The sequence below is a fragment of the Kineococcus rhizosphaerae genome, assembly GCF_003002055.1.
GTDB classification, from domain to species: domain Bacteria; phylum Actinomycetota; class Actinomycetes; order Actinomycetales; family Kineococcaceae; genus Kineococcus; species Kineococcus rhizosphaerae.
In genome coordinates, this window is record NZ_PVZF01000007.1 from 172,498 (window position 1) to 229,202 (window position 56,705).

The 56,705-nt window shown below is 75.2% G+C and carries 57 protein-coding genes (2 of these 57 only partly in view); 27 read left to right on the forward strand and 30 right to left on the reverse strand.

Translation table 11 applies throughout. The features are described 5' to 3' along the window. Both CLV37_RS28145 and CLV37_RS28150 read right to left on the reverse strand, forming a co-directional pair. Nucleotides 1–1,156: the 5' portion of a PspC domain-containing protein gene (locus tag CLV37_RS28145; RefSeq protein ID WP_211298664.1), read on the reverse strand. Its footprint begins 251 nt before the window's first position; the window shows 1,156 of its 1,407 coding nt (coding positions 1–1,156); the start codon lies at nt 1,154–1,156; the stop codon falls past the left edge of the window. A gap of 29 nt (nt 1,157–1,185) precedes the next feature. Further along, complete coding sequence (locus CLV37_RS28150) at nt 1,186–1,617, reverse strand: PspC domain-containing protein (protein WP_106211702.1); 432 nt, start codon at nt 1,615–1,617, stop codon at nt 1,186–1,188. Nucleotides 1,618–1,730: 113 nt separating this feature from the next. Here CLV37_RS28150 and CLV37_RS14850 point away from each other — a divergent pair, with 113 nt between their 5' ends. The 4 genes from CLV37_RS14850 (at nt 1,731) to CLV37_RS14865 (ending at nt 5,851) form a co-directional block, all read left to right on the forward strand. Next, on the forward strand, nt 1,731–2,975 hold the full coding sequence (locus tag CLV37_RS14850; RefSeq protein WP_211298665.1) for a sensor histidine kinase: 1,245 nt from the start codon (nt 1,731–1,733) through the stop codon (nt 2,973–2,975). Nucleotides 2,976–3,004: 29 nt separating this feature from the next. Further along, entirely contained in the window at nt 3,005–3,658 is a 654-nt protein-coding gene (locus tag CLV37_RS14855; protein WP_425433623.1) for a LuxR C-terminal-related transcriptional regulator, read from the forward strand. Between the two features lie 37 nt (nt 3,659–3,695). Further along, nucleotides 3,696–4,763, forward strand: a complete 1,068-nt coding sequence (locus CLV37_RS14860; protein ID WP_106211706.1) for a carboxylate-amine ligase — start codon at nt 3,696–3,698, stop codon at nt 4,761–4,763. Nucleotides 4,764–4,834: 71 nt separating this feature from the next. Further along, the gene (locus CLV37_RS14865; RefSeq protein ID WP_106211708.1) at nt 4,835–5,851 is read left to right on the forward strand and encodes a Gfo/Idh/MocA family protein; all 1,017 of its coding nucleotides are present in this window, start codon (nt 4,835–4,837) and stop codon (nt 5,849–5,851) included. A gap of 143 nt (nt 5,852–5,994) precedes the next feature. Here CLV37_RS14865 and CLV37_RS14870 read toward each other — a convergent pair whose 3' ends face one another. From CLV37_RS14870 to CLV37_RS14880, 4 genes are all read right to left on the reverse strand, one after another. Then, entirely contained in the window at nt 5,995–6,318 is a 324-nt protein-coding gene (locus tag CLV37_RS14870; RefSeq protein WP_106211711.1) for a hypothetical protein, read from the reverse strand. Next, nucleotides 6,315–6,458, reverse strand: a complete 144-nt coding sequence (locus CLV37_RS27650; protein ID WP_170127284.1) for a hypothetical protein — start codon at nt 6,456–6,458, stop codon at nt 6,315–6,317. The genes CLV37_RS14870 and CLV37_RS27650 overlap by 4 nt, the downstream gene beginning before the upstream one ends. A gap of 41 nt (nt 6,459–6,499) precedes the next feature. Beyond that, nucleotides 6,500–6,955, reverse strand: coding sequence for a hypothetical protein (locus CLV37_RS14875; protein WP_106211713.1), 456 nt, complete (start codon nt 6,953–6,955; stop codon nt 6,500–6,502). 283 nt (nt 6,956–7,238) lie between these two features. After that, nucleotides 7,239–8,738: an MDR family MFS transporter gene (locus tag CLV37_RS14880; RefSeq protein WP_106211715.1), complete on the reverse strand. Its 1,500-nt coding sequence runs from the start codon at nt 8,736–8,738 to the stop codon at nt 7,239–7,241. An 80-nt stretch (nt 8,739–8,818) separates the two neighbouring features. Here CLV37_RS14880 and CLV37_RS27075 point away from each other — a divergent pair, with 80 nt between their 5' ends. Then, nucleotides 8,819–9,430 (forward strand): TetR family transcriptional regulator, encoded by a 612-nt coding sequence (locus CLV37_RS27075; protein ID WP_146149423.1) that lies wholly within the window; start codon nt 8,819–8,821, stop codon nt 9,428–9,430. A gap of 42 nt (nt 9,431–9,472) precedes the next feature. Here the strand turns inward: CLV37_RS27075 and CLV37_RS14895 are convergent, their stop codons facing one another. The 3 genes from CLV37_RS14895 to CLV37_RS14905 form a co-directional block, all read right to left on the reverse strand. Further along, on the reverse strand, nt 9,473–10,402 hold the full coding sequence (locus CLV37_RS14895; protein ID WP_146149424.1) for an LGFP repeat-containing protein: 930 nt from the start codon (nt 10,400–10,402) through the stop codon (nt 9,473–9,475). Nucleotides 10,403–10,517: 115 nt separating this feature from the next. After that, nucleotides 10,518–11,021 carry a GNAT family N-acetyltransferase gene (locus tag CLV37_RS14900; protein ID WP_106211719.1) on the reverse strand — a complete coding sequence of 168 codons (504 nt, stop codon included), beginning with the start codon at nt 11,019–11,021 and terminating at the stop codon, nt 10,518–10,520. Further along, nucleotides 11,021–12,292: a VWA domain-containing protein gene (locus CLV37_RS14905; protein WP_106211721.1), complete on the reverse strand. Its 1,272-nt coding sequence runs from the start codon at nt 12,290–12,292 to the stop codon at nt 11,021–11,023. Before CLV37_RS14905 ends, CLV37_RS14900 begins: the two co-directional genes overlap by 1 nt. Before the next feature lie 46 nt (nt 12,293–12,338). Between CLV37_RS14905 and CLV37_RS14910 the strand changes: the two genes are divergently transcribed. The 5 genes from CLV37_RS14910 to CLV37_RS28875 all read left to right on the forward strand — a co-directional run bounded on the left by CLV37_RS14910 (nt 12,339) and on the right by CLV37_RS28875 (nt 16,063). Beyond that, entirely contained in the window at nt 12,339–13,163 is an 825-nt protein-coding gene (locus CLV37_RS14910; protein ID WP_106211723.1) for an oxidoreductase, read from the forward strand. A gap of 40 nt (nt 13,164–13,203) precedes the next feature. Then, nucleotides 13,204–14,136: an aldo/keto reductase gene (locus tag CLV37_RS14915; protein ID WP_106211725.1), complete on the forward strand. Its 933-nt coding sequence runs from the start codon at nt 13,204–13,206 to the stop codon at nt 14,134–14,136. Between the two features lie 73 nt (nt 14,137–14,209). Further along, the gene (locus tag CLV37_RS28870; protein WP_106211727.1) at nt 14,210–15,052 is read left to right on the forward strand and encodes a phosphatase PAP2 family protein; all 843 of its coding nucleotides are present in this window, start codon (nt 14,210–14,212) and stop codon (nt 15,050–15,052) included. 16 nt (nt 15,053–15,068) lie between these two features. Continuing rightward, entirely contained in the window at nt 15,069–15,641 is a 573-nt protein-coding gene (locus CLV37_RS14925) for a bacterial proteasome activator family protein (RefSeq protein WP_170127285.1), read from the forward strand. A gap of 80 nt (nt 15,642–15,721) precedes the next feature. Next, nucleotides 15,722–16,063 (forward strand): hypothetical protein, encoded by a 342-nt coding sequence (locus CLV37_RS28875; RefSeq protein ID WP_106211731.1) that lies wholly within the window; start codon nt 15,722–15,724, stop codon nt 16,061–16,063. Between the two features lie 3 nt (nt 16,064–16,066). Here the strand turns inward: CLV37_RS28875 and CLV37_RS14935 are convergent, their stop codons facing one another. Further along, entirely contained in the window at nt 16,067–16,654 is a 588-nt protein-coding gene (locus CLV37_RS14935) for a TetR/AcrR family transcriptional regulator (protein WP_106211733.1), read from the reverse strand. 95 nt (nt 16,655–16,749) lie between these two features. On the opposite strand from CLV37_RS14935, the gene CLV37_RS14940 reads away from it, so the two are divergent. The 3 genes from CLV37_RS14940 to CLV37_RS14950 all read left to right on the forward strand — a co-directional run bounded on the left by CLV37_RS14940 (nt 16,750) and on the right by CLV37_RS14950 (nt 19,067). Beyond that, a complete protein-coding gene (locus CLV37_RS14940; RefSeq protein ID WP_106211735.1) occupies nt 16,750–17,616 on the forward strand; it encodes an SDR family NAD(P)-dependent oxidoreductase in 867 nt (288 codons plus the stop codon). A gap of 192 nt (nt 17,617–17,808) precedes the next feature. Next, on the forward strand, nt 17,809–18,783 hold the full coding sequence (locus CLV37_RS14945) for a chymotrypsin family serine protease (RefSeq protein ID WP_106211737.1): 975 nt from the start codon (nt 17,809–17,811) through the stop codon (nt 18,781–18,783). A gap of 68 nt (nt 18,784–18,851) precedes the next feature. Continuing rightward, nucleotides 18,852–19,067, forward strand: coding sequence for a hypothetical protein (locus tag CLV37_RS14950; RefSeq protein ID WP_106211739.1), 216 nt, complete (start codon nt 18,852–18,854; stop codon nt 19,065–19,067). On the opposite strand, the gene CLV37_RS14955 is transcribed toward CLV37_RS14950, so the two are convergent. The 8 genes from CLV37_RS14955 to serS form a co-directional block, all read right to left on the reverse strand. Further along, nucleotides 19,054–19,905: an HAD family hydrolase gene (locus CLV37_RS14955; protein ID WP_211298667.1), complete on the reverse strand. Its 852-nt coding sequence runs from the start codon at nt 19,903–19,905 to the stop codon at nt 19,054–19,056. The two genes, CLV37_RS14950 and CLV37_RS14955, sit on opposite strands and share 14 nt — an antisense overlap. A gap of 64 nt (nt 19,906–19,969) precedes the next feature. Next, a complete protein-coding gene (locus CLV37_RS14960) occupies nt 19,970–21,025 on the reverse strand; it encodes an ABC transporter permease subunit (RefSeq protein WP_211298668.1) in 1,056 nt (351 codons plus the stop codon). After that, a complete protein-coding gene (locus CLV37_RS14965) occupies nt 21,022–22,092 on the reverse strand; it encodes an ABC transporter permease (RefSeq protein WP_106211741.1) in 1,071 nt (356 codons plus the stop codon). Before CLV37_RS14965 ends, CLV37_RS14960 begins: the two co-directional genes overlap by 4 nt. Then, nucleotides 22,089–23,597 carry a sugar ABC transporter ATP-binding protein gene (locus tag CLV37_RS14970; protein ID WP_211298669.1) on the reverse strand — a complete coding sequence of 503 codons (1,509 nt, stop codon included), beginning with the start codon at nt 23,595–23,597 and terminating at the stop codon, nt 22,089–22,091. Before CLV37_RS14970 ends, CLV37_RS14965 begins: the two co-directional genes overlap by 4 nt. An 86-nt stretch (nt 23,598–23,683) precedes the next feature. After that, nucleotides 23,684–24,667: an ABC transporter substrate-binding protein gene (locus CLV37_RS14975; RefSeq protein WP_106211745.1), complete on the reverse strand. Its 984-nt coding sequence runs from the start codon at nt 24,665–24,667 to the stop codon at nt 23,684–23,686. 117 nt (nt 24,668–24,784) lie between these two features. Beyond that, nucleotides 24,785–25,849 carry a LacI family DNA-binding transcriptional regulator gene (locus tag CLV37_RS14980; RefSeq protein WP_211298670.1) on the reverse strand — a complete coding sequence of 355 codons (1,065 nt, stop codon included), beginning with the start codon at nt 25,847–25,849 and terminating at the stop codon, nt 24,785–24,787. Nucleotides 25,850–25,982: 133 nt separating this feature from the next. Then, nucleotides 25,983–26,792, reverse strand: coding sequence for an HAD family hydrolase (locus tag CLV37_RS14985; protein ID WP_245885419.1), 810 nt, complete (start codon nt 26,790–26,792; stop codon nt 25,983–25,985). An 11-nt stretch (nt 26,793–26,803) separates the two neighbouring features. Further along, entirely contained in the window at nt 26,804–28,081 is a 1,278-nt protein-coding gene (serS, locus tag CLV37_RS14990) for a serine--tRNA ligase (protein WP_106211747.1), read from the reverse strand. A gap of 127 nt (nt 28,082–28,208) precedes the next feature. Between serS and CLV37_RS14995 the strand changes: the two genes are divergently transcribed. Next, entirely contained in the window at nt 28,209–29,297 is a 1,089-nt protein-coding gene (locus CLV37_RS14995) for a diacylglycerol/lipid kinase family protein (RefSeq protein ID WP_106211749.1), read from the forward strand. A 4-nt stretch (nt 29,298–29,301) separates the two neighbouring features. Here CLV37_RS14995 and CLV37_RS15000 read toward each other — a convergent pair whose 3' ends face one another. After that, nucleotides 29,302–30,780 carry a GGDEF domain-containing protein gene (locus tag CLV37_RS15000; protein ID WP_106211751.1) on the reverse strand — a complete coding sequence of 493 codons (1,479 nt, stop codon included), beginning with the start codon at nt 30,778–30,780 and terminating at the stop codon, nt 29,302–29,304. Next, entirely contained in the window at nt 30,777–33,623 is a 2,847-nt protein-coding gene (locus CLV37_RS15005) for an EAL domain-containing protein (RefSeq protein ID WP_106211753.1), read from the reverse strand. The genes CLV37_RS15000 and CLV37_RS15005 overlap by 4 nt, the downstream gene beginning before the upstream one ends. A gap of 134 nt (nt 33,624–33,757) precedes the next feature. Here CLV37_RS15005 and CLV37_RS15010 point away from each other — a divergent pair, with 134 nt between their 5' ends. Both CLV37_RS15010 and CLV37_RS15015 read left to right on the forward strand, forming a co-directional pair. Continuing rightward, on the forward strand, nt 33,758–34,528 hold the full coding sequence (locus CLV37_RS15010) for a hypothetical protein (protein WP_106211755.1): 771 nt from the start codon (nt 33,758–33,760) through the stop codon (nt 34,526–34,528). Nucleotides 34,529–34,643: 115 nt separating this feature from the next. After that, nucleotides 34,644–35,438, forward strand: coding sequence for a hypothetical protein (locus tag CLV37_RS15015; protein ID WP_146149425.1), 795 nt, complete (start codon nt 34,644–34,646; stop codon nt 35,436–35,438). 33 nt (nt 35,439–35,471) lie between these two features. Here the strand turns inward: CLV37_RS15015 and CLV37_RS15020 are convergent, their stop codons facing one another. The 5 genes from CLV37_RS15020 to CLV37_RS27655 all read right to left on the reverse strand — a co-directional run bounded on the left by CLV37_RS15020 (nt 35,472) and on the right by CLV37_RS27655 (nt 39,100). Then, nucleotides 35,472–35,963 carry a hypothetical protein gene (locus CLV37_RS15020; protein ID WP_146149426.1) on the reverse strand — a complete coding sequence of 164 codons (492 nt, stop codon included), beginning with the start codon at nt 35,961–35,963 and terminating at the stop codon, nt 35,472–35,474. Nucleotides 35,964–36,140: 177 nt separating this feature from the next. Continuing rightward, the gene (locus CLV37_RS15025; RefSeq protein ID WP_245885420.1) at nt 36,141–36,398 is read right to left on the reverse strand and encodes a glutaredoxin family protein; all 258 of its coding nucleotides are present in this window, start codon (nt 36,396–36,398) and stop codon (nt 36,141–36,143) included. A gap of 85 nt (nt 36,399–36,483) precedes the next feature. Next, on the reverse strand, nt 36,484–37,422 hold the full coding sequence (pheA, locus tag CLV37_RS15030) for a prephenate dehydratase (RefSeq protein WP_106211762.1): 939 nt from the start codon (nt 37,420–37,422) through the stop codon (nt 36,484–36,486). Nucleotides 37,423–37,468: 46 nt separating this feature from the next. Further along, nucleotides 37,469–37,774, reverse strand: a complete 306-nt coding sequence (locus tag CLV37_RS15035) for a WhiB family transcriptional regulator (RefSeq protein ID WP_106211764.1) — start codon at nt 37,772–37,774, stop codon at nt 37,469–37,471. A gap of 78 nt (nt 37,775–37,852) precedes the next feature. Further along, entirely contained in the window at nt 37,853–39,100 is a 1,248-nt protein-coding gene (locus tag CLV37_RS27655; RefSeq protein ID WP_170127286.1) for a glycosyltransferase 87 family protein, read from the reverse strand. Nucleotides 39,101–39,160: 60 nt separating this feature from the next. Here CLV37_RS27655 and CLV37_RS27660 point away from each other — a divergent pair, with 60 nt between their 5' ends. Then, on the forward strand, nt 39,161–41,428 hold the full coding sequence (locus CLV37_RS27660; protein WP_170127287.1) for a hypothetical protein: 2,268 nt from the start codon (nt 39,161–39,163) through the stop codon (nt 41,426–41,428). 108 nt (nt 41,429–41,536) lie between these two features. Here the strand turns inward: CLV37_RS27660 and CLV37_RS15045 are convergent, their stop codons facing one another. Then, on the reverse strand, nt 41,537–43,156 hold the full coding sequence (locus tag CLV37_RS15045; RefSeq protein ID WP_245885421.1) for a methyl-accepting chemotaxis protein: 1,620 nt from the start codon (nt 43,154–43,156) through the stop codon (nt 41,537–41,539). 211 nt (nt 43,157–43,367) lie between these two features. On the opposite strand from CLV37_RS15045, the gene CLV37_RS15050 reads away from it, so the two are divergent. From CLV37_RS15050 to CLV37_RS15080, 7 genes are all read left to right on the forward strand, one after another. After that, a complete protein-coding gene (locus tag CLV37_RS15050; protein ID WP_106211766.1) occupies nt 43,368–44,210 on the forward strand; it encodes a DUF4397 domain-containing protein in 843 nt (280 codons plus the stop codon). After that, nucleotides 44,197–44,874, forward strand: coding sequence for a class F sortase (locus tag CLV37_RS15055; protein ID WP_106211768.1), 678 nt, complete (start codon nt 44,197–44,199; stop codon nt 44,872–44,874). The genes CLV37_RS15050 and CLV37_RS15055 overlap by 14 nt, the downstream gene beginning before the upstream one ends. 210 nt (nt 44,875–45,084) lie before the next feature. After that, complete coding sequence (locus CLV37_RS15060) at nt 45,085–45,717, forward strand: RNA polymerase sigma factor (RefSeq protein ID WP_106211770.1); 633 nt, start codon at nt 45,085–45,087, stop codon at nt 45,715–45,717. Next, nucleotides 45,710–46,531, forward strand: a complete 822-nt coding sequence (locus CLV37_RS15065) for an anti-sigma factor (protein ID WP_170127288.1) — start codon at nt 45,710–45,712, stop codon at nt 46,529–46,531. Before CLV37_RS15060 ends, CLV37_RS15065 begins: the two co-directional genes overlap by 8 nt. A gap of 86 nt (nt 46,532–46,617) precedes the next feature. After that, complete coding sequence (locus CLV37_RS15070) at nt 46,618–47,541, forward strand: metal ABC transporter solute-binding protein, Zn/Mn family (RefSeq protein ID WP_106211774.1); 924 nt, start codon at nt 46,618–46,620, stop codon at nt 47,539–47,541. Further along, a complete protein-coding gene (locus CLV37_RS15075) occupies nt 47,538–48,353 on the forward strand; it encodes a metal ABC transporter ATP-binding protein (protein WP_106211776.1) in 816 nt (271 codons plus the stop codon). The genes CLV37_RS15070 and CLV37_RS15075 overlap by 4 nt, the downstream gene beginning before the upstream one ends. Next, a complete protein-coding gene (locus CLV37_RS15080) occupies nt 48,350–49,234 on the forward strand; it encodes a metal ABC transporter permease (RefSeq protein WP_106211778.1) in 885 nt (294 codons plus the stop codon). The genes CLV37_RS15075 and CLV37_RS15080 overlap by 4 nt, the downstream gene beginning before the upstream one ends. 3 nt (nt 49,235–49,237) lie before the next feature. Here CLV37_RS15080 and CLV37_RS15085 read toward each other — a convergent pair whose 3' ends face one another. Then, nucleotides 49,238–50,041: a helix-turn-helix domain-containing protein gene (locus tag CLV37_RS15085; RefSeq protein ID WP_106211780.1), complete on the reverse strand. Its 804-nt coding sequence runs from the start codon at nt 50,039–50,041 to the stop codon at nt 49,238–49,240. A gap of 101 nt (nt 50,042–50,142) precedes the next feature. On the opposite strand from CLV37_RS15085, the gene CLV37_RS15090 reads away from it, so the two are divergent. Next, nucleotides 50,143–50,904 (forward strand): SDR family oxidoreductase, encoded by a 762-nt coding sequence (locus tag CLV37_RS15090; protein WP_106211783.1) that lies wholly within the window; start codon nt 50,143–50,145, stop codon nt 50,902–50,904. 28 nt (nt 50,905–50,932) lie between these two features. Then, the gene (locus CLV37_RS15095; protein ID WP_106211785.1) at nt 50,933–51,565 is read left to right on the forward strand and encodes an FMN-dependent NADH-azoreductase; all 633 of its coding nucleotides are present in this window, start codon (nt 50,933–50,935) and stop codon (nt 51,563–51,565) included. A 22-nt stretch (nt 51,566–51,587) separates the two neighbouring features. Here CLV37_RS15095 and CLV37_RS15100 read toward each other — a convergent pair whose 3' ends face one another. Continuing rightward, nucleotides 51,588–52,364: an SDR family NAD(P)-dependent oxidoreductase gene (locus CLV37_RS15100; protein ID WP_106211787.1), complete on the reverse strand. Its 777-nt coding sequence runs from the start codon at nt 52,362–52,364 to the stop codon at nt 51,588–51,590. Between the two features lie 91 nt (nt 52,365–52,455). Between CLV37_RS15100 and CLV37_RS15105 the strand changes: the two genes are divergently transcribed. Beyond that, nucleotides 52,456–53,304: a phosphotransferase enzyme family protein gene (locus tag CLV37_RS15105; RefSeq protein ID WP_170127289.1), complete on the forward strand. Its 849-nt coding sequence runs from the start codon at nt 52,456–52,458 to the stop codon at nt 53,302–53,304. 15 nt (nt 53,305–53,319) lie between these two features. Here CLV37_RS15105 and CLV37_RS15110 read toward each other — a convergent pair whose 3' ends face one another. Beyond that, nucleotides 53,320–54,204 carry an MBL fold metallo-hydrolase gene (locus CLV37_RS15110; RefSeq protein ID WP_106211791.1) on the reverse strand — a complete coding sequence of 295 codons (885 nt, stop codon included), beginning with the start codon at nt 54,202–54,204 and terminating at the stop codon, nt 53,320–53,322. Nucleotides 54,205–54,278: 74 nt separating this feature from the next. Beyond that, nucleotides 54,279–56,705, reverse strand: the 3' portion of a protein-coding gene (locus CLV37_RS15115) for an ATP-binding protein (RefSeq protein ID WP_106211793.1). The gene runs 312 nt beyond the window's last position; only the last 2,427 of its 2,739 coding nucleotides appear in the window; the start codon falls outside the window, past its right edge; its stop codon occupies nt 54,279–54,281.

Genomic DNA, 56,705 nt, shown 5'->3' on the forward strand with positions numbered 1-56,705 from the left:
AGCGCAGGCTCCCGGCCAGGACCGTCACGTCGACGAGGACGGTCGCGTCGGCGGGGACGAGGACGTCGAGCCGGCCCGCCGCGATCGTCGCGGTCGCGGAGGTCGCCGGGGACGCGAGGCGGGACGGGTCGACCGTGAGGTACCCGACGGCGGAACTCAACCCCGTCGACCCCGCGGTGGGGGCCCAGGTGCGCTCGACCTGCCACGTCCAGTTCGACGACGGCGGCACGAGGGCGGCGGCGACGGCGCAGAACGCGGCCGGCCAGGCCAGGCCCACGAGGGCCGTGCGGCGCCCGCGGAGCCCGGCGACGACGGCGCCCAGCCCCAGGACGACGACGAACGCGGACAGCGCCAGCGGCAGCGCGCGCCCCTCGAGACCGGTGACGAGCCCGGTGACGACGACGGCCCCGGCGGCCAGCAGCGCCAGGCCGAAGACCGCGGCGCCGAGCAGCGGCGAGCCGGGACGACGGCGGGCCTGGGCGCGGGCGGCCTGCTCCTGCGCCTTCTCCCGGGCCCGGTCGCCGGCCTCGCGCGCCTTCTCCCGCGCGCGCTCGGCGGCCTCGCGGGCCTTCTCCTGCGCCTGCTCGCGAGCCTCCTGACGGGCGGCGGCACGGCGTTCGGTGGGCGACCCGAAACCCGCCTGGGGCCCGGGGACCGGTTCCGGCGCGGGCGTCTCCTTCACCAGCGAGACGGGCCGGGCGGGCCGTTCGAGCGCCGGGACGGCGAAACCCCGCAGGAGCCACCAGCCGAGGAGGCCGACCAGACCGGTGATGAGGAAACCCCAGCCGGGCCCGCGCCAGTCCCCGTTGAAGACCCCGAGCAGGGCGCGGGGCAGGACGAGGTCGGCGACGATCAGCAGCCCGGACAGCCACGCGGCGCCCGACAGCTCACCGCGCAGGGCCGCTTCGACCTCGATCCGGCCGTCCGGTTCCCGGTCCGGCAGGAGCAGCCAGCAGGCCCCGTACAGCGCGAGCCCGAGACCGCCGACGACGGTCAGCGCGACGAGGACCCCGCGGACCAGCAACGGGTCGATCCCCAGCCGTTCGGCCAGGCCCCCGCAGACGCCCGCGAACCAGCGGTCCGGCGACCGGCGGACGCCGGTGGACCGGACGGCCGCGAAGAACTTCGCGTCCTGGCGGACGGGGGTGGTGCTCACGGGTCGACCCTCCCACTCCGGGCCGCGGGTCAGAACACCCAGCCGAGGCCGAGGAGGCCGTTGCCGAACACGAGGTCGAGCACGACGAGGCCGATGGCCAGGACGAGCGGGGCGGAGACGTCGCCGCGCAGCGCGGCCTGGGCCTCGATGCGGCCGGTCGCGTCGGGCAGCAGGGCCCACGCCAGGCCGTACAGGCCCAGCCCGATGCCGCCGAAGAGGGACAGCACGACGAAGGCGACGCGGACGACGTTGACGTTGACGCCGGCCCGGTCGGCGAGGCCGCCGGCGACGCCCGCGACCCAGCGGTCGCGGCTGCGGACGAGGCGGGTGCGGCGGACGCCGGTGAAGAAGCGGTCGGCGGCGGTGCGGGCGGCGGGTTCGTGGACGGTCTCGCTCATCGGGATCTCCTGCTGGTCGTGTCCGGGGGTCTTGTCGAAGCTGAGGTGCTCGGTCGAGGTCATGGCTCAACCCTGGCCGCCGGGGACCCCCGGGCACATCGGGGACGACCCTGAGCGGACCCTGAACCCGCCCGTCGGGGGATCCCCCGGGGTCGGGCGCGTGCCACGATCGGGGCGTGAGCACGCAGACGACCCACGCGCCCGGGCGAGGGCAGGTGCAGCGGCCGCCCCTGCTGCGCCGCACCGAGCACCGGCGGGTCGCGGGCGTGGCCGCCGGGATCGCCGCGCACACGCAGGTCCCGGTGACGAAGGTGCGCACGGCGTTCGCCGCAGCGGCCTTCCTCGGCGGCTTCGGCGTCGTCCTCTACGTCGTCCTGGGGCTGCTGCTGACGGACGAGCGCGAACTCGACCTGCCGCCCGAGCAGCGTTCCGACACGGCGGGATGGGTTCTCGCGCACCGCAACACCCTCACCGGCGTCGCGCTCGTCGTGGGCGTCGGGCTCGTGCCGGCCATGAACCTCGTGCACGGGTCGTCGCGGTTCGTCGTGCCGCTGGTCGTCGGGGGCGCGGGGGTCGTGCTCGCCTGGAGCCAGCTCGACGCGACGCGCCGGCGCCGGCTCGTGGAGGGTTCCGGCGACGGGCGCGGCGCGGTGCTGCGCGTCCTGGCCGGCGCCACGCTCGTCGTGGTCGGCGCGAGCCTGGTGTTCGTCCTGGTCGGCGACGTCGGGACGTTCTGGCAGTCGACCCTGGCCGGGGCGGTCGTGCTCGGCGGGGTGGGTCTCGTCGCCGCCCCCTGGGTCGTGCGGTTGTGGCAGGACCTCGGCGCCGAGCGTGCCGCCCTCGCCCGCGAGCAGCAGCGCGCCGAGTTCGCCGCCCACGTGCACGACTCCGTGCTGCAGACCCTGGCCCTCATCCAGAAGCGCGCGGGGGACCCGGGCGAGGTCGCGCGGCTGGCCCGCCGGCAGGAACGGGAACTGCGCCAGTGGCTGTACGGCGACCACGGCACGACCGCGGGGACCCTGGGGGCCGCGCTGCGGGCCGCGGCCAGCGAGGTCGAGGACGTCTCGGGGGCCGTCGTTGAGGTCGTCCTCGTGGGCGACCTCGACAACCGCGAGCTCGACCGGGGGCTGTCGGCGCTGGCCCAGGCCGCCCGTGAGGCGCTGCTGAACGCCGGCCGGCACGCGGGCGGGACGGTGTCGCTGTACGGCGAGACCGTCGGCGCCGGCCCGTCGTCGGCCATCGAGGTGTTCGTCCGCGACCGCGGGAAGGGTTTCGACCTCGACCAGATCCCCGGCGACCGGCTCGGCGTGCGGGAGTCCATCCTCGGGCGCATGCAGCGCGCCGGGGGTTCGGCCTCGATCCGGCGCCCCGCCGACGGGGGCACCGAGGTCACGTTGCGCGTCCCTGGAGGGGTTTCTTGATCACCGTCCTCGTCGTCGACGACCACCGCATGGTGCGCTCGGGCGTCCGCGCGGAACTGTCCACGGCCGACGACCTCGAGGTCGTCGGCGAGGCCGCGGACGTCGCGGGCGCGGTCGCGGCCGTCGCCCGCTGGCGGCCGGACGTCGTGCTGCTCGACGTGCACCTGCCGCTGGGCCCGGACGAGAACCCCGCCCCGGGTGCCGGGTCCGGCGGCGCGCAGGTCCTCGCGCAGTGCGCCGAGTTCCTCACCGCCACTCCCCCGGTGCGCTTCCTCGCCCTGTCGGTCTCCGACGCGGCCGACGACGTGATCGCCGTGATCCGCCGCGGTGCACGGGGTTACGTGACGAAGACGATCAGCGGCGACGACCTCGCCGCGGCCGTGCGGCGCGTCGCCGACGGGGACGCGGTGTTCTCGCCCCGGCTGGCGGGTTTCGTCCTCGACGCGTTCGGCGCCGGGGCCGGGGAGGTCGCGGCGGCCGACGACGAGCTGGACCGGTTGTCGGCGCGCGAACGCGAGGTCATGCGCCTCATCGCGCGCGGCTACGCGTACAAGGAGGTCGCGAAGGAGTTGTTCATCTCCGTCAAGACCGTCGAGACGCACGTGTCGGCGGTGCTGCGCAAGCTGCAGCTGTCCAACCGCAACGAACTCACCCGGTGGGCGGCGGCGCGGCGACTCCTCTGAACGTGCGCGGTCCGTCCGGACCCTCCATGATCGTCGGGTGGGACGACGTGTCGGGGTCGAGGAGGAGTTCCTGCTGGTCGACGCCGGGACCGGACGGGCCACGCTCGACGGTCCGGCCGTCGCCGCCGCGGCCGACGAGCAGACCGAGCTGCAACGCCAGCAGGTCGAGACCGGGACCGCCCCGCACACCGACCTCGCCGACGTCCGGGCCGACCTGACGGCCCGGCGGGCGCGGGTCGCGGCGCTCGCCGCGGACTCCGGGAGCCGGCTGCTCGCCCTGGCGACCCACCCGTTGCCGACCGAGCCCGTCGTCACCGAGGGGGACCGCTACCAGCGCCTGGTCGAGGCGTACGGGTTGCTGGCGCGCGAGCAGCTGACGTGCGGCTGCCACGTGCACGTCGAGGTGCCCGACCGCGACGAGGCCGTCGCCGTGCTGGACCGCGTCCGGCCCTGGACGGCCGTGCTCCTGGCGCTGTCGTCGAACTCCCCGTTCTGGCAGGGCGAGGAGTCCGGGTACGCCTCCTACCGCGCCCGGGTGTGGGACCGCTGGCCGACCGCCGGGCCGACGCCGGCCTTCGGCGACGCCGCCGGGTACGACCGGGCCGCGGAGCGGTTGCTGGCGACGGGGGTCCCCCTGGACCCGGGTCAGCTCTACTACGACGTGCGGGTCTCGGCGACGCAGCCGACGGTGGAGGTCCGGGTCGCCGACGTGTGCCTGCGGGCCGGGGACGCGGTGCTGCTGGCGGGCCTCGCCCGGGCCCTGGTCGAGACCGCGGCGCGCGAGGCCGCCGACGGGCGGGGCGTGCCGGACGTGTCGGTCGCCGAGCTGCGGGCCGCGTCGTGGCGGGCCTCGCACGACGGGCTGGGCGGGGTGCTCGTCTCCCCCCGCTCGGGCCGGCCCGCCTCCGCGGCCGAGGTGGTGCGCGAGCTGGTGGACCACGTCGCACCGGTGCTGCGGGAGGACGGGGACGAGGGGTTCGTCACCGAGGGCCTGGCCGGGCTGGCCCGGCGCGGGACCGGTGCGGACTGGCAGCGCGCCGCCGCGGCCTCCTCCGGGCCGGCCGGGATGGTCGCGCGGGCGGTCGAGGTCACGCAGGAGGGGTGACCGGCGTTGACCGGGACGTGGGTGGTCCCTACCCTTTGGACCGGTCCACCCGCCTCCCCGAAAGGACAGAGATGTCCCAGCCCGTCCGCTTCGCGCTCCTCGGCACCGGCCGCATCGGCCAGGTCCACGCGGCGTCCATCCACCGCAGCGAGGACGCCGTCCTGACGGTGGCCGCCGACGCGGTCGTCGCCGGCGCGGAACGCACGGTCGCCCGGTACGGCGGGCGCGCCACGGCCGACCCGTTCGCGGCGATCGCCGCCGACGACGTCGACGCGGTCGTCATCGCCTCCCCCACGCCCACCCACGTGGACCTGCTCAGCGCGGCCCTCGACGCCGGCAAGGCCGTGCTGTGCGAGAAGCCGATCGACCTCGACATCACGCGCGTCGACGCGGTCCGCGAACGTGCGCGCGCCGCGCAGCAGCCCGTCGTCCTGGGGTTCAACCGGCGGTTCGACCCGCACTTCGCCGAACTGCGCCGCCGCGTGCGGGCCGGGGAGATCGGGCGCCTGGAGCACCTCGCGATCACCAGCCGCGACCCCGAGCCGCCGCCGGCGGAGTACGTCGCGGTCTCCGGCGGCATCTTCCGCGACATGACGATCCACGACTTCGACACGGCCCGTTCGTTCGTGCCGGAGATCGTGGCGGTGACGGCGGTCGGGTTGCGGCAGTTCAGCGAGCCGATCGCCGCCGCGGGCGACTTCGACGCGGCCGTCGTGACCCTCGTGGGCTCGGCGGGCGAGTCGGTCACCATCACGAACTCCCGGCACAGCGCCTACGGCTACGACCAGCGGATCGAGGCGTTCGGGCCCGGCGGGTCGCTGGAGGTCGGGAACGTGACGCCCACCCTCGTGCGTGCCTCGACCGGGGAGCGCAGTTCCACGGGTGAGCCGTACCGGCGGTTCTTCCTCGAGCGCTACCGCGAGGCGTACGAGCTGGAACTCGCGGCGTTCGTCGCGGCGGTGCGGGGCGAGGACACGTCCGCGAACCCGAGCCCCGGTTTCGAGGACGGCCGCGCCGCGCTGCTGCTGGCCGACGCCGCTGACCTGTCCGCCCGCGAGGGCCGGACGGTCCCCGTCGACCTGTCCTGACCCTCCGCCCGAGGCACACCTCGCGCCCGCACTGCGAGTTCCCCGGGGCGCGAGGTGTGCCTTCGGCCGTCAGACGGGCACGTCGAGGGCGCAAGGTGTGCTTCGCGCGGAGACCCGGCCAGTGCAGGCCGTGTCCAGGACGGTCAGTCGGCGTCCTGGCCGGCGAACCAGTCGGCGTAGACGGTGGTGCGGGCCAGGTGCCGGGTCAGGTCCGGGGCGCCGTCGTCCCACCACACGGGGCCGCGCTCCCCCAGGGCGTGCTTGGCGCGGTCGACCCGTTCCCGGGCCGCCTCCCGCGCGTCGGCGTCGGCGGCGTCGCGCTTGGCCCGCCGCGCCGACATCAGTTCCGAGACGAGCTCGGCGCGGCGCTCCTCGTCCAGCGAGGGGTCAGACCGCCGCCACAACCGGCCCCGGACGACGAGGTACCGGCCGTCGGGGGTGAGGAGGGGTCCGTCCGTGCGGCTCAGAGCCCGTCACCGGGCCGGGGCGCGGACTCGTCCGGGCCGGGGGTCTCGTCCAGCGCTGCGGCGTGACGACCGGACCGGAGCAGACCCACCACGAGCAGGGCGCCGACCAGCACCTCCAGCACGATGACGACCTCGACCACCCGTCCAGGATGCGGGCCGGTCGCCCGCTGCGCCACCGGGTTCAGGCGCCGGTCACCGCCGCCGGGGCGGGAACCTCGACGGCGAGGTACCGGAAGGTCCCGCGAGGTGCGTCGAACCGGGAGAAGTCCCGCCAGTGGAGCGCGTAGGACCCGTCGAGCACGACGTCGTTCGACGCGCTGTCGCCGTCCCCCCGCACCAGCCGACCGGACAGCTCACGACCCTCGTGGAGGCGGAACGCCCGGTCACGCGTCGACGGCTCGCTCGCGGGCGGCTGCCACAACCCCGCGACGTCGCTCAGCAGGAGGGCGATCCCGTTGCGCCCCGGCGCCGCCGAGAGTTCCAGACGGCGGACGTCCTGGACGAAGCCCAGCCGGGCCAGGTCCGTCGCGGCGTGGTCCTTCAGGGCGTAGGTCTCCCCGTCCTGCTCGACGTCGAGACGACCCGTGGAGTACTTCAGCTCCACGGCCGTGCTCGCTCCCGCCGCGACGTCCGTCACGAGCAGGTCGAGGTACGTCGACCTCTCGGCCCGGGCGGGGACCTCCAGCCGGACCCGCAGGTCCGGGCCGCGCCGTGCGACCAGGGCGGCGAGCGCGTGCTGGAGGTCGGCCTCCGAGTGGTAGACCGCTCACTCCCGGGCCAGCTCGGCCAGGAGGTCGTCGAGGTCGAACCGGCCGGCGATCGTCGTCACGATCCCACTCCGGCGCGACAGGTGGCCGTTCGTCGCCCGGACGACGAAACGACCGGCCCCCTCGTGGGGACCGGCCGTCCGGTGGTGCGAGTCAGTGCGTCGGCGTGCGCGGTCCGGGCACCACGGCCGGGCGGCGGACGAGGAACGACAACCCGAGGGCGACGAGCGAGATGATCCCGCCCCACACGAAGGCGCCCCGGACCCCGTCGGCGACGGAGTGCAGCGCGTCCGACCCCCCGGCCAGGCTGGCGGCGGAGCGGGTGGACAGGACCGTGACGAACAGCGCCGTCCCGGCGGCGCCGGCGAGCTGCTGCACGGTGCCGACGACGGCCGACCCGTGCGGGTACAGCTCCGCCCGCAGCGACCCCAGCGCCGACGTGAACAGCGGGGTGAACATGAACGCGAGCCCGGCGCTCAGCAGCGTGTGGACGACGACGACCATGCCCGCGGGGGTCCCCGGGTGCAGGGTCGTCAGCAGCCACAAGGCGCCGCTGACCGCGACCGCGCCCGGCGTGACGAGCGGGCGGGGGCCGTACCGGTCGAACAGACGGCCGACGAACGGCGACAGGACACCCATGACCGCCCCACCGGGCAGCAGCAGCAGGCCCGTCTCCAGCGACCCCAGCTGCAGCACCGTCTGCAGGAAGATCGGCAGCACGATGAGCGTGCCGAACAGGCCCATGAAGCTCGTGACGAGCACGACGGTGGAGACCGTGAACGAGCGGTTCCCGAACACCCGCAGGTCCATGAGGGCGCTGCCCGTGCGGTTCAGCCGGAACTGCCGCGCGACGAACGTGGCGAGAGCCAGCACCCCGACGGCGACGGGGATCCACGGCGCCACCGGCGCGTGGCCGGACGCCGACTCGCCGATGCTCGACAGGCCGTAGATCAGGCCGCCGAAACCGACCGCGGACAGCAGGAGGGAGAGCACGTCCAGGCGCGCGTCCCGCGGCGCCGTGACGTTGCGGACCTTCCACGCGCCCGCGGCCAGGGCCAGGAGCGCGATGGGCAGGACGATGATGAACATCCACCGCCAGGACAGCGAGTTCAGGATGATCCCGGAGATCGTCGGCCCGATCGCGGGCGCCACCGAGATGACCACGGAGATCATCCCCATGGTCCTGCCGCGGCTGGCCGCCGGGACCAGGGTCATGGCCGTCGTCATGAGCAGCGGCATCATGACGGCCGTGCCGGTGGCCTGGACGACGCGGCCGACGAGCAGGAGCTCGAAACCGGGGGCGGCGGCGGCGATCGCGGTGCCGAGACTGAACAGCCCCATGGCCGCGACGAAGACCTGCCGCAGCCGGAACCGCTCCATGATGAACCCGGTGGCGGGGATGACGACGGCCATGGTGAGCATGAACCCGGTCGTCAGCCACTGGCCGGTGGCGGCCGTGATGCCGAGGTCGGCCATGAGCCGCGGCAGCGCCACACCCATGATCGTCTCGTTGAGGATGACGACGAAGGCCGAGACGAGCAGGAGCCCGATGACGGTCGCGTCGCCGGGGGCGAGCCGGTCGCGCTCGGGCGCGGGGTCGAGGGCGGGGGCGGGCGCGACGGGCTTCACGGTCGCGTCCTCGTTCGTGGACATGGGTGAGGACTCCTCGTGGTGGTGACCGTCGCCACCCTAGTGGCAGTCACTGCCAACTCGACAGCGGATATCGTCGATCCGTGACCGTCACCCCGGACCTGCGCGAGCGCCGCCGCCTCGCCACCCAGGCCGAGATCGAGGAGGTGGCCCTCGACCTGTTCGCCCGGCACGGCTCCGACCGCACGACGGTCGACGACATCGCCTCGGCCGCGGGGGTCTCCCCGCGCACCTTCTTCCGGTACTTCGCCACCAAGGAGGACGCCGCCCTCGGCGCGAGCCGGGCCTTCGACGCCGCCGTCGCCGCCCGGGTCGAGGCCCTCGTGGGCCGCGGCGCGGCCCTGCGCGACTTCGAGGACGTCATCGCCGAGGTCCTCGCCGAGATGGCCGCCGCCCCCGGGTCCATCGACCGCATGCTGCGCGTGCGCTGCCTCGTCATGGACGACGCCGGGCTGCGCAGCGCCCTGCTGCGCCTGGACGCCGAGCAGTCGCGGGCCTTCTTCCGCCGGATCGCCACCGCGACCGGGTCGCCGACGGTCGACCTGCGCACCCGCGTCATCGCCGAGACCCTCGGCGCCGGGTTGCGCGCCGCCCTCGACGACTGGGCCTGGCGGCGCGAGGCCGGCGAGGACGCCGACGTCGTCGCGATCTACCGCCAGACCTGCGCGGCGCTGCGGGAGGTCGCGGCGGGCTGAGGCCGCGCCCCCGTCAGCGCGCGCCGGCCCCCGGCACCGCGCTCACGACGGGACCACCGGTCCGCTGACGCTCTGGTCCACGAGCGCCCCGAGCGCGGGGCTCCACTCGATGAACCCGTGCTGGAAGTCCACCCGCCGGCCCCCGGGGACGTCGAACTCGCCGGACGTCGGGTACCCGAGCACGCCGTCCTCCGCGCCCGCCCGGCGGTAGCGGTCGAGGATCGGGCCCTGCAGGGCCCGGGCCCCGGTCTGCGGCGACCAGAACAGCGCGCCGCCCTGGTAGTCCTGGTGGACACCGCCGGCCCGCCCCGCGACCTCCTGCGTGGTCGGGTACCCCAGGTAGCCGTTCTCGTAGCCCGTCGTCGCGTACAGGCGCAGGAACTCCCCGGACACGCTGTGGGCGCCCGTGGTGGGCGACCAGTAGGCGACACCGCCCTGGAACACCTGGTAGACGCCCCCGGCCCGGATGTCCGCCTCCTGCGACAGCGGGTAGCCGAGCAGGCCGTTCTCCCAGCCCGTCGCGCCGAACAGGTCGCGGAAGGACCCCGAGACCGAGTGGGCGCCCGACGCCGGTGACCAGTACAGCGTCCCGCCCTGGAACACCTGGTAGACACCCCCGGAGCGGATCGGGTTCTCCGTCGACGTCGGGTAGCGCAAGAACCCGTTCTCCCACCCGGTCCACGACCAGAGGTTCAAGAACTCCCCGGACACGTCCCAGGCCCCGCTGGCCGGGCTCCAGTAGATGACGCCGCGCTCGAAGACGTCGTACGCACCCCCCGTGGCGGTGGCCGTCTGGCACACGACCGGGCGGCCGAGGATCGAGGCCTCGCCCCCCATCACGACGTAGCGGATCGCGATGTTCCCGCGCACGCACGCGTCGGCCGACACCGCGGCTGAGGCCGGGGCCGCGGCGACCGGCCCGGCGGCCAGCAGGCCCGCGGACGCCAGCAGGGAGGCAGCCACTCGCTTCACGTCGTCTCCTGTCGCGCCCCGATCGGTCGCCGGGTCGCGCGGGCAGCATACGGCGCACCCGGCCCGCGCACAGGCCCTTCGACTGATCGGCGGCACCGCCTGCCGCGCAGCGGGTTCAGCCCGTGGGCACCCAGAACCGCGCCTCCTGGCCGCGCTGGTCCTGGAACAGCCCGCCGTTCCTCTCGATCGTCCGCCGGGACGCGACGTTGCCGACGTCGCACGTCACGAGGGCGCACTCGATACCGAGGTCGCGCACGACGGGCAGCACCGCGGCGAGCATCGCGGTGGCGTGGCCGCGGCGGCGGTGCTGCGGGACGACCCAGTACCCGACGTGACCGCCGAGGTCGCGCAACCGGGGCGTGAGGCGGTGCCGGACCTGGACGCGCCCCAGGTACTCCCGGCCCCGCACCCACCACAGGTTCGTCGACGGCACGAAACCCTCCGGCCGCGGCGTCCCCTCCCGGGTGTCGGCGAGCAGCCCGCCGACCCAGCCCTCGAAACCCTCGTCGTCCAGGTGCGCTACCCCGGCGTAGGCGGGGTGGGCGTCCCAGTCCGGGCGCGCCGCCGCGGCCCGCACGGAGTCCGCGACGGACGCGCGCGGGACGACGAGCTCGGGCATCAGCTCAGACCCTGCAGCGCAGGGGCTCCCGGCGGGTAGTAGGAGCGCATCCAGCTCGGGAACTCCTGCAGGATCCGGTCGTACAGCTCCGCGTCGTCGACGGCGTCGAGGTCGTCGAGCGCGAAGAACCCCGTGTTGTCGAACTCCCGGCCCGACAGCGTGTCGAGCTTCTCCAGGATCCCGTAGTTCGACCGGCCGATCCCGATGAACTGCCAGAACACGGGGGCGCGCTCGACGGCCCGCAGCGCCTTCTCGGTGCCCCTGTTGTCGGTGACCCCGCCGTCGTGGAAGAACAGCACGAGCGTGGGGATGTCGAGGGGTTCGCGGACGACGTAGCGGGCGACGTCCTCGATGACGGCCTTCTCGTTGTTCCAGCCCTCGGCCTCGGTGTAGCGCTTGGCGGTGTACGTCGCCAGCCACCGCGGGAGGTCACCGATGGTGATGTCCTCCAGCCGCTTCGCGCGGCCCCCCATCGCCCACGCCTGCATCTCGGCGCCGTCGTCGACCTGCGCGGCGACGGGCGCGACGCGTTCGACGGCCCGGGAGAACACCCCCTTGCGGTACAGGGAGCTCGTGCTGCCGGAGACGTCGAGGACGACGATCACCCGGCAGCGCAGACCCGTCAGGCGGTGCTTGGTCAGGACCACCGCGACCTGCTGCTTGCGCAGGTTCAGCTTCTCGCGCATGTCGGCGGGCAGCTTCTCCTCGCCCTTGGTGAAGGACACCCGCGGGGGCGCGGGCTGGGCGCTGGGCTGGGTGGCGGGCTGGGTGGCGGGCTGGGTGGCGGGCTGGGCGGCGGGCTCGTCGTCCACGACCACGCCGAAGTCGGTCGCCAGGCCGCCCAGGCCGTTGTCGTAGCCCTGCCCCACCGCCCGGACCTTCCACGCCCCGGACCGCTGGTAGACCTCCGCGAGGACGGCGACGGTCTCGGTGCCCAGCCGGGACGGGGTGAACTCGACCGCGTCGCCCCCGTGCTCCACGGTGAGCCGCACGGTGGTCCCCGCGAACGTGGAACCCTCCCGCTCGGGGCTGGCGACCACGACGACCCGGTCCGCCCCCGGCCGCAGCGCCGTCAGGTCCAGGGCCAGCGTCCGGCCCTCCAGCCGCACCCCCGGGGCGGTGGGCTGGTTGAAGAACACCATGTCGGCGTCGCCGCCGACCTTGCCGTCCGGGTTCACGACGAGGGCCGTGACGTCGACGGGGCCGTCGACGCGGACGCGGACGGAGGGTGCGGACAGGGGCGCGTTGCCGCCTTCGGTGAGCGTGGCCACAGGACCTGTCTACCCGAGGGACGGGGGTCGGTGGCAGGGTCGGGGCATGTCCACGTGGTTCATCACCGGTTGCTCGACGGGTCTGGGGCGCGCCCTGGCCCTCGCCGTCCTCGAACGCGGTCACTCCGCCGTCGTCACCGCCCGCGACGCCTCGCGCGTCGAGGACATCGCGCAGACCGCCCCCGACCGGGCCCTCGCGCTGTCCCTCGACGTCACCTCCCCCACCCAGGTCGCCGAGGCCGTGGCCCGGGCCGAGGAGCGCTTCGGCGGGATCGACGTCGTCGTGAACAACGCCGGGTACGGCTACCGCGCGGCCGTGGAGGAGGGCGTCGACGAGGACGTGCAGACCCTGTTCGCCACGCACGTGTTCGGGGCCGCGTCGGTGCTGAAGGCCGCGTTGCCGGGGATGCGGGCCCGGCGCAGCGGCGCCGTGCTGAACGTGTCGTCGATCGGCGCGCACGTGTGCCCGCCGGGGTCGGGGTACTACGCGGCGGCCAAGGCGGCGCTGGAGGCGATGTCCCGGTCGCTGCGGCAGGAGCTCGCGCCGCTGGGGATCTCGGTGACGATCGTCGCGCCGGGCGGGTTCCGGACGGACTTCGCGGGGCGCTCGCTGACGCAGTCGCCCGAGCCCATCGCCGACTACGCCGGGACCGCCGGCCCGCGGCGCATCGAGAACGACACCGTGCACGGCACGCAGCCGGGCGACCCGGCGAAGGCGGCTGAGGCGATGATCGCCCTGGCCGAGGCGGAGAACCCGCCGTCGTCGATCTTCCTGGGCTCGGACGCGCTGGCCTCCATCGAGGCCGTCCTGAAGGAGCGCGTCGCGGAGGTCAACGTGTGGCGGGAGCTGAGCACCAGCACCGACTTCTGATCCCCGTGCCGCCTCGGGGGACCTGTGGTTGCCTGACGCCATGACACGCATCGGAACCTCGGACCTCGACGTGCGCCCGCTGAACCTGGGCGGGAACGTCTTCGGCTGGACCGCCGACGAAGCCACCTCGCACGCCGTCCTCGACGCCTTCGTCGAGGGCGGCGGCGACTTCATCGACACCGCCGACGTGTACTCGGCCTGGTCCGACGGCGGCGCCGGCATCTCCGAGACCATCATCGGCACCTGGCTGGCCAAGAGCGGCAAGCGCGACCAGGTCGTCATCGCCACCAAGGTCTGCAGCAAGGAGGACCGCAAGGGCCTGGCGGCGGACAACATCGTCAAGGCGGTCGACGAGTCCCTGCAGCGCCTGCAGACGGACCGGATCGACCTGTACTGGGCCCACCGGGACGACCAGAGCGTGGAGCTGGCCGAGACCCTGGGCGCGTTCGACGCGCTCGTGACGGCCGGCAAGGTCCGCGCGATCGGCGCCTCGAACTACACCGGCGCCCGCCTCACCGAGGCGCTGGAGACCTCCCGCCGGGAGGGTTTCGCCAGCTACGCCGCGGTGCAGAACCACTACAACCTCGTCGAGCGCGCGGAGTACGAGCAGGACGCGCTGCCCGTCGCCGAGGCCAACGGCCTGGCCTCGCTGCCCTACTACTCCCTCGCGTCGGGGTTCCTCACCGGCAAGTACCGTCCCGGCCGGCTGGCCGAGTCCCAGCGCCAGGCCGGGGCCGCCAAGTACCTCGACGACCCCCGCGGGCCGAAGGTCCTGGAGGCGCTGGACTCCGTCGCCGCCGCCCACGGCGTGCAGGTCGCCTCGGTGGCCCTGGCCTGGTTGCGCCAGCAGCCGACGGTCGTCGCACCGATCGCGAGCGCCCGCACGGTCGAGCAGCTCGCGCCGCTGCTGGCCTCGATGGACCTGGAGCTGAGCGGCGAGGAGCTGGCGACGCTGGACGCCGCCTCGCGCTGAACGCACAGGAAGCTCACGTTCCCTGCACCCCCACGGGCACGCGCGGGCACCGCGCGTGCCGCACAGTGGAGGGGTGAGCACGACAGCCGCGCACCAGCCGTACACCCCGTCGCGCCCCCGGGGCGGGCGCAGGACCTGGTCCTGGGTCGCCCTGGGCGGGGCGTGGTGGCAGCTGGTGGCGCTGGGCGTCCTGTACTACGTGTGCGTGCGGACGGCGACGGGCCAGACGCACGAGAACCGGCTGCACGCGCAGGCCGTGGCGACGCGGGGTGCGGAGACGGGCTGGCTGCGGCGGGCGTTCGACCTGGTGGACCGGCTGGAGCCGCAGCACCTCGTGGTGGGGATCGTCCTCGTGGGGGCGGTGGCGCTGCTGCGGGGCCGTCCGGTGCGGGCGCTGCAGGCGGTCGTGGTGGCGGGCGGGACGCTCGGCCTGACGGAGCTGCTGAAGCTGGTGCTGCTGGAACGCCCGGACCTGCTGGACCACGGCTGGTCCTCGAACAGCCTGCCGTCCGGGCACACCGCCGCGGTCCTGGGGCTGGTGCTGGGGCTGCTGGTGGCCGCGCCGCGGTGGCTGCGGTTCCCGCTGGCGCTGGCGGGGGCGGCCGCGGCGGGGGCGATGGGGGCGTTCGTCATCGCCGACGGGTGGCACCGGGTGAGCGACGTGCTGGCCTCGGCGCTGGTGGGCTCGATCGTGTTCTGCCTGGTGCAGGTGCTGCCGAGCCGGGACCGCCGGTCGCGGGGCGCGCTGGTGTCGGTGTCGGTGCTCGTCCCGGTGGCCTGCGCCGCGGCGCTGGTGGTGGTCTACGCGGGGGGCGTGCCGCTGCGGACGGCCTACCTGGTGGCGGGCGCGGTCGTGGCGCTGACGGTCCTGGCGGCGGCCAGGGCCCTCCCGCGGGAGGTGCGGGCCGCGGCCTGAGGGCAGGATGGTCCGCATGCCGCAGCACTTCGACGAAGACCCGACCCCGCCCGACGCACCCCGCGAGACCCAGGACGGGCCCGAACCCCGCGTGGTCGTGGTGACCCCGCAGGGCATGGGCATCGCCGAGCCGCCCGAGGACGGCGAGCCGGGCCCGGCGGACCTGGTGTCGCAGCCGGCGAAGGTCATGCGGATCGGCAGCATGATCAAGCAGCTCCTGGAGGAGGTGCGGTCGGCGCCCCTGGACGAGGCGGGCCGCAACCGCCTGGCGGAGATCCACGAGCGGTCGCTGAACGAGCTGGAGGACGGTCTCTCGGCCGACCTGGTGGAGGAGCTGCGGCGCATCGCGCTGCCCTTCGCGGAGGGCCAGACGCCGTCGGAGAGCGAGTTGCGGATCGCGCAGGCCCAGCTCGTCGGGTGGCTGGAGGGTCTGTTCCACGGCATCCAGACGGCACTGGTGGCCCAGCAGATGGCCGCCCAGGCCCAGCTGCAGGAGATGCGGCGCGCGCTGCCCGGGGGTGTCGTCCCGCAGGGGCGGCACGACCAGATGCCGCGCGCGCAGGGTCCGGGGACGGGGCAGTACCTCTGAGGCTCGCGTTCTGGCGGTCCGCTCCGGACCCCCTCGGGGAGGGGGTCTGGTCGCGGGCCGACCACGCCGTCGACCGGGCGGTGCGCCGCGTCGAGATGGTCGTCGCCGGCACCGCCCCGGGCCCGGCGCGCGAGTCGCTGGAGGCGTTCCTGCCGCGGGTGGACCTCGTCGCCCGCTCGGTGCGGGCGCAGTGCCTGCGGGCGCAGGAGGTCGCCCCCTCGTCGTCGGCGATGCTCGTGCCGGGCGGGCCGGACGGGGAGCACCCGGAGGTCCACCGGCGGCTGACGCGGACGGCGACGGCGTGCGCGCAGGTCGCCGAGGCGGCGGCGATGGTGCGGGTCTCGGGTGAGGCGGACCCGGACCTGCTGGCGGCCGTCGAGCGGGCCGTGGTGAAGGCCGAGGAGCTGGCGCTGCTGCGCTGAGCCTCAGTCCGCCAGGAGGCGGCGGACGGCGTCGACGACGACGTCGCGCCGGTGCCGGGCCGAGCCCGCGGTGAGGTCGTCGAGCTCGGGCACGGCGGCGTGCCAGAGGGTCGAGATCTGCAGGACGAGCCCGAGGAGCTCGGCCGCCGACCAGCGCTCGGGCAGCCGCCCGTCGGCCTGGGCCGCGGCGATGGCCTCGACCTTGGCGCGGTTGGCGTCCTGGATGGAGCGGACCCGCCCGCCTCCGGCGGTGCCCTCCCGCGGGTCGCTGCCGCTGTGCTCCAGGCGGTGCCAGGCGGCGATGCGCTGCACCTCGGGCCGGGCGGCGTAGGAGTCGTGGAGGCGGCCGGCGTAGCCGGGCAGGTCGTCGACGTCGATCGGGACGTCGGTGGTGGTGCGCGTGACGATGGCGTCGAAGACGGCGGTGAACAGCCCGTCCTTGCTGCCGAAGTAGTGGTAGATCTGCGCCTTGTTCGAGCCGGCCGCGGCGGCGATCCGGTCGACGCGCGCGCCGGCCAGGCCCCGGGCGGAGAACTCCGCCGTCGCCGCCTCGAGCAGTCGTCCCCTGGTCGCCTCCGCGTCGCCCGCCACGACGCCATCCTAGGACTAACCGTTTGGTTGACAGCCGCAGCGGCGCGACGTACGGTCCCTGTTGTCAACCAAACGGTTAGTCGAAAGGATCCACCGTGAGCCAGGTCTTCCTCGTCACCGGCGCCTCCCGCGGCCTCGGCCGCGCGATCGCGGAGGCGGCCGCCGCCGCCGGGCACCACGTCCTCGCCACCGCCCGCCGCCCCGAGACCCTCGACGACCTCGTCGCCGCCTCCGACGGGCGCGTGCGCGCCGCCGCCCTCGACGTCACCGACGCCGCCGCCGCCCAGCGCGCCGTCGCCGCGGCCGTCGAGGCGTTCGGCCGCCTCGACGTCCTCGTCAACAACGCCGGGTACGCCAACCTCGGCAGCGTCGAGGACACCCCGCTGGACGACTTCCGCGCCCAGGTCGAGACCAACCTGCTCGGCGTCGTCACCCTGACCAAGGCCGCGCTGCCCGTGATGCGCCGCCAGGGCGGCGGGCACGTCGTGCAGGTCTCCTCCGTCGGTGGCCGGATGGCCACCCCCGGCCTCGGGGCCTACCAGGCGGCCAAGTGGGCCGTCGGCGGCTTCTCGGAGGTCCTCGCCGCCGAGACCGCCGGCCTCGGGATCAAGGTCACCGTGCTCGAACCCGGGGGGATGCAGACCGACTGGGCCGGCTCGTCCATGACCGTCCACCCCGCCGGCGAGGCGTACGCGCCGCTCATGGACCGGCTGCGCCGGCTGCACGACGACCTCGCCGGGGGCAGCTCCGCGAGCACCCCGGAGCAGGTCGCCCAGCTCGTCCTGCGGGTGGCCGCCCTGGACGAGCCGCCGCTGCGCCTGCTCGTGGGGACCGACGCCGCCGACCTCGGACCCGAGAGCCTGCGTCGCCGCCTCGCGGAGGACGAGCGCTGGCGGGAGCTGTCGCTGTCCGTGGCCCGGGAGGACGCCGCCCCGCTGGACCTGTCCGTCCTCGGCCACTGAGCCCCGGGGCCGGTGCGCGGTTCGGGTCGTGGACGCATCGCGCCAATAGGTTCGCCACGATGCGTCCACGACCCGGACCCACGCGACCACCGGCCGGGGCGGGCGGGGTGGCTCGTGTCGGAGGTCGGTGTCACGGTGTGCTCATCCCGGCCGACCACCGGGTGACGGACGAAGCGATCAGGGGGACGTCTCGTGCACATCGACAACGCTCGTGAACTCAAGGCCCGGCTGCTGTCGGGTGTCGTGCAGGCCTCCTCGCTGGACCAGCCGACGGGGGTCGCCAGCGTCGGCATCAGCGTGCTGCCGTCCGGCGGGGCCGACGGCCCGCGCTACGGACTGGCGGTGCGGTACTCGGGCAACCGCGGCGAGGTGCTGGCCGACAGCGCCCGCGAGCTGGCGGCGCGCACGGCCGGGGACGAGGTGGACATCCGCGAGATCGGGCTCGTGCAGGCGCTGACGGCGCCGACCGAGCCGGGCACGTGGGCGCCGGGGGCGTTGCAGGCCAAGGTGCGTCCGCTGCACCCGGGGCTGTCGATCGCCCAGCGGGACGTCACCGCCGGCACGCTCGGCGGGTTCGTGCGGATCGAGGGGTCCGACGGCCTGTACGCGCTGTCCAACAACCACGTGCTCGCCAACTCCGACCAGGCGGCCCTGGAGGACCCGGTGCTGCAGCCCGGCCCCTACGACGGGGGGACGGCCGCCGACCGCGTGGGGCGCCTCGCGCGGGCGGTGGCCCTGGACGCCGGCGGCGGGAACGCCGTCGACGCCGCCATCGCGCTGCTGGAGGACGACCAGGTGGACCTGGAGTACCCGGTGGGCCGCCTCGTCGGCTGGACCGACCCCGACGACGAGGTCGCCGTGGAGAAGGTCGGGCGCACCACCGGCTGGACGAAGGGCCGCATCAGCGCGATCGAGCTCGACGACGTGGCCGTCCAGTACCCCGTCGGGGTCGTCTCCTTCGACGGTCAGATCGAGGTCGAGGGGGACGCGGGCGCGTTCTCCGCCGGCGGCGACTCGGGGTCCCTGGTGTACCGGCCGGACACCCGCCAGGCCGTCGGGCTGCTCTTCGCGGGCAGCGAGCGCGGCGGGGCGAACGGGGCGGGGCTGACGTTCTGCAACCCGATCGGCCTTGTGCTCAGCGCCCTCGGTGCGACACTGGTGCTCTAGGCGCGGCCCTCCCCCCTTCCCCGGGGCGGACACGCAGACCGGCCGCCGACCGGACCAGGGAGTCGGGTGTGAGCGACCGGAACGCTGCACGGGCCGCGAAGTTGCAGGTCAAGGACCTCGTGGGGGCCGATCCCCGGGTCAACGGGATCGGCCTGACCCACGTGGGCCCGGAGTGGGCCGTGAAGGTCAACGTGGTCGACGACCAGGACTACCCGGACCTGCCCGAGCGGGTCGCCGGGGTCCCGGTCGTCGTCCGCGGGATCGGGCGGGTCAGCGCGCTCTGAGCAGGCGCTCCAGCACCTGCGCGACCCCGTCGTCGCCGCAGTCGGGGGCGACGCCGTCGGCCGCCTCGATGGCCTCGGGGTGGCCGTCGGCCATGGCGTAGGACCGCCCCGCCCAGCGCAGCATCTCCAGGTCGTTCGGCATGTCCCCGAACGCGACGACCCCGGCGGCGGTGATGCCGCGCTCGGCGGCGACCTCGGCGAGCGTCGAGGCCTTGCTGACGCCCGCGGCCATGATCTCCACGAGGGAGTCCGCGGCGTTGGAGTGCGTCACGTTGACGAGCCCGTCGACCTGCTCGCGCGCGATCGCGACCATCTCGTCCGAGGCGACGCCCGGGCACTTGGCGAGGATCTTCACGACGGGCGGGGCGTCGCGCAGGAGCTCGTCGAACTCCGCGACGCGCTGCTCCAGACCGCTGTCGAAGCGCGTCGCGTACTGCGGTTCGCGGCGGAACCCGACGACGGCCTCCAGGGCGAACCCGATGCCCGGCAGCGCCGGGCGCAACCGCGCGACGACCTCGCGCAGCACGTCGACGGCGATGGGGTGCTGGCGCACGACGGCGTCGGCGTCCAGGTCGTAGACGATCGCGCCGTTCGCGCAGACCACCTGACCCCGCAGCCCCGCCTCGGCCGCCAGCGGCGTCACCCAGCGCGGCGGGCGGCCCGTGACGGGGACGACGGGGATGCCCGCGGCGTCGCACGCCGCGAACGCGGCCAGCGTGCGGGCGCTGACCGGGGCGTCGCGCGGGATGACGGTGCCGTCGAGGTCGGTGGCGACCAGCTTCCACGTCCGGGCGAACTCGGTCTCGAGCGTGTCGACTGCGGCTGCCTCGGACGTCACGGACCCATCCTGTCACCCCGCGCGGGCGGGCCCGCGCACCGTCCCGGTCGCGGGCCGCCCCCGCTCACTCGCGCCGGATCGCGACCAGCTTCTGCAGCGCGACGAAGGCCAGCAGGACCACGCCGATGAACACCCGGGTGTACCAGGAGTCCAGCCCCTCGCGGGCGATGAGCACCTGGATGAGGCCGTAGACCAGCACCCCGGCGCCGGTGCCCAGGACGAAACCGACGCCCCCGGACAGCAGCGTCCCGCCGATGACGACGGCGGCGATCGCGTCGAGCTCCATGCCGATGCCGGTCAGGTTGAAACCCGACTTCGTGTAGAGCGCGAAGAGGAGGCCGGCGATGCCCGCGCAGGTGCCGGAGACGATGTAGACGCCGATCCGGGTCCGCGCCGGGCGCAGCCCCATGAGTTCCACCGCGGCGCCGCGGTCGCCCGCCCCGAGCCCGTACACGCTGCGGCCGAACCGGGTGTAGTGCAGCACGTACACGGCCAGCAGCAGGACGGCCAGGGCGATGAGCATGCTGGCGTTGATGCGCCACGTCTCGCGGCCCTCGCCGAACTTCAGGCTCCACGAGGCCAGCGCCGAGAACCCCGGGTCGTCGATCTTCAGGGAGTTCGTGCTCACCACGTTGGCCAGGCCGCGGGCCAGGAACATCACCGCCAGGGAGGCGATGAAGGGCTGGATGTCGAACACCTGCACCATCACGCCGATGACCGAGCCGCAGCAGGTGCCGATGAGGACGCCGACGACCAGCACGACCGGCAGCGGGACCCCGGCGGTGAACAGCTTCGCCGTGACGAGCCCGACGAGGGCGACCACGGCCCCCACCGACAGGTCGATGCCCCCGGCGAGGACGACGAACGTCATCCCCACCGCCAGCACCAGCAGGTAGGAGTTGTCCAGCAGCAGGTTCGACAGCAGGCGCATGCTGAGGAAGTCCGCGCGGGCCGTGCTGTAGCGCTGCTGGCCGACGCCGAGCATCACGACGAGCGTCAGCAGGGTGCCCACGACGGGCAGGAAGCGGCGGTCGAGGCGGCCCAGCAGGGCCCGGCCGCGCGGGGTGCGCCGGGTGGCCGGCGCCCCCGGTGCGCGCAGGGGGGACAGTCGCGTGCTCACGCCGCCACCTCCACGGGGGCCGGGCGGCGCGGGGCCGTCCGCCGCGACCTCAGCCGGGAGCGCAGCGCGGGCGAGGCCGCGACGCAGACCGCGATGAGGACGACGGCCTTGAACAGCGGGGTCGTCTGGCTGGGCAGCTCGAAGACGATGACGGCGCGTTCGAGGGTCGACAGCAGCAGCGCGCCGACGACCAGCCCCCCGAGGTGGAAGCGGCCGCCGTCGAGCCGCGTGCCGCCGAGGACGACGACCATGATGGCGTCGAGCTCCTTCAGCAGGCCGATGTTGTTGGCGTCCGCGGCCATCGTCGGCGCGCCGTAGACGATCCCGGCCAGGGCGGCGAGCAACCCGGCGATGACGTACACCGTCCAGGTGGTCGAGCGGGCCTTGACCCCGGCGAGCCGGCTCGCCTCGCGGTTGATGCCGACCGATTCGAGGAACATCCCGAGGGCGGTGCGCCGCACGACGAGCGCGACGAGGACGAACACGACGGCGGCGATGACGACCGGGACCGGGATCCCGCCCAGGAAGCCGGAACCGAGGGACTTGAACGGTGCGCTCGTCACCGTGGTGATCTGGCCCTGGGTGATGAGCATCGCGACCCCGCGCCCGGCGACCATGAGGATCATCGTGGCGATGAACGGCTGGATGCCCAGGGACGTGACCATGAACCCGTTGAAGGCCCCGACCGCCAGGCCCAGGACGAGCCCGAGCCCGACGGCCACCACGACGTTCGCCGGGGCCGCGGGGTCGCCCGAACCCGCCAGGTAGGTCAGGGAGACCGCCAGCGACATGGCCATGACCGCTCCGACGGACAGGTCGATCCCGCCGGTGGCGATGACCAGGCACATGCCCAGGGCCAGCAGCAGCGGGGTGGCGCTGTTGCGCAGCAGGTCGACGAGCTGGCCGTAGAGGTTCCCGTCGCGGGTGGCGACGTCGAGGAAACCCGGGCTCTTCAGGCCGCACGCCAGCAGCAGGACCACCAGCGCCAGGACGGGCCACACGAGCCCGTGCTGGGTGGCCCTGCGCAGCAGCGCGGACGGGTCCGCGCCCTTCGAGGGACCGCTCACGAGGCCCTCACCTCCGTGTTCGCGATGGTCTCCAGGACGGTGTCGGTCGTCACCGACGCGGTGTTCGTGATCTCGGCGACCTTGTGCCGGTCGCGCATGACGACGATGCGCTGGCTCAGCCGCAGCACCTCCTCCAGCTCGGAGGAGATGAAGACGATGGACATGCCGTCCGCGGCGAGTTCGGCGATGAGGCGCTGGATCTCCGTCTTGGCGCCGATGTCGATGCCGCGGGTCGGTTCGTCCAGGACCATCAGCCGGGGTGCGGTGGCCAGCCAGCGGGCCAGCAGGACCTTCTGCTGGTTGCCGCCGGACAGGTTGCGGATGAGGGCGTTCGGGTTGGGCGGGTTGATGTTCAGCAGCACCACGTACTTCTGCACGACCTCGTCGAGTTCGCGCTTGGGGATCCGCCGCCAGGTCCCCCGGCCGGCCTGCAGCGCCAGGGCGATGTTCTCCCGGACGGTGAGGTCGCCGATGATGCCCTCCTTCTTGCGGTCCTCGCTGGACATCGCCAGGTGCCGGCGCAGCGCCGCCAGCGGGGTCGGCAGCTTCACCGGCCGCCCGTCCAGCGACAGGTTCCCGCGGTCGGGGCGGTCGGCGCCGACGAGCAGGCGGGCCGCCTCGGTGCGGCCGGAGCCCAGCAGCCCGGCGAAACCGACGATCTCGCCCGGGTACAGGTCCAGGTCGAAGGGCTCGACGGCACCGGAACGGCCGAGGCCGAGCCCGGTGAGCAGCGGCGTCTCCCGCGGGGAGTGCGGGGTGATGGCGGCGCGGGCCTGTTCCTCGATGCCGGCCAGCGCCTCGCCGGACCGGCCGATCATGTGGGAGACGAGTTCGCGCCGCGGCAGGTCGGCGGTGAGGAACTCACCGACGAACCGGCCGTTGCGCAGCACCGTCATCCGGTCGGACAGCTCGTAGACCTGGTCGAGGAAGTGCGAGACGAACAGGATCGCGACGCCGGAGTCCCGCAGGCTGCGCACGACGCGGAACAGCTCGGCCACCTCGGCGCGGTCCAGGCTGGACGTGGGCTCGTCGAGGACGAGGACCCGGGAGTCGACGACGAGGGCCCGGGCGATGGCGCAGAGCTGCTGCACCGCGATGCTGTGGGCCGACAGCTGCGAGCGCACGTCGAGGTCGAGGTTCAGCCGTTCCAGGTAGGTGCGGGCCGCCCTGCGGGTCGCCGGCCAGTCGATGAACGGCCCGCGCCGGATCTCGTGGCCGAGCATGACGTTCTCGGCGACGCTCAGGTTCGGGCAGAGGTTCACCTCCTGGTAGACGGTGCTGATGCCCGCCGCCTGGGCCTGGCTGGGCCCGGTGAACCGCACCTCGCGGCCGTCGACGGTCATCCCGCCGTGGTCGATGCGGTGGACCCCGGTGAGGGCCTTGATGAGCGTCGACTTCCCCGCGCCGTTCTCCCCCATGAGGGCGTGCACCTCACCGCGGCGCAGCACGAGGTCGACCCCGTCGAGGGCCTTCACGCCGGGGAACGTGATGGTGATTCCGGTCATGCGGACGACGCAGTCGCCGCTCGTGCCGTGGGGTGTGGGCATCGCGCGCCTCTCTCAGAGCTCGTGGGACCGGGCGGGCGCGTCGTTCAGTAGGCCCGGCCGTCGACGACGGACTGGGTGGTGGTCTGGTCGAACGCCTGGTCCTGCACGATGGTCTTCTTCGGGACGTCCTCGCCGGCGGCGACCTTCTTGATGAGCCCGGCGAGCTGGTCGCCGAAGACGGGGTTGCACTCGACGATGTAGTTGATCTTCTTGTCCACCAGGGCCTGCAGGCCGTCGCGGACGCCGTCGACGGACACGATGCGGATGTCCTCGCCCGGGACCTTACCGGCGGCCTCGATGGCCTCGATCGCGCCGAGGGCCATGTCGTCGTTGTGGGAGAAGATGAGCGTGGCGTCCGGGTAGGTCTGCAGGGCGGCCTCCACGGCGGTCTTGCCCTCGGCCCGCGTGAAGTTCCCGCTGGCCTTGCCGACGACCTGCTTGCCGACGCCGGCGTCGAACCCCTTCTCGCGGTCGACCTGCGCCCCGGAACCGAGGGTGCCCTGCAGTTCGAAGACCTTGGCGTCGGGGGCGTTCTTCGCGACCCACTCCCCGGCCGTCTTGCCCTCCTGCTCGAAGTCGGCGCCGATCCAGGTGGCGAACGGGTCCTCCACGGTGGTGTCGACCGTGCGGTCGACCAGGACCACGGGGATGCCGGCGTCCTTGATCTCCTGGAGCACCTCGTCCCAGCCGGTCTCGATGACCGGGGAGAAGGCGATGACGTCGACGTCCTGGGTGATGAAGTCGCGCAGCGCCTTGATCTGGTTCTCCTGCTTCTGCTGGGCGTCGACGAAGGTGAGGTCGAAGCCGTTCGCGGACGTCAGCGCCTTCTTGACGGACTCGGTGTTGGCGGTGCGCCAGCCGCTCTCGGCCCCCAACTGGGAGAAGCCCACGGTGATGCTGCCGCTGCCCGCCTCCGCGCCGGCGGTCTCGCTGTCGCCGCCGCAGGCGGTCAGCCCGGCCAGGCCGGCCGCGCCGGCCAGGCCCGCGGCGAAGACCGAACGGCGGCTGAGGGTTCGCGTTGAAAGCATGAGCTCCTCCTAGAGCGAGGTCGACTGCTGTGTCGATCTGGATGGATTGTGAGCGTTCACAAAGTGCCGGGTCAAGCGGTTCCGGGTAACGGCGCCGTCACGACGCCGCGGGAGCGGTCAGGTGCGCGCCGGGCCGCTGCTGGCGCGGGCGACGAGGCGGGCCCCCACGAGCACGCCCTCGGCGGGTTCCCCCTCGATCGCCGCCGTCATGCGTTCCAGGCAGCGCGCCCCCAGCGCCGTCCAGTCCGGGCGCACCGTCGTCAACGGGGGGAAGAAGTGCTCCGAACCCTCCACGTCGTCGTACCCGACCACTGAGACCTCTTGCGGGACAGGCACTCCAGCGTCGGCGAAGGCGTGCAGCAGCCCGAGGGCGAGCTGGTCGTTCGCGGTGAACACCGCCGTCGGCAACGGCTGGACGTCGCGCCGGCCGAGGAGTTCGCGGCCGATGCGGAACCCCGAGGAGGCCGTCCAGTCCCCCGGCAGCGGATCGCTCGTGGCCAGCCCGGCCTGCAGCAGCGCGTCGAGCCAGCCGCGCTCGCGCGCCCGGGCGTCCAGCCACACGCGGGGACCGCTGACGTGCACGATGTCGCGGTGCCCGAGGTCGATGAGGTGCCCGACCGCGAGCCCGGCCCCGGAGTACTGGTCGACGGCGACGGTGTGGATGCCGCCACTGACCTGGCTGGGACCCACCATGACGACGGGAACCCTTCTGCTGTAGTCCTTCACGGCCCGCACGGCCTCGTCGTGGGAGGCGATGACCACCACCCCGTCGACGCCCTGGTCCAGGAAGTGCTCCAGGGTGGCCTGGACGGTCGCCACCTCCCAGCGCGTCACCGTCGCCACCGAGACGTAGGTGCCCTGGCTGCGCGCCGCGTTCTCCACGGCGATGAGCGTCATGGTCGGCCCGTACAGCGGGGAGTCCTCGGTGATGACCCCGATGGCCCCCGTGCGGCGGGTCACCAGGGCGCGGGCGGCCTCGTTGCGGCGGTAGCCGAGCTCGGCGATCGCCTCCTGGACCCGTTGCCGCGTAGCGGGTTTGACGTTGGGGTGGTCGTTCAGCACCCGCGAGACCGTCTGGTGCGAGACCCCGGCGAGCTTGGCGACGTCGCTCATCGCCGGGGGCCGGTCGCGGGCGCCGCGGGCGGTGCCGTCGCGTTCGAGGCCGGAGGGCGCCTCAGGCACGACGACCGTCCCGCGGCCCCGGCGCGCAGCCGTCGCACCGGTCGATGACCATGGAGTCCTCCGTCGGATTGAGAGCGTTCACATCCTAGGCGTCCACGGGGTCCGGCGGAAGAGAACCGGGGAGTCCACCGCGTCAGACGGCGGAGCGGGTCAGCGCCTCGAGGACCTCGGCCAGCCCGTCGTCCTCGACCGACCCCGTGACGGCGTCGGCGGCGGCCTTCACCTCGTCGGGGGCGTTGCCCATGGCGACCCCGCGACCGGCCCAGCGCAGCATCTCGACGTCGTTGCGGCCGTCGCCGACCGCCACGGTCCGCTCGCGCTCGACGTCCAGGCGCATCCGGACCTCCTCCAGCGCGCTGGCCTTCGTCACGCCGTCGGGGGCCAGGTCCAGCCAGGCCGTCCAGCCCACCGAGTACGCGACGCCCTTCAGCCCCACCTCGTCGACCAGCCGGGAGAACTCCGCCGACGTGTGCTCGGGACTGCGGATGATGACGCGCATGACGGGTTCGGCGAACAGCTCGTCGAACGGCACGACGGTCATCTCCCCGGTGAGCTCACCGTCCGGGAACGGGGCGGTGAGCTTGTACCCCCGGCCCAGGACCTCGACGGCGAACAACCCGGTGGGCAGGTTCTCGCGCAGGAGCTCGGCCACGCCCGACGGGTCGAACGTGTGCAGCGAGACGACGCGGTACCCCTCGGGTTCGGCGGGGTCGAGCTGGACCGTGACCGCCCCGTTGGAGCACACCGCGAAACCGTCGTGCAGCCCGAGGCGCTGCAGCACCGGCAGCGTCCCGTGCAGCGAACGGCCCGTCGCGACGACGACGTGCGCCCCGGAACCGGCGACCCGGTGCACCGCGTCCCGGACCCGGTCCGACAGGGACTCGTCGAGGTCGACGACGGTGCCGTCGACGTCCAGGGCGACGAGCAGCCCCTCCAGGCTCACCGCGGGGCCTGTCAGCCGGCGACGGGCGTGAGCACGTCGAGCCCCAGGAAAGGCTGCAGCGCAGCCGGGACCCGCACCGAGCCGTCGGCCTGCTGGTGGTTCTCCAGGATCGCGACGATCCACCGGGTGGTGGCCAGGGTGCCGTTCAGCGTGGCGACCGGCCGCGTGCCCGACCCCTCCTCGAGGCGTTCGCGGACGCCGAGGCGGCGGGCCTGGAACGTCGTGCAGTTCGACGTCGAACTGAGTTCCCGGTACGCGCCCTGCGACGGGATCCACGCCTCGCAGTCGAACTTGCGGGCCGCCGAGGTGCCCAGGTCCCCGGCCGCGGTGTCGATGACGCGGTACGGGACCTCGATCGCGGCGAGCACCTCCTTCTCGAACCCCAGCAGGCGCTGGTGCTCGGCGGCGGCGTCCTCCGGACGGGCGTAGGAGAACATCTCCACCTTGTGGAACTGGTGGACGCGGATGATCCCGCGGGTGTCCTTGCCGTAGGAACCGGCCTCGCGGCGGTAGCAGGCCGACCAGCCCGCGTAGCGCTTCGGCCCCTTCGACAGGTCGAGGATCTCGTCGCCGTGGTACCCGGCGAGGGCGACCTCGGAGGTCCCCGTGAGGTACAGGTCGTCCTCCTCGAGGTGGTAGACCTCCGCCGCGTGGGCCCCCAGGAAACCGGTGCCCGCCATCACCTCGGGCTTGACGAGGGTCGGGGTGATCATCGGGGTGAAACCGTTCGCGACGGCCCGGCTCACGGCGAGGTTCAGCAGCGCCAGCTCCAGCCGCGCGCCCACACCGGTGAGGAAGTAGAACCGCGAACCCGACACCTTCGCGCCGCGCTCCATGTCGATCGCGCCCAGGAGCTCACCGAGTTCGAGGTGGTCGCGCCAGGCGTCCAGGCCCTCGGGCAGCGCCGGCGGGGCGCCGACCTCCTCGAGCACGACGAAGTCGTCCTCGCCGCCGGGCGGGACGCCGTCCTCGACGACGTTCGGGATGGTGCGCAGGGCGGCCTCGAACTCGGCCCCGACCGCGTTCGACTCGGCCTCGGCGGCCTTGACCCGCTCGGACAGGTGCTTCACGCCCGCGAGGAGCTTCTGCTTCTCCTCGCCCTTGGCGGCGGCGACGTCCTTGCCGCGGGACTTCTGCTCGGCGCGCAGCTGCTCGAACTCCGCGATGGCGTTGCGCCGCCGCGCGTCGAGGTCGAGGACCCGGTCGACGACGCCGTCGTCCTCACCGCGGGCCCGTTGGCTGGCGCGGACGACGTCCGGTTCGTCCCTCAGCAGTCGCAGGTCGATCACGGCTAGACACTAACGGGTCGGCCCCCGCCGGGCCGCGTGACTTCCCCCCGCCGTGCGGCGGTCCTCGATCACCGCGAGGGGCTCCTCGACCGCGGTGGTGGGGGCGGGCACCCGCTAGCGTGGGCGGATGACGGTCGCCGACGTGTTCGACACCGGCGCTGTCGCCGTCTTCCTCGCCCTCGCGGCCGTCGTCGCGTTCACCCTGCTCGCCCGCGAGCGCCGCACGACGCGCCGGCTGCGCACGCTGCAGGTCGCGGACGTCCCGGCCGGGGCGCGGCAGCGGCGGGCGGCGATCGTCGTGAACCCGACGAAGTTCTCGGCCCTGGACGAGCACGCGCTGCGGCGGCGGCAGGCCTACGTGGCGGCGGTGTTCCGCTCGCACGGCTGGGCGGACCCGCTGTGGTTCGAGACGACGCCGACCGAGCACGGGCGGCGGCAGGCGCGGGAGGCGCTCGCGCAGGGCGTCGACATCGTGCTGGCGGCGGGGGGCGACGGGACGGTGCGCTCGGTGGCCGAGGGGCTGACGGGGACCTCGACGCCCATGGGCTTGCTGCCGGCGGGCACGGGGAACCTGCTGGCGCGCAACCTGGACGTGCCGCACACGGACCTGGCGGCGGCGCTGGACCTGGTGTTCTCCGAGGAGGACGTGCGGGTCGACGTGGGCTGGCTGGAGGTGGACCGCTCGGGCCGGGACACCGACCCCGAGCGGCACCTGTTCCTCGTCATGGCCGGGCTGGGGTTCGACGCGGCGATGATGGCCGGGGTCGAGGACCGGCTGAAGCAGCGGCTGGGCTACGGGGCGTACGTGGTCTCGGGGGCGCGGGCGTTGTGGGGGCCGCAGGCGAAGGTGCAGGTCTCGGTGGACGGGCAGGCGCCGACGGCGGTGCGCACGCGGGCGGTGATCGTGGGCAACTGCGGGAAGCTGACGAAGCAGCTGGTGCTGATGCCGGACGCGCGCATCGACGACGGCCACCTCGACGCGGTGGTGCTGTCCCCGCGCGGCGGCATCGGCTGGGGTGAGGTGGCCTGGGCGATCGCGACCCGCGACCGGCGCGGTCAGCGACGGGTGAAGCACCTGCACGGCAAGCGGTTCGAGGTCTCGTGCGCGGAGCCGCAGGAGGTGGAGCTGGACGGGGACCCGATCGGGACGGCGCACCGGCTCACCCTGAGCGTCGACCCGGCCGCGCTGTGGGTGCGCTGCCCCCCGCTGCGCTGAGGGCTCAGCCCGCCCGCTCGAGGGGGTGCCCGCCGTCGACGACGGTGCGGTCGCGGCCGGTCCGCTTGGCGCGGTAGAGGGCGGCGTCGGCGCGGGCCAGGACGGCCGGCGGCACCTCGGCGCCGTCCCAGGTGGCGACGCCGATCGAGCAGGTCTGGCCGTCGGGGACGCTGTCGTGGACGGCGCGCAGGACGCCGAGGGCGGTGTGCGCGGCGACGCCGGGCAGCAGCACGGTGAACTCCTCCCCTCCCCAGCGGGCCAGGAACACCCCCGGCAGGGCGTGCGTCCAGGCCCGGGCGGCCCGGACGAGCAGGTCGTCACCGCCGTCGTGGCCGCGGGTGTCGTTGTAGGCCTTGAAGTGGTCGAGGTCGACGATGGCGACGCTGACCGGGCCCCCGGCGCGGGCGGAGGCGAAGACGCGGGCGACCTCGGCGTCCCAGGCGCGGCGGTTCGGCAGGCCCGTGAGCGGGTCGGTCTCGGCGAGGCGCTCGACGAGGGCGGCCTGGCTGCGGGTGACGCGCAGCAGGTCCCAGAGGCGGACCAGGACGAGCGCGACGACCACGACGGTCACGATCCCGAGGGCGACGCCGTGGTCGCCGGCGCCGGGGACCAGGTGCTCGAGGACGCCGGCCAGCGGCGGCAGGAGGGCGGCGGTCCCCAGCAGGGGCAACCGCACGAGCGGCGCGCCGGGGCGGTCGGCGACCGGCGGGCGCCCGAGCCGCGGCGCCGACGGGCTGCAGGCGGCGGCGGTGACGCAGGCGTAGAACACCAGCCACAGCAACCGCGCCCAGCGCGGCTGCTCCGCCTGCCCGGCGGCGACGAGGACCGCGACGGTGACGTCGGCGACGACGCTGGCCAGCAGTCCCGCCGTCAGCCACCAGAACGCGCCGGGCCGCCCGCTGCGCCACCCCGTCGTGCGGACCAGGAGGAACACGACGGCGATGTCGGCCACGGGGTAGGCGGCGGCGACCAGCCGGGCCAGCAGCTCCTCGCGGGACCCGTCGAGGGCGGGCAGCACGGTGTAGACGACGAACAGCATGCCCACGCTGCCGGTCACCACGACGACGTCCAGCATCGACCCGCGGCGCAGGCCGCCGCGGGGGGCCGGCAGCAGCCGCAGGACGGCGAGGAACTGCGCGACCTGCCCGGCCAGGAAGAACACGTCCGCCGGGGAGGGCGAGGGCGAGGCCCCGACCAGGTCCAGGTGGGCGGTCACGACCTCGGCGGTCGTGAACAGCAGCTGGGTCAGCACGAGGAGCCGCCAGGGCCGTCGGGCCGGGGAGGCGGCGACCACGGCGAGCAGGACGAGCGCGCAGGCGACGACGAGGGCGGTGTAGGCCAGGGACTCGGGGCGCCCGGCGGGCAGCAGCAGGTAGCCGGGGGCCAGCAGGACGAGGGCGGCGGCGACGAGGAAGTCGTACCGGCGCGCGGGGACGGTCCCGGCCCGGTCCGCGGGTCCGGTCGCGCGCAGGCCCTCCCTCACGCCCGCACCCGCTCGGCGCCGGCCCCCAGGGCGCGCGCGGCGCGGGCGGCGGCGGCGACGGCGGCGTCGCGCAGCACGGGGGCGAGGTCGTGCTGGGTCTGCCGCCAGCACTGGACCAGGACGAAGCGGACGCCGCGCTCGTCGACGACGGGGACGGTGAGCACGGCCCGCGCCCCGAAGCGGTGGGCGATCCCGGGGTCGACGACGGAACTGGTGCCGGTGTCCGGCACCCACACCGGCCGGCGGCTGGCGATGGTGCGGGCGACGGCGCTGCGGCCGCTCGCGTGGAAGGGGACGCCCTCGACGACCGCGGGCTCGACCCGGCCGAAGTGGGCGACGACGTCCCAGCGGTCCTCCAGCGGGCAGACCTGCCGGACGAGGACGCTGAAGTCGGGGCGCGTGAGGTCGTGGACGGCGCGGGCCAGGCCCTCGCCGACGGCGGTGTCGTCGGAGGCGCGCTCGACGTCGGCCATGACCTGCAGCAGGCCGTGGAGCCGGTCGAGGACCCCGGCGGGTTCGACGCCCTCGAGGTGGTCGGCGACGAGCCCGGCCAGGGTCCGCAGCTGCGCGCGCCGGTCGGCGTCGAGGGCCACGGGGCGGCGGTCGTAGACGCACAGGACCCCGAGGCAGCGGCCGTGGGCGTCGAGGACGGGCACGCCCGTGAGGTGGCGGACCCCGTTCTGCGCGATCGCCCCGCCCACGAACCGCGGGTCGGTCCCGCAGTCGTACTCGACGACGTCGTGCTGCAGGACCGTCCACGCGCAGGGGGTGCCGTCGCGCGGCACCCGCGTGAGGTCGTGCCCGTGGGCGGCGAGCACGTGGACGTGGTCCTCGGTGACGACGTTGAAGCTGGCGAACTCCGTCCCGGCGACGGTCGCGGCGAGCTCGGTGACGCGGCGCAGCAGCCGCTGGGCGCGGTCGGCGGTGGCCAGGACCTCGTGGGCGAGCCGGGCGCGCCCGGTCTCGTCGACCGGCCGCGGGGCCCGCACGGGACCGTCCAGGCCCGCCGGGGTGAGGTCGAGGACCTGCGGGGCGCTCGCGAGCGCACCGGTGAAGACCTCCGCGGCCGGCACCGGCCGCGAGAAGTGGAAGCCCTGCAGGACGTCGGCGCCCAGCCCGCGGACGAGGTCGGCGGTGCGGGCGTCCTCGACGCCCTCGGCGACGACCTCCATGGACAGCCGGTGGGCGAGGTCGACGAGCGCGCGCACGATGGCGGCGTCGGTGGGTGCGTGGGGGGCGGCGGCGACGAAGGAGCGGTCGATCTTCAGCTCGTCCGCCTCGAGCTGGCGCAGCATCGTCAGCGACGTGTAGCCGGTGCCGAAGTCGTCCAGGGACACGCGGGCCCCGGCGGCGCGCAGCGCGGCGAGGACGGCGGCCGCCCCGCACGGGTCGTCGAGCAGGGCGCTCTCGGTGACCTCCAGGGTCAGGGTCCCGCGCTCGAGGCGGTGCTCGGCCAGGACGTCGCGGACGGTCTGGACGAGGGTCGGCTCGCCGAGGACGGCGGCGGACAGGTTCACCGAGACGCCGACGTCGTGGCCGTCGGCGCGCCAGGCGGCGCACTGGGCGACGGCCTCGCGCAGCACGAAGCGGGTCAGGCCGACGATGGTCTGGCTGCGCTCGGCGAGCGGGACGAACGCCCCGGGACCCAGCAGACCCCGTTCGGGGTGCTGCCAGCGCACGAGGGCCTCCACGCCGACGACGCGGTGGGTGCCGGCGGTGACCAGCGGCTGGTAGTGGACGCGCAGCTGCCCGTCGGCGATGGCCCCGGGCAGTTCGGTGTGCAGGGCCAGGGCGTCGACGTCGAGGGCTGCGGTCCCCTCCGCCACGGCGGTGCGCGTCGGGGTCGTGTGCGCGCCGAGGAGGGCGACGTCGGCGGCGGCGAGCAGTTCCTCGAGGTCACGGCCGTGGTCGGGCACGCAGGCGACGCCGACGGAGGTCTCCGGCCGCACGTGCAGCCCGCGCCCGGCGCTGCGCCCGGAGAGCACGACGGGTTCGAGCAGGACGCTGCGCAGGGCGATGCCCTCCTGGCGGCCGGTGGCCAGGGAGTCCCCGGCGGACCCGGTCGTCAGGGGGCGGACGACGGCGAGGGTGTCGGGTGCCACCCGCGCCACGACCGCGCCGGGCAGTTCGGCGAGCCGGCGGGCCGACTCGGCCAGGACGACGTCGGCGGCCGGGCCGCCGAGGGCCAGCCGCAGTTCGCGCAGGTCGTCGTGGTGGACGACGGCGACGGTCCACGCGGTCGGCGCGTCCTCGGGCACGTCCCGCAGCGCGGCGGCGCACCGCTCGAGCAGACCGCGCCGGTTGGGCAGGTCGAGCACGTCGTCGCGCGCGGCCCGGCGCTGGGCCGCGCGCACGACCAGGCGCACCAGGACCGTCGGCACGACGGTCGTGGCGGGCAGCGCGGCCAGCCAGCCCCCGATCTCGTGCCCGTGCCCGGCGGTGGCCAGGGCCAGCGGCAGGCCGGCGAAGGGCAGGGCCGTGTGCAGGACGACCGCCCGGCGCGAGCGCAGGGAGGCGGTGCAGGTGGCGCCGACGGCGTAGAACAGGACGAACGCGCCCGTCGCGGGCGAGCCGTCGGCGAAGTGCACGGACAGGGTCGTCAGGAGCGTGCCGACGGCGACGGGGACCTGCGGGGACGCGCGGACCAGCGAGGGCACGAGGGCGAACAGCAGGCTCGCGAGCACCCCGACGGCCGCGACGGCCAGCAGCGGCCCGCGGTCCAGCCCCGACCAGCCCGGCCACCCGGCGATGCCGACGGCCGCCACGGACGCCGTGGCGTGCGCGGCGACGACGACCCGGCGGTCGAGCTCGGGCGCGGGCGCGCGGTCGGGAGAGCTGGTCACGCAGAGTGGATCGACCCATCACGTCAACCTCTAGATGCGCCGTCCGAGTGTCACGCCCCCGGCGGGTACGGGATGCGCACCGGCCCGGTGCGTGGTGTCGTTCCCCGCGCACGTGGTGAGCGGGAGGAGACGTCGTGGGACTGCTGGACCGACTGTTCGGGCGGCGCGGGGACGGGGCGGAGCAGGAGCCCCGGCCGGAGCCGCCGCGCTCCCCCTCGCCCCCGCCCGCGAGCGCCGGCGGCGGGGGCCCGGCCCCTCAGGACCCCGACCGCGCGGCGATCGAGCGGTACCGCTACCTGCTGCGCACGGCCCCGCCGGACCAGCTGGAGGAGGCGCACGCCGAGGCCTTCGCCAAGCTCACCCCCGAGCAGCGCCGGCAGGTCCTGGAGCAGCTGTCCGCCGTCGTCCCGGCCTCCGAGCGGGGCGCGGACGACCCCCGGAGCCTGGCGCGGGCCGCGACCCGCGCCGAGGTCCGGCAGCCCGGGACGCTCGTGCAGGTCTTCACCGGCCCCGGACCCGGCTACGGACCCGGCTACGGCGGCGGGTTCGGCGGTGGTGGGTTCGGCCGGGGCTTCGGAGGAGGCTTCGGAGGGGGGATGGGCCTGGGCGGGACGCTGCTCACGAGCGTCGCGGGCGCCTTCGTCGGCACGGCCCTCGCCGACGCGCTGATCCCGGACGACTTCGGCAACGAGCACTGGGGCGACGACCAGGCCTTCGAGGCCGGCCAGGAGCAGGGGTACGACCAGGGCTACGACGCCGGGTACGACCAGGGGCAGGACCAGGGGCAGGACCAGGGGCAGGGCCACGAGGACGCCGGGTACTCCGACGCGGGGTACTCCGACGGTGGTTTCGACGGCGGGGGCTTCGACGACGGCGGGTTCGACGGCGGGGACCTCGACGTCTGAGGACGGCCCGTCCCGCCGATCACGACGGGTGCCCGAGCACGGCGGTCCGCCCGCCGTCCCCGCCGAACCGGTCGCGGGCTGGTCCGCAGGCCGGCTGGTGCAGTACGACCGACGGGTGGAGCAGAAGAGGTCCTCGCCGGAGCCGACCGCGTCCGAGCAGCGACGGCTGCTGGAGGAGCAGTGGCAGGCGTTCGACGCCCGCTGGCAGGCACTGGCCGATCGACCGGAGCTGGCACGGGCGCGACGACGCGCCCTGGCCGGTCTCGACCGGTTGGCCGAGGGCCGTGACACCTCCGCCACCGAGCGCGACACCGCAGCCTCCGAACGCGACGACCAGGCCGAGGGGCGCGACACCGCAGCCACCGAGCGCGACCTCACCTCCTTCGAGCGCGACGCGGCCGCCGACGACCGGGACGCGGCCGGCGCGCAGGCCGACGACGTCCGCGGTGCGCGCGGTGAGGACACCACCGCCTCCCGAGCCGACCGGCAGATGGCCCGCTCCGACCGGCGCGCAGCCGCGCACGACCGGCGCAGGGCGTTCGCCGACCGCGAAGCCGCCGACCGGGACCGTGACGACGCCCGTGGTGACCGGGCGGGCTCCGCCGGCGACCGCGGCCACTCCGGCGACGACCGTCAGCGGTCGGCGCAGCTGCGCCGGCAGGAGGACGCCCACCGGGCAGCGGGTCGGGAGCGCGAGCAGGCGGTGACCACCGCCGCCATCGAGGCGTGCGAGCAGCTGGCCCTGACGCTGGAGCACTGCAGCACGCTGTACGAGCAGCTGGCCGTGCGCGAGGACGACGAGCAGCACGCAGCGCAGCTGCGCGTCATGGCCGAACGCCAACGGACCCGAGCCGGTGAGGCCTCGGCCCGGGCACACCGACTGGCCCACCCACCCGGCACCGGTTCCTGAGCACCACCGGGCGCAGGACCCGCACCCCGGTGCTCACCGCCCCCACCCCCGGGTCCCCGGGGGTGGACCGGGAGGGACCTGAGCGGAGACCAGCTCCGGCACGCCCAGCCGGGTCGCCGTCGACTGCAGGCGCGAGAGCTGCGTGCGCTGGCGCAGACCTGCGCCGCGGACGGACGTCACCCACAGCCGGGCGTTCAGCCGCCCGGCACGCTGTCCGGCCAGCTCGGCCCGTTCCAAGCAGGCAGCGAGGTGCGTGGCGGGGTCTCCGAGGCCGACCACCGTCGCCCCGCCGTCCACCACGACCACGGCCGCAGGAGCGGCGGTCGCGGTGGCGGTGATGCGGACCCTCACCTGGTCACCGACCCCCTCGACCCGCAGGCTCGGCGCGCCGTCCAGGTGCAGACCTCGCCGGTCGGCCTGCTCGGTGAGCCGTGCCCGCACGCGGTGCCGCAGGGTCTGCGGGTAGCGCTGCCACTCGGTCCAGGCGGCGACGGTCACCACGGTGAGGTGGACGGTGGGAGGCACGGCGGTCCTGACCAGGAGCGGCAGCCGGGTCCTCGACACGGCCGCGCGGTGAGAGCCGGGGGCTCGACTCCGCTCCAGGGTGCAGTCCGCGCTCCGTCCCGGCAACCCGCGGTCGCAGCGCCCCGTGATCGGTGTCGCGACCCCGCGCGACCCAGCCGTCCGGGCCGCAGGACGGTCCTACCCCAGCCGGGCGCGCAGCTCCTCGTCGCTGGGTTCGACCAGGTGGGAGCCGTCGGGCCACACGATGGTGGGGATGCGCCGCGCGCCGCCCTGCAGCCGGCGCACCAGCTCGGTGGCGGCCTCGTCGGCCTCGACGTCGACGTAGCGGTGCGGCACGCCCTCGGCCTCCAGCAGCGCCCGGCTGCGCCGCACGTCCGGGCACCAGCCCGCGCCGTACACCACCAGCTCGGCGCTGCCGTCGTCGACGGGTTCCACGGGCTCTCCTCGGGTCGGGGTCCGGCGGCGGGCGTTCCCGCCGCCGCAGGACAGTCTCCTCCGCCCGGGGCGCGCGGGCGCGGTCTCAGGAGGCCGAGCCGGCGCGCAGCCCGTCGAGCCAGCCCTGGGCGGCCACGAAGTCGTCCTCGGTCGGCCCGGTGCCGGTGACGGTGCGGCCGCCGTCGGCGCGGGGGTAGCTGCCGACGAACCGCACCTTCTCGCAGACGCGGTGCAGGCCCATGAGGGCCTCCCCGACGCGGGCGTCGCTGACGTGCCCGTCGCAGTCGATGGAGAAGCAGTACCGGCCGAGGGCGTCGCCGGCGGGGCGGGACTCGATGCGGGTCAGGTTGATGCCGCGCGTGACGAACTGCTCGAGCGCCTCGACGAGCGCACCGGGGCGTTCCTCGCGCAGGAACACGACGAGCGACGTCTTGTCGTCGCCGGTGGGCTCGGGGACCACGCCGGGCCGCGAGAGCAGGACGAAGCGGGTCTGCGCGCCGGCGCGGTCCTCGATCGCCTCGGCGAGGACGTCGAGGCCGTGGGTGCGGGCGGCGAAGGGCGCGCAGATGGCGCCCTCGAACCCGGCCGGCTCCCCGCCGGCGAGCTCGTCGGCGAGGGCCTGGGCCGAGGCGGCCGTGGAGGTCGCCGGGACGTACGCGGCCCCGGGCAGGTTGGTGTGCAGCCAGCGCCGGACCTGCGCGTACGCGTGCGAGTGGGTGCTGACGCGGGTGATGTCGGCCAGCCCCACGCCCGGCCGGGCGGCCAGGACGAAGCTGACGGGGATGACGACCTCGGCGACGACGACGAGCGGGTCACCGACCGCGAGCCCGTCGAGGGTGGCGGGGACGCCGCCCTCGACGGAGTTCTCGATCGGCACGCACCCGACGTCGGCCGCCCCGGTCCGGACGGCTTCGATCGTGGCGTCGACGCTGGTCACGGGCACGGCGGGCGCGTCGCCGACGACGGTCCGCAGCGCGGCTTCCGAGAAGGTCCCGACCGGGCCGAAGAACGCGTAGCGCAGCACGGTCGGACACAGTAGCCGTCCGGCCGCCCCGCTCAGCCGGCCGTGCTCACCCGGCTCTGCGCAGCTTGCGCTTGTCGGTGCGCCCGCTCCAGATGGCGTCGCGCTGGTCCTCGGTCAGCCCGCCCCAGACCCCGTAGTTCTCCCGGTGCGTCAGGACGTGCTGGCGGCACTGGCGCAGCACGGGACACTCGGCGCAGATCGCCAGCGCCGCCGCGTCGCGGTGCTGGCGGGCTGCGCCCCGTTCGAGCTCGGGGTGGAAGAACAGCTCGGGGTCTGCTTCCCGGCAGGCGCCTGTGAGCTGCCACTCCCAGGCGTCGACCGTGGGGCGAAGGCCTCTGCTCGTCTCACTCATTGAATTGCCCCCTCGGTCGTGGTGCACGTGCGGCCACGTGCGGTCACATGGACCGCTCTTGCCCTCAGGGGAGAAAACCTAAACGCTACGCGACCGATCCGTCACTACCCGTGATTCCCGATCGGCGTGTCGCACCACCAGGCGCCACATCACCACCACCGACGCGCACGCCCACCAGAGGTCGCCGTTCTGCACCACCCGGGCCAGCACCGTCGGCACGCTGCGTGACGCCAGGAGGTTCGCGCCCCACCACGGCCACGCGATCCACAGCAGCAGCAACCCCACGATCCCCGCCACCGCGCGGGCCCGCACCCGGGCGTCCCCGACCACCGCGCCCAGCACGACGACACCCCACAGGTAGTGGTGCAGCCACGACACCGGCGAGACCAGCACCGCGACCATCCCGCACGCCGCGACCTCCCCCACCAGCGAGCCCTGCCGGTGCATCCGGCGCGCCAGCGCGTACCCCGCCACGGCCGCGACCAGCGCCAGGACGCCCCACACGGCCGTCGTCGCCCCGTCCGACAGGTACAACCGCAGCACGAAGCCCCGCAACGACTGGTTCGACGACCCCGCGTTGGGCCCCAGCCGGTCGGAGTTCAGCAGCGCCGACGTCCAGAACTCCAGCGACCCCTCCGGCGCGACGAGGAACGTCGCCACCGTGACCCCCACCGCCGCCAGCACCGCGTTGCGCAGCTCCCGCCACTGCCGCGTGATCGCGAAGTGCACCAGGAACACGCCCGGCGTCAGCTTGATCGCCACCGCGATCCCGACGAGCGCACCCCGCGGCCAGCGCAGCGTGAACCGCCCCACCCGCAGACCGTCCGCGCCCTTCAGCAGGTCCAGCAGGCACAGCGTCACCAGGATCACGTTGACCTGGCCGAACCGGATGTTCTCCCCCACCGGCGAGATCCACACGCACGCCGCCGCGACCAGCCCCTGGGCGAGCCCCGCGAACCGGCCCGCGCGGGCCAGCAGCGGAGCGAACGCCAGGCCCACGATCACCCACAGCAGGAGGAGCTGGAACGCCGTCCACACCCAGCCCGCCACCGTCCACGGCAGCAGCGCCAGCGGGATCGACAGGACCGCCGAGAACGTCGGGTACGTGAAGGGCAGCAGCTGCGGGACCTCGGTCTCGAACTGGTACACCGGCCGGCCCAGCAGCAGCGAGCGCCCCGCCTCCCGGTACACCTCCAGGTCCACCTGCCACTGGTCGTCGGGGTAGGCGACGAGGTAGCGGTGGACGATGGGCGCGACCGCGACCAGGAGCACCAGGACCCCCAGCCACCGCCACGCACCGGTCCGGGTGGTCCCCTGGCTCAGCACCCCCCGATCCTCCCCCAGCGGCACACGGGTCCCGACCACCCGCGCCCCTAGCCTGTGACGGTGCCCCACCCGACCGTGCCCCCGTCCCCCGCGCGAAGCACACCTTCCGCCCTGAGCAAGCGCTTCCTCGGGGCCCTGGGTGTGCTCTGCGCCCTCGTGGGGGTGTTCGTCACGGTGGGCGCGGCGCCCGCGGGGGCGGCTCCGGACCGGCGCGCCCCCCTCGTCGTCGTCGGGTTCAGCGGGGTCCGCTGGAGCGACGTCTCCGCCGAGGCCACCCCGGCGCTCGCCTCGATGACGTCGGGAGCCGTCGGGACCGTCGCGGTCCGCAGCGTCTTCACCGCGGCCTGCCCCGCCGACGGCTGGCTGGCCCTGTCCGCCGGCCGGCGCGCCACCGACTTCGACGGCACGTCCGCGCAGCACGCGAGCGCCGCGTGCGCGCCCGTCCCGACGCCCGTCGTGACGGCCGACGCCACCGGCGGCCCGACGTCGGTGCAGATGCAGGAGTACCGGCGCATCGCGGACGGCGACACCTTCAGCGCCGTCCCGGGCACCCTCGGGGCGGCCCTGGCCGCCGCCGGCACCCGCACGCTGGCCGTCAACCAGGGCGCGGCGATCGCCCTGGCGGACACGGCGGGGACCGTCCCGCGCTACGTCCCGGCGAACACCCCCGACGCGGTCGGCGGCTACGTCCAGGACGCGCTGGAGTCCGGCACGCAGGTCGTCGTCGTCGACGCCGGCGTCGTGCGCGACCCCGCGGACCTGCCGTCGCAGGAGAACGCCCCGGCCGCCTCGCGCGCCGAGCAGGTCGTCGCCGTCGACGCGGACCTCGCCGCCGTCCAGCGGGCGATCGCCGCCTCCACCGGAGCCGACGCCACGACCCTGCTCGCCGTCTCGCTGGCCGACGCGGGCAAGACCGCCCACCTGCAGTTCGGGGCGGCGACGGGCCCGCAGCCGGGGTCGGGCACCTACGACGGGTTCCTCGGGTCCCGCTCGACGCGCCAGACGGCGATCGTGCAGACCACCGACCTGACCCCGACGGTCCTGGCGCTGGCCCTGGGCAGCGACCACGGGACGGCGGGCCTGGTGGGGGCGCCGGTGACCTCGACGGACGCGGGCACGAGCGCCGCGGCGCGCGAGGAGAAGGTCCGCGACCTCGACGCCGCCGCGCAGGCCGTCCAGCCGCTCGTCGGGCCGTTCTTCACGGTGTGGGGGGCCTCGCAGATCGTCCTGTACGCGGTCGCGACGATCGCGCTGCGCAAGGCGTGGGGCGGGCAGACCGGGCGCCGCCGGGTCCTGGCGTGGTTGCGGGCGCTCGCGGTCGTCTTCGGCGCGGTGTGCGCCTCGACGTTCCTGGCGAACACGATCCCGTGGTGGCGGGCCGGGGACTCGACGGGCTCGCACCTGCTGGCCGTCACCGGGGCGGTGGGGCTGTACGTCGCCGTCATCACGGCGCTGGCGCTGCTGGGCCCGTGGCGCCGGCACCCGCTCGGGCCGCTGGGGTTCGTCGGGTTCGTGACGGCGGCCGTGCTGGCGGTCGACTGCGCGACGGGCTCGCGGCTCATCACCTCCAGCCTCAACGGGTTGCAGCCCGTGGTGGCGGGCCGGTTCTACGGGCTGGGCAACCAGCAGTTCGCGCTGTTCGCGACGGGGTCGCTGCTGTTCACGATCGCCGTCGCGGACTGGCTGGTCCGCACGGGCCGCCGCACGCCGGCCGTGGTGTTCGTCGCGGCCGCCGGGCTGCTGGCCACGTACGTCGACGGCGTGCTGGGCTCGGACTTCGGCGGCCCGCCGGCGATCCTGCCGGCCTTCGGGTTCCTGGCCCTCGTCGTGGCGGGGGTGCGGATCACGTGGCGGCGCGTCGTCGTCCTCCTGGGCGCGACGGTGCTCGTGCTGGCCGCGATCTCGTTCGCGGACTGGCTGCGCCCCACCGACGACCAGACGCACCTGGGACGGTTCGTCCAGACCCTGATCGACGGCGGGGCGTGGCAGATCGTCGAGCGCAAGGGGGCGCAGAACCTGCGGATCCTCTACGGCAACTGGCTGCTGTCGCTGGTCCTGGCCGTGGCGGCCGTGTTCATCGCGTTCGTCCTGGCCCGCCCGAAGGTGCTGGGGGTCTCGGTCCTCGAACGCGCCTACGCCGCGTTCCCCGTCCTGAAGCCGGGGCTGGCGTGCCTGCTCGTGCTGCTGGTCATCGGGTTCGCGGTCAACGACTCCGGCGCGGCGATCCCGGCGGTCGGGGCGATGCTCGCGGTGCCGCTGCTCATCGCCTGCATCACCCGCGTCCCGGAGGAACTGCCGGCCGTGGAGGAGTCGCCGGCGCGGGTCTGAGGGCGACGCCACGCACCCGGTGCGCCCGGGCCGTGCAGGGAGGGTGGACGTCCAGCGATCCTGCACGTCCGGGATCACCGGGCCGGGCGCGCACGCCCGGCCCGGTGCTCAGATCCGGAAGCTCGCGACCAGCGCGTTGAGGTCGGCGGCGGCCTGGGACACCTCGGCCGCGGTGGCCGCGGTGGCGTCGGCGCTGCCGGTCGTGCGGCCCGCCGAGGCGGCGATGCCGGAGATGTTCGCGGCGATCTCCTGCGACCCGGTGGACACCTCGGTGACGTTGCGGACCATCTCGCTGGTCGTGGCGGACTGCTCCTCCACGGCGGCGGCGATGGTGGCCTGCAGGCCGTCGATGCGGGCGATGACCTCGGCGATCTGACCGATGGCGACGGTGGCGGCCTCGGCGTCGGTCTGGGTCGCCCCGACCCGCCCGACGATCTCCTCGGTGGCCCGCGCGGTCTGCTGGGCCAGTTCCTTGACCTCCCCGGCCACGACGGCGAACCCCTTGCCCATCTCGCCGGCGCGGGCGGCCTCGATGGTGGCGTTCAGCGCGAGCAGGTTGGTCTGCTCGGCGATGGAGGTGATGAGCTTGACCACGTCGCCGATCTCGCGCGAGGAGGTCCCCAGCCGCTGGATCGTCGCGCTGGCCTCGTCGGCGGACATGACAGCCGTGCTCGCCGTCGAGGACGCCTCGGCGGTGGCGGCGGCGATCTCGCGGATCGCCGAGGTCATCTGGTCCCCGGCCGCGGCCACGGTGCCGATGTTGGCGCTGATCTCCTCGGTGGCCGCGGAGACGACCTGGGCCTGAGCGGCGGAGTCCTGCGCCCCGGCGGACAGCTCCCCGGCGACCGCGGTGAGCTGCTGGGAGGAGGCGGCCAGGCCCGCGGCGGAGGCCGACATGCGGCCCACGAGGGAGCTGATGCCGGCGCGGGCGCGGTTGGTGGCCTCGGCCATGGCGCCCAGCTCGTCGGTGGCGTGGACCTCGGCCGCGACCGTCAGGTCACCGGCGGCGACGGCGTCGAGGGCGGCGGAGACGGTGCTCAGCTGGCGGCGGATCAGCCGCAGGACGGCGACGGCGATGCCCCCGGCCAGCAGGAGACCACCGACGAGGACGGTGACGACGATCGTGCGGGCGCGGGCGACGACGGCCTCGGCGTGGGCCTGCCGGGCCGCGGCCTGGCTGGTCTCGACCTCCTGCAGGGTGGCAACGGCCTTGTTGAAGCCGTCCTCGGCGGCGCCGAAGCGGGCGCCGATCTGGTCGTTCGCGGGCATCTCGAACCCGGCGGGCGGGGCCTGGTGCAGGACCAGGACGTCGCGCAGCGCGGCGTAGTCGGTGTAGGAGCTGCGCAGCGCCTCGGTGGCGGCGAGCGCCTCGGCGCCGGGGGCCCGCCGGGCGTAGCTGTCGAGGGCGGCGGCCAGGTCGGCGTCGGCGGCGTGGGCCTGCTGCACGGACGCGGGGACGTCGGGGTTGGGGATGAGGGCCAGGAACTCGGCGCGGTACTGCGCGGCGATCGCACCGCGGGCCGTGGCGATGTCCTGCATGCCCGCGACGTGGTGGGCGCTGATCTGCCGGACCTCGGCGTTGGCGCGCTGCATGCCGACGACCCCGACGACCCCGACGCCGACCGCGACGGCGGAGGCGGCGACCACAGCAGCGGTGATCTTGGTGGTGACGGAGCGGTCGGCCAGGGGCCGACGGGGGCGGGGGGTCTGCGTGGCGCCGGCGGACATGGCTCTCCTCGTCGAACGGTCGGTGGGCGGCCGGCGCGGGTTTCGGCGGGTCCCCAGCTCTGCGCATCGGCACCCCGGGGACCGGTCTTGACCCGGTGGCGGGAGAACGTCCGGAGAAACGTCGCGCCCGGTGCATCCGGGGACGGCCACCGGCCGGAAGAGGGGGGTGACGGGCCGCGCGAGGCGGCCCGCGGACCCGGAGGAGAGAACGATGCGCACCACCCGCAGCACCGCCGCCCTCGTCGCCGCTCCCGCGCTCGCGCTGGCGGTCCCGCTCGCCCTGGTCGCCACGGCCGCCCCCGCGGGCGCCGCCACGCAGGGCCGGGCCACCGTCTCGGTCCTGCACGCCGTCCCCGGCCTGACGGTCGACGTGTGGGCCAACGGCTCACCCCTGCTGCCCGGTTTCACCCCCGGCACGCTCACCGACCCGCAGCAGCTGCCCGCCGGCAGCTACGACCTGGCCGTCTACCCCGCCGGGTCGGACCCGGCCACCACGCAGCCGGCGATCTCGGCGAACGACGTCGAGGTCCCCGCGGGGGCGAACGTGACCGTGGTGGCGCACCTGGACGCCAACGGCACCCCGACGCTGACCCCGTTCGTCAACAGCCCCGACGACCTGGCCGCCGGGCAGGCCGAGCTGACGGTGCGCCACGTGGCCGCCGCCCCCGCCGTCGACGTGCGCGCCGGCGGCACGCCCGTGCTGAGCGGGCTGACGAACCCGAACGAGGCGAGCACGACCGTCCCGGCCGGGACGGTGAGCGCCGACGTGGTGCTGGCCGGGACCGCCCAGGTGGCGATCGGGCCGGCGGACGTGGACCTGGCCGAGGGGGCCGAGACGATCGTCTACGCCTGGGGTTCGGCCGAGGACGCGAACCTCGCCCTGGCCACCCAGGTCGTGCGCGGGGGCGGGCAGTCCCCGACGGGCGTGCCCGCCGGCGACGGCGGGGGCGCCGGGGCCGGCTGGGCGCCGTGGGTCGCCGCCGCCGGGGGGCTGGCCCTCGTCGGGGCCGGGGCCAGCACGCTGATGGCCCGGCGTTCGCGTGCGGCGGCCTGAGCGCACCGCGCACCGCTGGAACCTGCTCGCCGCGGCCCTGGCCGTGACCGGGACCTGCCTGAGCGTCGGGTGGTGGACCGCGCGGCCCGCCCCCGGGTTCGGGCAGCTCCCGGTCGCGGCCCCCGCGCCCGCGCCCCCGACCCGGACCCCGACCGCTGCGGCCGGTCCGGTCGCCGCCGCTCCGGTGATCGGGCGGACGCTCGCCACCCCGACCGTCGCGCCGCGGCCGCCCGCCCCGGTGCGCCTGGAGGTCCCCTCCCTGGGGGTCGACGCCGAGGTGGTCGCGGTGGGCGTGCGCGACGACGGGGCGATGGAGCTGCCCGAGGACCCGCGCCGGGTCGGCTGGTACCGCTGGGGACCGGTGCCGGGGCAGGAGGGCAACGCCGTGCTGGCCGGGCACGTCGACACCCGCCGGGCCGGGGCCGGGGCCCTGCTGGACCTGGCCTCGGTCGAACCGGGCGCGCTCGTGCGGGTCACCGGCGCCGACGGCGCGGTCCGGGAGTTCCACGTCACGGCGCGCGTGGCGGTCGCCAAGGAGGAACTGCCGACGGCCGAGGTGTTCGCCCGGCAGGGACCGGCGCGGCTGGTCGTCATCACGTGCGGGGGGCCGTTCGACCGGGCGAGCGGACGGTACGAGCAGAACGTCGTCGTGACCGCCGGGTGAGTTCGGCGGCGGGTCCTCGTGGGGGTTCCGGTGAGGGTTCCGGTGGAGGTTCCGGTTCCGGGTTCCGGCGTCCCGGCCCCGGTGGGGTTCTCCCGTGACGGAAACCCCCTCCCGTTGCGGCGCAGAGGATCGAGCAGACCCGCGAACCGGCGCGGGGTTTCCCCGTCCCGCTCCGGTGGCGGTCCGGGGACCACGCCCTACCGTGGTGCCGTGACCCCAGGGCCCCAGTCCCCGGCCGGGGCCGGACGGTCGCCCGGTGGGGCCGAACCGGCCTCCTGGGACGACGCGAGCGTCGGGCGCGCCGTGCGCGCCGGCGACGAGCGCGGGCTGCGCGAGGCCTACCAGCGCTTCGGTCCCCTCGTCCACGGACTGGCCCGCCGCCGCCTCGGGGAGCAGGACGCGCAGGACGTGGTGCAGGCCGTCTTCGTCTCCGCCTGGCGCTCGCGGGAGACGTTCGACCCGCAGCGGTCGTCGTTCGCGGCCTGGCTGGTCGGCATCACCCGGCACCGCGTCGCCGACGCGCTGGCCCAGCGGTACCGGGCCGACGAGGTCCTCACCGGGACCGAGCCGCTGCCCCCGGGCGGGGACGGTGCGGTGCTGCTGTCGGCCCCCCCGGACCCCGGCCCGCAGGACGCCGTCGCGGACCGCGTCGTGCTGCTCGCGGAGGTCGACGACCTCGGCGAGCCCCAGCGCACGGTCGTGCGGCTGGCGTTCTTCGCCGACCTGACGCACGAGCAGGTCGCCGCCGCCACGGGCCTGCCGCTCGGTACGGTGAAGAGCCACCTGCGACGGTCCCTGCGCCGGCTGCGCACACGCCTGGAGGAGGACGGTGCCCGTGACTGAGCGCACCGCCGCAGGGCAGCCCACCGCTCACCTGGACGAGGACGAGGCGCTGCTGGCCGCGCTGGGCGACCCCCTGCCCCCCGCGGCCGAGGAGCACCTCGCGGGGTGCGCCCGCTGCGGGCAGGAGGTGGCCGGCTGGGCCCGGCTGGCCGCGGCGCGCGCCGCCGACGACGTCACCCCCGGCGAGCCGTCCGAGGACACGTGGGCGCGCATCGCGGCCGAGGTGGGGTTCACCGGTGCCACGGTCACCCCCCTTACGACCGTCCCCGCCCCGGACCCCGCCCCCGACCTCCGGCCCGCGCCCGCCCCCGTGGACCTGGCCGCGCGGCGCGGCCGCCGGGAGCGCGGCGTGCGGGGGACCCGGCTGCTGCGGCGCTGGCCGCTGGCGGCCGCCGCGGTGCTGGGCCTGGTCGCCGGGGTGGCCGGGACCCGGTGGGCGGACGCGCCGGACCCGGCGCCGCAGGCGGTGCGGCCCACGGTGGTCTCCGCGACGACGCTGCGCCCGCTGACCGCGGGGGACGCCGGGGCGGGGGGCACCGCGCAGGTGACCGACGAGGACGGCGCGGTGCACCTCCACCTGGCCCTGCACGACGTGCCGTCCCCGCGCGAGGGCTACCTGGAGGTGTGGCTGCTGGACGCCGACGGCGGCCTGGTCTCGCTGGGGGCGCTGGCCGGCGACGACGTGACGCTCGCGCTGCCCGGGGACGTGGACCTGGGGCGCTTCGACGTCGTCGACGTCTCGCGCGAACCGCTGGACGGGAACCCGGGGCACTCCTCCGACAGCGTCCTGCGGGGCACGCTGTCCGCCGTCTGAGGCGTTCGGCGGGGCCGGGTGCGGGCGGGCGCCCACGACGGGCGTACAGTTGTTGGGAATCGTTCCCATCGTCAGGAAGCCGTCGCATGCTCTCGCGTCGTTCGTCCCTCGCCCTCGTCGCCGCCCTCACGGCCTCCCTCGCGCTCGGCGCCTGCGGCGACGGCGGCAGCGCGGCCTCCTCCCCCGCGGCGAACGGCGGCAGCACCCTGAGCGTCGTCACCTCCACCAACGTCTACGGCTCCATCGCCCAGGCCGTCGCCGGCGACCGGGCGAGCGTCACCTCGATCATCAGCGACCCCAGCGCCGACCCGCACAGCTACGAGGCGAACACCCGCACGCAGCTGGAGCTGTCCAAGGCCAGCGTCGTCGTCGAGAACGGCGGCGGCTACGACGACTTCGTCGACACCATGCTGAAGTCGGCCGGGTCGGGGGCGACCGTCCTGAACGCCGTCGAGCTGTCCGGCAAGACCGCCGCCGCGGGCGGGGAGCTCAACGAGCACGTCTGGTACGACGTCGAGACCGTCCGCACCGTCGCGCAGGCGATCGAGGGCGCGCTCGCGAAGGCCGCCCCCGACGACGCGGCGACGTTCGAGGCCAACCTGAAGACCTTCGAGGCCGGCCTGGACACCCTCGAGGCGAAGATCGCCGCCGACAGGGCCGAGACCGAGGGCAAGGCCGTCGCCATCACCGAACCCGTCCCCGGCTACCTGCTCGACGCGCTCGGCGCGACGAACCGGACGCCGGAGAAGTTCTCCGAGGCGATCGAGGAGGAGACCGACGTCCCCGTCGACGTCCTGCAGGAGACCCTGGCCCTGTTCACCGGCCACCAGGTGCGCGCCCTGGTGTACAACGAGCAGACCACGGGCGCCCAGACCGAGAAGGTCCTGGCCGCCGCGAAGGAGAACTCCGTCGCCGTGGTGCCGGTGACCGAGACGCTCCCCGAGGGCAAGGACTACACGACGTGGATGACCGAGAACGTCGACGCGATCGCGGCGGCGCTGAAGGGATGAGCCCCGCTCCCGCCCTGCGGCTGGCGGGCGCGTCCCTGGCCTACGGCGAGCGCCGGTTGTGGTCCGGCCTCGACCTCGACGTCGCGCCCGGCGAGTTCGTCGCGGTCCTCGGCGCCAACGGGGCCGGCAAGTCCAGCCTGCTCAAGGTCGTCCTCGGCCAGCAGCCCCTCGAGCGCGGCACGGTCGAGGTCGCCGGCCGGGGGGTCCGGCGCGGGAACCGGCACGTCGGGTACGTCCCCCAGCAGAAGGGGCTCGACCCCGACACCCCGCTGCGGGCCCGCGACTTCGTCCGCCTCGGCCTCGACGGGCACCGCTGGGGTCCGCTGCTGCCCTCCCGCCGGGCGCGCGCGGCGGTCGACCGGGTCCTGGCCGCCGTCGGCGCCACGAGCTACGCCGACGCCCCCGTCGGGCGGCTGTCCGGCGGCGAGCAGCAGCGGCTGCGCGTCGCGCAGAGCATCGTCGGCGACCCCGCCCTGCTGCTCGCCGACGAGCCCCTGCTGTCCCTGGACCTGAACCACGCCGCCGCCGTCAGCGCCCTGTTCCACGAGTCGCGCCTGCGCACGGGCGCGGCCGTGGTCTTCGTGACCCACGACGTGAACCCCGTCCTGCCCTACGCCGACCGGGTCCTCTACCTCGCCGGGGGGCGGTTCCGCGTCGGCACCCCCGAGGAGGTCATGAACTCCCGCACGCTCAGCGACCTGTACGGCTCGCCCGTCGAGGTCGTCCGCTCCGGTGGGCGGCTGCTCGTCGCCGGCGGCGCCGCCCCCAGCGACCACCCGCACGCGCACCAGCACGAGGAAGCAGCACCGTGAGCACCATCGCCTGGGAGAAGGTCTTCGACTTCTCCGACTACTCCGAACTCCTCGCCCTCGTGCACAACTCGCTGTGGGCGGGCGCGCTGCTCGGGCTCATCGGCGGGCTCGTCGGAGTCTTCGTCGTCGCGCGCGACCTGCCGTTCGCCGTCCACGGCATCGCCGAGCTCAGCTTCGCCGGTGCCGCGTTCGCGCTGCTGATCGGCGTGAACGTCGTCGCGGGCTCGCTCGTGGGGTCCGTCCTGGCGGCCGTGCTGTTCGGGGTCCTCGGCAACCGGGCCCGCGAGCACAACTCCGCCATCGGGGTCCTCATGCCGTTCGGGCTGGGGCTCGGCGTGCTGTTCCTGGCCCTGTACCAGGGCCGGGCGGCGAACAAGTTCGGGTTGCTGACGGGCCAGATCGTCGCCGTCGACAACCCGCAGCTCGTCTCCCTGGCGGTGATCTCGGCGGTCGTGCTCGTGGCCCTGCTCGTGGTGTGGCGGCCCCTGCTGTTCGCCTCCCTCGACGCCGACGTCGCCGCCGCGCGCGGGGTCCCCGTGCGCCTGCTGTCGCCGGTGTTCATGCTCGTGCTCGGCCTGGCCGTGGCGATGAGCGTGCAGATCGTCGGCGCCCTGCTCGTGCTGGCGCTGCTCGTGACCCCCGCCGCCGCCGCGACCCGGGTGAGTTCCTCGCCGTTCACGGTGCCGCTGCTGTCGGTGGGTTTCGCGTTGACGGCGATGGTCGGCGGGATGCTGCTGGCCCTGGGGTCCTCGGTGCCGATCAGCCCCTACGTGACGACGGTGTCGTTCACGATCTACCTCGTCTGCCGGATCGTCGCGCGGTGGCGCCGGCCGGCGGACCGTCCCGAGGCCGCCCGGCCGGCCGTCGCCGAGATCGCCTGACCCTCAGCGGGAGAGCGCGGCCAGGACGCGCTCGGACCGGCTGCCCGCCGCGGCGTGGTACGTCACGACGACCTGCCCCGGCGCGCTGGCGACCTCCAGCGCCTCCCACCCCACGGTCACCGTCTCCCGGCCCCCGTCCGCGAGCGGGACGGCGATGCGCTTGGTCCCCGCGGACTTCGACCGGACGCCGTGCCGGGCCCACAGCCGGGCGAACTCGGCGCTCTTGAGCGACAGCTCCCCCACGAGCCGGGTCAGCCGGGGATCGTCGAGGTACCGCACGGCCGCCCCCCGGGTGGACCCGACGGCCTCGGCCGCCAGCTCGGCCCAGTCCGGGTAGAGGGCACGGGAACCGGGGTCGAGGAACAGGTGCCGCAGCACGTTGGCGGGCATGCCCCCGTGCAGCCGGTGGGCGGCCCCGTTCGCGGCCAGGACGTCCATGAACCGGCCCACGACGAAGGCCGGGGCCGGGGCGCGCTCGACGAACGCGACGATGGCCGGGCTGCACACCTCGGGCCCGGCGCCGCGCGCGGGCAACGCGTTCCCGGCGAGGGAGGCCAGGTAGTCGCGCGACTCCGCGTCCAGCCCCAGCACCCGCGCCAGCGCGTCGAGCACCGGTGGGGACGGGTGGCGGTCCCGGCCGCGTTCGAGGCGGACGTAGTACTCGGCGCTGACGCCCGCGAGCATCGCGACCTCCTCGCGGCGCAGCCCGGGGACCCGACGGCGCGGGCCGTCGGGCAGACCCGCCTCGACGGGCCGGACGAGTTCGCGCCGGGCCCGGAGGAACTCGCCCAGCAGGTTCTCACTCACGCCCCCACGGTAGGACGGTTCCGCGGTGCGAGGGGTGACCCCGCCGCTACCCCTGTCCGCACGGTCTGGAACGGCACCGGCGGCGGGCCGAACCTCGGGGCATGACCACCGACCAGACCACCGACCAGACCACCGACCTGACCCACCGCACCGCCGTCGTCACCGGAGCCTCCGGGGGCATCGGAGAGGCCACCGCCCGCCGCCTGGCCGCCGCCGGCGCCCGCGTCGCCGTCCTGGGCCGGCGCGCGGCCGAGCTCGACCGCGTCGCCGCCGAGATCGGCGGTCTCGCCGTCGTCGCCGACGTGACCGCCGGACCGGAGCACCTCGCCGACGCCGCCGCCCGGGTCCGGGCCGGGCTGGGCCGCCCCGACCTCGTCGTGGCCAACGCGGGCGTCATGCTCGGGGCGCCGTTCGCGACGGCCCAGCACCGGGAACTGTCCGCGATGGTCGCCACGAACGTCACCGGGCTGATCGACACCGCGCACGCCTTCGTCGACGACCTGCTCGCCGCCGACGGACCCGCCGACCTCGTGCTCATCGGCTCGGTCGCCTCGACGAACTTCTGGCCCGGGTACGCGACCTACTCGGCGACCAAGGCCGCCGTCGCCGCGCTGGGCAGGGGCCTGCGCGTCGAACTCGGCCCGCGCGGGGTGCGGGTCCGCACCCTCGAACCGGGCATGACGGCCAGCGACCTCGGCAGCGGGATGCTCGACGCCGAGGCCCGCGAACGGCTGGCCGGGTTCCGCGAGGCCGTCCCCGCGATCCCCGCCTCCGACGTCGCCGAGGCCGTGGCGTGGGCGGCGGCGCTACCGGCGCGGGTGAACGTCGCCGAACTCGTGGTGCTGCCGACCGTCCAGGGGTAGGGACCGGACCGGCGGGTAGCCTGCGCGCATGCCGCACCTGTTGCACCTGGACTCCTCCGCCGACCTCACGACGTCGCGGTCGCGGGCCGTCACGGCCGCCTTCGCCGAGGCCTGGAGGAGCCGCGGGGACGACTTCACCGTCACCCACCGCGACCTGCACCGCGACCCGTTGCCGCACTTCGCGACGAACGAGCAGCACTGGCCGGCCGCGGACCGCCGCCCGGACGCGCAGGTGCCCGCCGACCAGGACGCGCTCACGGAGCAGATCCACGCCGAACTCCTCGCCGCGGACGTCCTCGTCGTCGGCGCGCCGCTGTACAACTACACGGTCCCCTCGACGCTGAAGGTGTGGCTGGACCACGTCCACATCCCCGGCGCCCTGGCCGGTGAGGGGTCGCAGCCGCTGAAGGGGCGGCCCGCCGTCGTCGTCAGCGCCCGCGGGGCGACCTACGACGCAGGCACCCCGACCGAGAGCTGGGACCACGGCGTCCCGGTGCTGCAGATCATCCTCGGGAACTCGCTCGGCATGCAGGTGCACGTCGTGCAGACCAGCGCGACCCTCGCCGACCGGCTGCCGGACCTGGCGGACCTCAAGGAGCGCGCCGACGCCGAACTGGAAGCCGCGCAGGCCGCTGCGCGCGAACTCGCCCTGACCCTCTGAGTCCCCTGGCCGCGACGGGGTTTCAGGGCAGGATCGCGTCCACGTACCCGCCGTCGACGCGCACCGCGGCCCCCGTCGTCGCCGACGCCAGCGGCGAAGCCAGGTAGCAGACCATGTTCGCGATCTCCTCGGGTTCGATGAGCCGCTGCAGCAGCGACTGCGGCCGGAACCGCGTCATGAACTCGCGCTGCTTCTCCTCCCACGGCCCGTCGCCCACGAGCTCGCGCGCGAACTCCTCGACGCCCTCGGTGTGGGTGGGTCCCGCGAGGACGGAGTTCACCGTGACGCCCGTCCCGGCGGCCGCCTTCGCGAAACCCCGGTGGACCCCGAGCAGCGCCGTCTTCGAGACGCCGTAGTGGATCATCTCCGCGGGCGTCACGACGGCGGAGTCGCTGGAGGTGTAGAGCACGCGCCCCCACCCCTTCGCCGTCATGGCGGGCAGGTAGTGGCGGGTGAGGCGCACCGCGGTGAGGACGTTGGTGTCGAAGTACCGGCGCCACTCGTCGTCGCTGATCTCCAGCGGGTCGGCGGCCCCGAAGATCCCGAGGTTGTTCACCAGGACGTCGACCTCGGGGACGGCGGCGACGAGGTCGGAGTGGCCCGACACGCTCGTGACGTCGCCCGCCACGGTCCGCACGTCGCCGTCGATCGTCGCGGCCGCCGCCTCCAGCCGGCCGGGGTCGCGGCCGGTGAGGACGACGGCGGCACCGCAGCCGGCCAGGCCCTGCGCGATGGCCAGGCCGATGCCGGAGCTGGAGCCCGTGACGAGGACGGTCTTCCCGGTGAGGTCGATGCGCACGACGCCTTTCCTACCGGCCCGTGCGCCGGTCGGCACCCGCGCGGGTCGACGTGCCCCGCGAGCCCGGTGCGCGGTCCGTACGCTCGGCCCCGTGCTGCCGCCCGGGGTGTCGATGCTGTGGGAGCCCGTCGACGCCGCGACCGCGCTGCGCGAGCGCTTCGGCTTCACCGGCCTCGACGACGTCGGCGCGTGGATCACCGGTGTCCTGCGCGGGACCTGGGGCCTGGACGTCGAGGCGGTCCCGCGCGTCGTGCTCAGCGACCAGAACCTCATCGCCTGGGCCGCACCGGGAACGGTCGTCAAGCTCTGCCGCGACCCGGACCGGTTCGCCCGTCTCGACACCTCGACCCGGCTGCTGCGGGCCCTGGCCGGTCTCGGGCTCCCCGTCGCCGACCCGCTCCCCGACACGGGCGGTCGCGTCCGCGTCGTGCTCGACGGCCCGCTCGGCCCGCTGTCCGCGGCGGTCCTGCCCGAGCTCGACGGCGACTGGCTCGACGTGGGCGACCTCGCCGCCGTGCGCGACGCGGGCGCCTGGCTGGCCCGGCTGCACACCGCGCTCGCCGGCCGCGCCACCGCTGCGAGCGACCTGCGCGAGCGCGTGGCGGCCTCCGGCGGCGCGGACCTCGTGGCGGGCCTGCCGGACCTCGACGACGTCCCCCAGCTCGTGCACCGCGACTACCGCGCCGCGAACCTGCTGACCCGGGACTCCCGCGTCGTGGGGATCCTGGACTTCGACGAGGTCCGCGTCGAGCACCGCGTGCACGACCTCGCCCAGGCCAGCGTGTTCCTCGCGACGCGGTTCACCGACTGGGGTCCGACGCCCCCGGCCGCCCGCGACGCCCTGCGGCAGGGGTACGAGTCGGTGCGCCCGCTCAACGCCGCCGAGGCGGCGTGGCTCGGCGCCCTGGTGCCGTGGCTGGAGCGCCACACCGGGTTCTGACGCCGGGCACCCCGGTCAGGCCCCCGACGCGGCAGGGAACGCCCCGGCGGCCGACAGGTGCAGGGTGTACGGGTTGCCGAGGTGGCCGTACCGGGCCGTCACCCGGGCGATGAGCTCCGCGGCGCTGTCGCTGGCGGCCACCGCCTCGTCGTAGTCGACGAGGTACCGGCGCGTCTGGTCCAGGACGCGGGCCGCGTCCTCGTCGGGGGCGCCCGGGTCGCGGTGCCCCGTCACGACCCGCCGGGCGCCGAGCCGCTCGACGGCGTCGAGGGCCGCGAGCCACTCGCGGCGCCCGGCCGCGTCGGCGGCGGCCAGGTACGGGTGGATGCCGTCGTAGGCGACGTCCCCGCTGAGGACGAGGTCGGCGTCGGGCACGTGCACGACGGTCGTGGGGGTGGTGTCGCTGCGCCCGACGTCCACGACGTGCAGCGGGCGGCCCTCGACCTCCAGCTCCCCGTCGAAGGGTCCCGGCGCGACGAGCTCGGCCGGCAGCTGCCCGGGGAAGATGCCCTCCCACACCGCCCGGCCGCCCGCCGAGGCCTGGGCCGCGGCCTCGGGGGCGACCTGCGGCAGGCAGACGAGGTCCGCGCCGGGGAAAGCGGCCAGGGTGCCGCCCAGCCCCAGGAAGTGGTCCCCGTGCCCGTGGGTCACGTAGACGCGCGTGAGCCGCTTGCCGCTGCCCACGATCCAGTCGGTCAGCGCGAGCGACTCCGCCTCGGTGACGAGGCCGTCGACGAGGACCGCCTCGCGCTCGCCGCTGACCAGGGTGCAGGTCGTGGCGGGCCAGGTGGCCGGCTGCGCCCGGTCCCAGCTGGGCAGGGGGTCGCGCACGGTCTTGTACGGGCTGACGTGGAAGGTCGCGGTGAGCGTGCTGGCGGCGCTGGCCGGGGAGGTCGTCATGCCCCGGACGCTAGGGAGAACGGCGCGTCCCACGCATCGGTCGAACCACTGCTCGCGCCGGGCGGCGCGGGCGGTCACACCCGTCCGGCGAGCGCGTCGGCCAGGTGCGAGCGCCGGTTCACCTGCAGCTTGGCGAAGGCGTGGTGCAGGTGCGAGCCGACCGTCCGGTGCGAGAGGTACACCTGGTCCGCGATCTCCCGGTTGGACAGCCCCTGCGCGGCCAGCACGGCCACCATGAGCTCCTGCGCGGTCAGCGACCGGACCGCGAGGTCGCGCGCGGGTCCCGCGTCCGCCCCGGCGTCGTCCGCGCCGCCCGCGGCCCGCAGCTCCACGCGCGCCCGCTCGGCCAGGGGCAGCACGAGGTGCTCCTCGAAGAACCGCAGGGCCTCGACGAGCTGCTCCCGCGCCTCGGTGATCCTGCGCTGGCGGCGCAACCACTCGCCGTGGTGCAGCCGGGTGCGGGCCACGTCGAGGCCCGTCCCCCCGCGGCGGCCGAGCTCCAGCGCGGCCCGGAAGTGCTGCTCGGCCGTGCCGTCGTCGGCCAGCAGCGCGCGCGAACGCTCCAGCAGCAGTTCCAGGTGGACCGACCCGCTGACCCGCACGACGTCGGACGCCGTGCGCAGCCAGTCGTGGACGGCGTCGGGCCGGCCGGTGCGGACGGCCGCCTCGGCCAGGTCCCCACCGGCCCACAGGGCGACGGAGGCGTTGGCGGCCGTCCCGGTCAGCTCCCGCAGCGCGTCCGCGTACCGCCCGTCGGTCAGGGCCAGCACCCCGGCCGCCCACGCGGCGCTCGCCGCCACCCGCGCGAACGGCGCGGCCGCCGGGAGGGCCTCGGCCTGCCGCAGGGCCTGCAGGGCGCGGTCGCGTTCACCGCCCCAGGCGCGCGCCCGGGCCACGACGGCGGCGGCCATGGCGGCCACGACGGGCAGGTCCAGCTCGCGGCTCAGGCGCAGGGCCTGCTCGGCGTCGGCCAGCCCACCCGCCAGGTCACCCGCCGTGACGCGGGGGGTGGCCCGCCCGCACAGGGCGATCGTCTCGTCGCCGGCGCGCCCGGAGGCGTGGAAGGCGTCGACGGCGCTGCTCCAGCACGTCTCGGCGACCACCAGGTCGCCGGCGTCCTCGGCCGAGAACGCCAGGCAGTTCAGCAGGACGCCGTCCACGTCCTGCACCTCGGTGCGGAACCGCTCGAACGTCGCGACGTCCAGGGGGGCGCGGGGGTCGACCAGGGCCAGCCCGATCCGGCGCAGGCTGCTGCCGGGGTCCTCACCGGCCAGGGCCGAGCGCACCGCGGCGCGGACGTCGTCGGGTTCCTGCAGGACGGAGCACTTCGTCGCGGCCCAGACGAGGACCTCGACCCGGTCGGCGCTGCCGGGCAGGCCCCGGGCCAGGTCGACGAGGTCGAGGGTGCTGCGCCCCCGGTGGTCGGCGGTCATGCTGAGCAACCAGTCCGTGCGGGCGGCACGGCGCACGACCTCGAACTGCGTCGGGGCGACGACCGCGCGCACCTGCGTCAGGAGCGCCGCCGCGTCCACCGAGGCGCCCGCCTGCCGCGCCGCCTCGGCGGCGGAGGACAGCAGCCGCGCCCGGTCCTGCGGCTGCGGGGTCAGCGCGCTCGCGCGTCGCCACAGCGTCGACGCCTCCGCCGTCGCCCCCTGCCGGAAGACGGCCTCGGCGACGTCGGCGAGCTCGGCGGCGACCCCCGCGTCCCAGCCCGTCACGGCGGCGGCGCGGTGCTGGACGCGCCGCGCCGGGGAGGGCACGGCCCGCGCCAGGGCCGTGTGGGCCTGCGAACGCTCGGCGGACCCCGCGCCGTCGTAGAGGGCCGAGCCGACGAGGGGGTGGCGGAAGAGGAACCGGTCGCCCTCGGAGCCCAGCAGCCCCACCCGCTCGGCCGGTGCCAGGTCCTGCTCCCCCAGCCCCAGCAGGTCCAGGGCGCCGAGGACCTCCGGGCGGGAGGCGTCCTGGCCCGCGGCGACGACGAGCAGGGCCCGGCGGGTGCCGGCGGGGAGCCCGTGGACCTCGCCGAGGAACGCCTGCTCCAGGCGCCGGCTCATGGAGACGCGGTGCCCGCCGTCGGCCCCGCCGGTGCGGGTCCACTGCGTGGCCAGCTCGGTGAGGGCCAGCGGGTTGCCGAGGGACTCCTCCAGCACCTGGGCCCGGACCCGGGCCGGCAGGTCGGGGCGGCGGGCGGACAGCAGCGCCTTGGCCTCGCGCGGGGGCAGCGGCCCCAGGCGCACGACGTGCGGGAAGTCGCGGGCCGGGGACGGGCGGGACGGGTCGGGGCGGGTGGTGGCCAGCACCAGGGCCCGGGCGCCGTCCAGCCGCCGCGGCAACGAGACGAGGGTCTCGGTGCTGGAGGGGTCCACCCAGTGCAGGTCCTCCAGGACGAGCAGCAGCGGCTCGGCCTGCGCCGCCTCCTCCAGCAGCCCCGTGGTGGCCAGGCTCAGGACCAGCCGGTCCACCGCGGCGCCGTCCGCGAGCCCGAAGACCACCTCCAGGGC

Excerpts from the sequence above, each read along its gene's own strand:
- CLV37_RS28150 (WP_106211702.1), bottom strand. The coding sequence starts at position 1,617 with ATGACCTCGACCGAGCACCTCAGCTTCGACAAGACCCCCGGACACGAC.
- CLV37_RS14855 (WP_425433623.1), top strand. The coding sequence starts at position 3,005 with ATGGTGCGCTCGGGCGTCCGCGCGGAACTGTCCACGGCCGACGACCTC.
- CLV37_RS14865 (WP_106211708.1), top strand. The coding sequence starts at position 4,835 with ATGTCCCAGCCCGTCCGCTTCGCGCTCCTCGGCACCGGCCGCATCGGC.
- CLV37_RS14880 (WP_106211715.1), bottom strand. The coding sequence starts at position 8,738 with ATGTCCACGAACGAGGACGCGACCGTGAAGCCCGTCGCGCCCGCCCCC.
- CLV37_RS14900 (WP_106211719.1), bottom strand. The coding sequence starts at position 11,021 with ATGCCCGAGCTCGTCGTCCCGCGCGCGTCCGTCGCGGACTCCGTGCGG.
- CLV37_RS14910 (WP_106211723.1), top strand. The coding sequence starts at position 12,339 with ATGTCCACGTGGTTCATCACCGGTTGCTCGACGGGTCTGGGGCGCGCC.
- CLV37_RS14915 (WP_106211725.1), top strand. The coding sequence starts at position 13,204 with ATGACACGCATCGGAACCTCGGACCTCGACGTGCGCCCGCTGAACCTG.
- CLV37_RS14925 (WP_170127285.1), top strand. The coding sequence starts at position 15,069 with ATGCCGCAGCACTTCGACGAAGACCCGACCCCGCCCGACGCACCCCGC.
- CLV37_RS14970 (WP_211298669.1), bottom strand. The coding sequence starts at position 23,597 with ATGACCGGAATCACCATCACGTTCCCCGGCGTGAAGGCCCTCGACGGG.
- CLV37_RS14975 (WP_106211745.1), bottom strand. The coding sequence starts at position 24,667 with ATGCTTTCAACGCGAACCCTCAGCCGCCGTTCGGTCTTCGCCGCGGGC.
- CLV37_RS14995 (WP_106211749.1), top strand. The coding sequence starts at position 28,209 with ATGACGGTCGCCGACGTGTTCGACACCGGCGCTGTCGCCGTCTTCCTC.
- CLV37_RS15035 (WP_106211764.1), bottom strand. The coding sequence starts at position 37,774 with ATGAGTGAGACGAGCAGAGGCCTTCGCCCCACGGTCGACGCCTGGGAG.
- CLV37_RS15045 (WP_245885421.1), bottom strand. The coding sequence starts at position 43,156 with ATGTCCGCCGGCGCCACGCAGACCCCCCGCCCCCGTCGGCCCCTGGCC.
- CLV37_RS15050 (WP_106211766.1), top strand. The coding sequence starts at position 43,368 with ATGCGCACCACCCGCAGCACCGCCGCCCTCGTCGCCGCTCCCGCGCTC.
- CLV37_RS15070 (WP_106211774.1), top strand. The coding sequence starts at position 46,618 with ATGCTCTCGCGTCGTTCGTCCCTCGCCCTCGTCGCCGCCCTCACGGCC.
- CLV37_RS15075 (WP_106211776.1), top strand. The coding sequence starts at position 47,538 with ATGAGCCCCGCTCCCGCCCTGCGGCTGGCGGGCGCGTCCCTGGCCTAC.
- CLV37_RS15090 (WP_106211783.1), top strand. The coding sequence starts at position 50,143 with ATGACCACCGACCAGACCACCGACCAGACCACCGACCTGACCCACCGC.
- CLV37_RS15095 (WP_106211785.1), top strand. The coding sequence starts at position 50,933 with ATGCCGCACCTGTTGCACCTGGACTCCTCCGCCGACCTCACGACGTCG.
- CLV37_RS15110 (WP_106211791.1), bottom strand. The coding sequence starts at position 54,204 with ATGACGACCTCCCCGGCCAGCGCCGCCAGCACGCTCACCGCGACCTTC.